Source organism: Lactobacillus sp. VURO6/B1 (VP7), assembly GCF_058139575.1.
In genome coordinates, this window is the sequence record NZ_JBVOWJ010000002.1 from 1 (window position 1) to 57425 (window position 57425).

A 57425-nucleotide genomic window follows, 5' to 3' on the forward strand; every position below is an offset into this window, starting at 1 on the left:
AACACAGCAGTTAAGCTTCTTCACGCCGAGAGTAGTTGGTGGGAGACTGCCTGCGAGGGTAGGACGCTGCCGTGCTTATGGAGGATTAGCTCAGCTGGGAGAGCATCTGCCTTACAAGCAGGAGGTCACAGGTTCGAGCCCTGTATCCTCCATTCCGAGTCGTTAGCTCAGTTGGTAGAGCATCTGACTTTTAATCAGAGGGTCGACGGTTCAAGCCCGTCACGACTCATGGCCCCATTTTGCGGGTGTGGCGGAATTGGCAGACGCGCTAGATTTAGGTTCTAGTGTTTTCGGACGTGTGGGTTCAAGTCCCACCACCCGTATTCGCCAATAATTTATACCATATTTACATTTTGCCGATTTAGCTCAGTTGGTAGAGCATCTGTCTTGTAAACAGGGGGTCGTACGTTCAAATCGTATAATCGGCATTACATATTATGCGGAAGTAGTTCAGTGGTAGAACATCACCTTGCCATGGTGGGGGTCGCGGGTTCGAATCCCGTCTTCCGCTTTCATTACTTGCCGGGGTGGCGGAATTGGCAGACGCACGGGACTTAAAATCCCGCGGTTGGTTTCAACCGTACCGGTTCGACTCCGGTCCTCGGCATTTAGTGATGCGCCCTTAGCGCAACTGGATAGAGTGTCTGACTACGAATCAGAAGGTTGAAGGTTCAAATCCTTCAGGGCGCATGATAGCGGGAAGTGGCTCAGTTTGGTAGAGCACCTGGTTTGGGACCAGGGGGTCGCAGGTTCGAATCCTGTCTTCCCGATTGTAATCTTTGTAAAATGGTTACATTGTTGGCGGTGTAGCTCAGCTGGCTAGAGCGTCCGGTTCATACCCGGGAGGTCGAGGGTTCGATCCCCCCCGCCGCTATTTCCCAGAGCTTGGACCTTTAGCTCAGTTGGTTAGAGCAGACGGCTCATAACCGTCCTGTCGTAGGTTCGAGTCCTACAAGGTCCATAAAGTATGGAGTTTGTTTGTACTTTTATATTTTAAAATCGCGGGATGGAGCAGTCTGGTAGCTCGTCGGGCTCATAACCCGAAGGTCGGTGGTCCAAATCCACCTCCCGCAATATGGTCCATTGGAGCAGTGGTTTATCTCGTCTCCCTGTCACGGAGAAGATCATCAGTTCAAATCTGATATGGACCGTAGGATGGCTCGGTAGCTCAGTCGGTAGAGCAAAGGATTGAAGCTCCTTGTGTCGGCGGTTCGATTCCGTCCCGCGCCATTTATTATTAGTGCGGGTATGGTTTAGTGGTAAAACGAAAGCCTTCCAAGCTTTAGTCGCGAGTCCGATTCTCGTTACCCGCTTTTTGGGGCCTATAGCTCAGCTGGTTAGAGCGCACGCCTGATAAGCGTGAGGTCGATGGTTCAAGTCCATTTAGGCCCATTGTGGAGACTTACTCAAGTGGCTGAAGAGGCGCCCTTGCTAAGGGTGTAGATCGGGTTATTCTGGTGCGAGAGTTCGAATCTCTCAGTCTCCGCTTATACATTAAAAAGACCGTTAGAATTATATCTACGGTCTTTTTAATTGGTAAAGTTAGCTTTAATTGAGCTGCTAATACTTTTCAAAGGAAGCTGATACAACCTTTTCTATGATATTATGTTTTAATACTGTGATTGCTGGAAAAAGTATGTTTAGCTGGGAATCTTTTGAAAAAAAGTTCAACTTTTTGCACAAAAGTCTTGCATGATGGACCATAATCCTGTATTATTAATAACGTTGTGATTCAGCAACTTAACAGGATTTGTTGGGTTAACTAAATAAAAAACAGTTGACTTTTGACAATAAGTTAGGTATTATAATTAAGCGCCTTATAGCGTAGGAACGATAAATATGACCCGTTGGTCAAGCGGTTAAGACATCGCCCTTTCACGGCGGTAACATGGGTTCAAATCCCGTACGGGTCATTACCATTCTTGGTATATTTACATTTGGAGGATTACCCAAGTGGCTTAAGGGGACGGTTTTGAAAACCGTTAGACGGTCTTGCCGTGCGTGGGTTCAAATCCCACATCCTCCTTTAAAATAATCGCGGGATGGAGCAGTCTGGTAGCTCGTCGGGCTCATAACCCGAAGGTCGGTGGTCCAAATCCACCTCCCGCAATATGGTCCATTGGAGCAGTGGTTTATCTCGTCTCCCTGTCACGGAGAAGATCATCAGTTCAAATCTGATATGGACCGTAGGATGGCTCGGTAGCTCAGTCGGTAGAGCAAAGGATTGAAGCTCCTTGTGTCGGCGGTTCGATTCCGTCCCGCGCCATCAGCCTGGAGGAGTAGCGAAGTGGCTAAACGCGGCGGTCTGTAAAACCGCTCTCTCTGAGTTCGGCGGTTCGAATCCACCCTCCTCCATAATAGGGATATCGTATAAAGGTAGTACATCGGTCTCCAAAACCGCTAGTGTGGGTTCAATTCCTACTATCCCTGTTTACCTTCATGGCGGAATTGGTGAAGGGGTTAACACACCGGTTTGTGGATCCGGCATACATGGGTTCGAATCCCATATTCCGCCCTAGTATTGGGATATAGCCAAGCGGTAAGGCACTAGACTTTGACTCTATTATGCGCTGGTTCGAATCCAGCTATCCCAATCTATTTATTAATAAAATTCGATGGCGGTGTAGCCAAGTGGTAAGGCAGAGGTCTGCAAAACCTTAATCGTCGGTTCAAATCCGATCCCCGCCTTTATCGGTTCACTCATTGAACTGTAAATTAAAACACATCATGGCGGTGTGGCGGAATTGGCAGACGCGCCAGACTCAAAATCTGGTGTCCGTTTAGGACGTATCGGTTCGACCCCGATCACCGCTATTACTAAGCAGCCCTCATACGAGGGCTGCTTTTGTATTGTTAGTTTTTCTATAAAAATTGCACAAGTTATGTGTAATCTTTATAATACCTTTTATGGAGGTATTCAAGATGAATATAGGTATTTTTACCGATTCATATTTCCCACAATTAAGTGGTGTAGCAACATCAATTAAAACCTTAAAAGATGCTCTTGAAAAGCAAGGTCATAATGTTTTTATTTTTACTACTACTGATCCTCATATTAAAAAGGGGACAGTTGAGGCTAATATATTCCGTTTCAGCAGCGTTCCTTTTATTTCATTTACCGATAGGCGTGTGGCGTTTAGAGGCTTTTTTGAAGCTACAAAGGTTGCTCGTGAGGTTAAATTGGATATTGTTCACACCCAAACTGAATTTGCTTTGGGTATGATAGGGAAGTATGTTGCCCACCAATTGAAAATTCCGGCAATTCATACTTATCATACTATGTATGAAGATTACCTGCACTATGTTTTAAATGGTCATTTGCTTAGGCCATATCATGTTAAGCAATTTACTAATGCTTACTTAAAAAATATGGATGGTGTTATTGCACCTAGTAAGCGCGTAGAGGCTCTTTTGAAGCGTTATAAGGTAAATATACCTATGAGGGTTATTCCAACTGGTGTGGACATAAATAGTTTAAATAGGCCTGAAACAGTTGACGTTCGCAAAGAGTTAGATATTCCAGACAATGTCCCGGTATTATTGACTTTGAGTAGAGTTGCAGAAGAAAAGAAAATAGATCGCATCCTAAATGCAATGCCGGAAATTCTTGATGAGTTTCCGCAAACACGTCTAGTGATTGCTGGAGACGGACCAGATATGGAAGTTTTGCAAGAGCAGGTGGAGCGCTTAACATTGGAGGACAGTGTAATATTTACTGGCGATATACCTCATGATGATGTTGGTTCATACTATAAAATGGCAGACCTGTTTGTTTCAGCCAGTGATACGGAAACTCAAGGTCTGACATATATTGAAGCTTTAGCCTCAGGTACTAAATGTGTCGTTTATGATACGGACTATACTGAACATGTTTTTGATGATGAAGAATTTGGCAAAGTCTTTAGCGGTCCTGGCGAAATGCTAAATGAAATATTATTCTATTTAAGAAAAGGGAGAAAAAGAATTCAGCCTGATAAATTGGCTGCAAAATTGGAACAAATCTCTGCTCAAAAATTTGCTAGTTCAGTTTACCAATTTTATCAAGATACAATTTCAAATTCTCAAAAGGATCTCAAAGAGGAGACAAATGATTAGAATTAATATGTTTTCACAAGCTGCCTCGGTAAAAGGGCAGGGGGTCGGATCTGCATATACAGAGCTGATAAGATTACTTAGAACACACTTGGTTGACAAGTTTTATGTTACTAATAACAGATATGGTAAAAGTGATCTCACACATTATCATACAGTGAACCCAACTTATTTTGCTAATAGTTTTTCACCTGCACGTGGACGCAAAATTGGTTATGTTCACTTTTTACCAGAAACGCTTGAAGGATCAGTTAAATTGCCATCAGTGGCAAAAAATATCTTTTATAAGTACGTAATTGATTTTTATAAACGAATGGATGAGATCGTAGTCGTTAATCCCATTTTCATCGACAAATTAGTTAAATATGGCATCAAGCGTGAAAATGTTAAGTATATTCCGAACTTTGTGTCGAAAAATGAGTTTTATTCGGAAAGTCAGGAAAAAAAGAATTCATTTAGGCATCAATTAGACATTCCACTTAATAAATTCGTAGTTTTTGGTGATGGTCAAGTACAGGCTCGTAAAGGCGTTGATGACTTTGCCAAACTGGCTGAGGCAAACCCTGAGATGCAATTTATCTGGGCCGGAGGTTTTTCTTTTGGCAAAATAACTGATGGTTACGATCATTTTAAGAAATTGGTCGAAAATCCGCCACATAATCTTAAATTTACGGGAATCATTGATCGACAGAAATTAGTTGACTACCTCAATATTGCAGATCTTTTTGTTTTGCCGTCTTATGATGAGCTGTTTCCTATGTCTGTTTTAGAGGCCTTTAGCTGTGGTACGCCAGTTTTGTTGCGCGATCTCGATTTATATCAGGCAATAATTAGTGGTTACTACCTGAAGGGTAGCAATTTTACTGAAATGAATCAGCAATTACAAGCAGCTGCTCACGATACTGCAATTTTAAATAAATATAGCAAGTTATCCGATGAAGCCAGTGAAAAATATTCTGAAGATAATTTAGCCCACATATGGGATGATTTTTATCACGAACAGTATGAAATTGGTCGTGAGCTGGGACAAATTCGCTAATGAATAAAAAACACTTGTGGGGCGTTGCCATAGTTCTTGTAATAAGTGGCATAGTCTTATATGTTGACTTAAGATCAACTCCAATTGCGCAATTGGAGCAAGCAGCTCGCAATATTAATTTGATTGGATTAGTTGCTGTTTTTAGTTTGATGCTTCTTTCTTATGTTTTTGAAGCTAGCATTTTGGCAGTTCTTACCAAACGCAAAAAGGAACCTAAACGTTCAAAATGGTCTTTTTTTAGAATTCCTTTGATTCAAGCGCTTTTCAATGCCATCACTCCTATGTCAACTGGTGGACAGCCTTCGCAATTGGCTGCTATGGTTCAAATGGGAATAGAAGGCGGTCGGGCAACATCCTTACTACTAATGAAGTTTATTATTTATCAAATTGTAGTTTTTTTAGCTTACGTCACTACAATTATTACTGGCTTTCATATGGTTGCAACCAAGTTTGCGGGTTTAGCTGTTTTCATTGCAATCGGCTTTTTAATTCATGTTAGTTCTATTGCTTTTTTGCTGGCAATTTTGTTTGCCTATAATTGGACTAAAAATGCTGCTAACTGGATAATGAACTTACTAGCGAAATTTATTAATCAAAAGCGGGTTGATATATGGCGCAAAAACACGCTTGACAAAATTGAAACATTTTATGAGGAAAGCCAAAAGCTAAAAAAAGAAAAAAAGAAATTGCTAGTATGTGTAATACTGACTGTCTTACAACTGTTATGTTTTTATTCCATTCCCTATATGACGCTGGTCACATTAAATGTTTCTGCTGATTGGGCAAGCGTAACTCAAATGAACATTATGATTATTATGTTCATGGCAATCATACCTATTCCTGGAGCGTCAGGCGGGGCAGAATATAGCTTTCAAACTTTATTTTCCACCTTTATTTCTTCTAATGGTACCTTAATCGTAGGGATGTTCTTGTGGCGTTTTGTCACGTATTTTTTCGGCATGATTTTAGGAATCTTTGGTTGGATTTTTAAACCGCAAAAATTGCTAAGCCCACCAAATGATTAATTTTTATTAAAATCCCTGCGTTTAACTGCAGTTAAAAGTAAGATATAGGCTTAGTGAGAGGAGAATAGGATGACACGTATCAAGTCTTTTCTACAATGGCTAACCCAAACCAAACTAGGCTTTTCTACTATTGTTTTAGTGACTTTCTGGTTGAAGACATACGTAATTTATCTAGCAAAGTTTAATCTGGGTGCCGAGGGTGCAATGCAGAATTTTCTGCTATTTTTAAATCCCTTGCCTTCAGGATTGCTTTTGCTGGGAATTGGTCTTTTTTTTAAGGGCAGAAAATCCTATTGGATCATGATTGCAATTGATTTTGTGCTCAGTTTGTGGTTATTTGCCAATATCCTTTATTATCGCGAGTTTTCAAATTTTTTGTCTTTGTCTATAATTAAAACTTCCGGCTCAACTGCTGATAACTTGGGTAAAAGCATTGTAGGAATAACCCGAATAACTGATTTTTTAGCCTTTATTGACATTGCTCTTATCATTTTTTTAATGGTTGCCAAAGTTGTTGAATATGACTTACGTCCATTAAAGTTAAGATTTAATCTTTTGCTTGAAGGTATTGCTGCTCTTCTCATAGGCGTTAATTTGTTGATGGCTCAAAAAGACCGCTCAGGTTTGCTAACTAGAACTTTTGACAACAGCTATATTGTTAAATATTTGGGTATGAATGAATATGCAGTATATGATGCCTTTAAAACAGCTCAAACAAGCGAACAAATGGCAAAAGCTAATGTTTCTGACTTGCAATCCGTTAAGAAGTACTTAAAGATTAATTACGTTAAACCGAATAGTACCTATACAGGTGTTGCCAAAGGCAAAAATGTTATGGTTATACATCTTGAAAGCTTTCAGCAATTTCTAATAGGATATAAATGGCAGGGCAAAGAAGTTACTCCTAATCTAAATAAACTTTATCATTCTAAAAATACTCTTAGTTTTGCTAATTTTTATAACCAAGTAGGTCAAGGCAAAACTTCGGATGCCGAGATGATGCTGGAAAATTCTCTTTTCGGTTTACAATCAGGTTCAGCCATGTCTAGTTATGGTACTTCAAATACGTTTGAGAGCGCCCCGGCAATACTAAAACAGCAGGGTGGATATACTACTGCTGTTATGCATGGCGGTGCTGGTTCTTTTTGGAATCGTAATAATGCCTACAAGCAATTTGGTTATGAGTACTTTATGCCTCTTTCTTATTATCAAAATAAACCTAAGTATTACATCGGTTATGGCTTAAAAGACAAAATTTTCTTCTCTCAATCTATTAAATATATCGAACGTTTGCCGCAACCTTTTTATCTTAAATTAATTACTGTAACTAATCATTATCCCTATGATTTGGATAAGAAGAACCAGTCAATTGCTAAAACCGAAACTGGTGATGAAACGGTCGATGGTTACGTCCAAACGGCTCATTATTTAGATCAGGCCGTAGGGCAATTAATGCTGTGGCTGAAAAAAACTGGTTTAGATAAAAATACATTACTCGTTTTTTATGGTGATCATTATGGTATTTCCGGCAACCACCATAAGGCCAGTGCAGAACTTCTTAATCAGGATGAATTTACTAATTTTGATAACCTGAAATTTCAGCGTGTTCCCTTAATGTTTCATATGAAGGGGTTAAAAGGCGGCATTAAAAAAACTTATGGTGGAGAAATTGACGTGTTGCCAACATTGTTAAATTTGCTTGGAATTAGGAACAAGGGCACTATACAATTTGGTCATGATTTGTTAAGTAACAAGGCACCACAAATTGTTGCCCAGCGTAATGGCGACTTTATAACACCGCTATATGCAAAAGTAGGCAGTACGTATTATGATACTAAAACTGGTGAGGAAATAATTCAGCCAGACAAAAAGCTAAAAACTGAGTTGGTAGCAATTTCGAACAAGGTAACCACACAACTTTCATTATCTGATCGCGTTATAGCGGGTAATCTCTTACGTTTTTATCATCCAAAGTGGTTTAAAAAGGTTAAACCGCAAGATTATGATTATAATGAACAAAAAGCATTAAAGAATTTGTATGCAAAGAATAAAACTTCTTTATGGTATAAAAATCACCAAAAAACAACGCAAAATAAATTTAAAACCGATGCACCTGAACTCGAAAAATAATACTCGAAATTAAATCTATTTTGTGCTAAAATTTACCAGTAACGTATCTGTATATTGGAGGCAGCGCATTGTACAATTTATTTATGACGCTACTAATTATTGTTTCAATCTTAATCGTTATTGCGACAATGATGCAGCCGCAAAAGCAGCAAGATGCATTGAATGCACTCTCTGGCGGTGCAGTTTTTAGTGGTCAAACGAAGAAACGTGGTTTTGAAGCATTTATGGAAAAAGTAACATCTGTTTTACTGGTGCTCTTTTTCGCTTTTGCTATTGTATTAGCTTATTTGTCTTCAAAATAACTAATGGTTCCTCCCGATCAAGTGATGGGAGGACTTTTTTTATCTTTTTACTAACGAAATGGAGTTAAGTGCATGGCACAAAACGAGAATATCCTAGCCAATGTTTTAGAGATTTTTCGTCACAATCCTAAAAAACAATATCAAGTTGAACAAATTGACCGTATGATGCGCCGAGACAGACTTGGCAGTTTTTCAGATATGGTCAAAGCATTATCCTATTTAGAGCAGGAAAAGAAAATAATTACTGATGGCAATGGCCGATATCAATTAGCTGAAGAAAACACCGAAGTTGAAGGCACTTTTAAGGCCAACAGCAAGGGCTTCGGCTTCGTCAAACTCGAAGACGAAGATGCTGATGATATTTTTATTGCTCGCGATTACACAGCATATGCCGTAGACGGTGATCGTGTTAAGGTCAAAATCACTGCTGGTGGTAATCCATGGAATGGTAAAGGGCCTGAAGGACAAATAGAAGAAATTCTCGAACGTGGCACGAAAACACTGGTCGGTGAATTTCATTCAATGACTGATGCTCAAATAAAAACCAGTCATTTTATTGGTTATGTTCTCAGCTCAAATAAAAAACTGGCAAACTATCGCGTTTATATTAGTCAGGACAGTTTGCGTCCACAAAAACAAGATATTGTCAAAGTATCGCTCGCTAACTATCCTGACAAAGATAATCCAGATTCGATGACAGGTGTTGTTACCAATATTATTGGTAATAAAAATTTACCAGGCGTCGATATTATGGCTATTGTGTCCGAACATGATGTTCGTACAGAATGGTCTGAAGATGCTCTTGAGCAGTCTAATGCTATTCCTGATCACGTGACTGAGGCAGAAATGGCGGATCGAGAGGACATTAGGGACCAGCCCGCAGTTACCATTGATGGGGATGATTCTAAAGACTTCGATGATGCCGTGGTTTTATGGAAACTTCCTAACGGTAACTATCATTTAGGGGTTCATATTGCTGATGTAGCGCATTATGTGACGGAAAATTCTCCTTTGGACAAAGAAGCTTTTACCAGGGGTAATAGTACATATCTTGTTGACCGTGTTATTCCAATGTTGCCGTTTAGATTATCTAATGGCATCTGTTCTTTAAATGAGGGGCAAGATCGTCTTGTTTTGTCTTGCGAAATGGAAATTTCACCTGAAGGTGAAAGAATTAATTACCGCATCCATCCTTCTGTTATGCGATCACATGGTCGTATGACTTATAACAATGTCAACAAGGTCTTAGATCAAGATAATCATGAAGAACTAGAGGAAAAATACGTTAAACTGGCACCCATGTTGCAAGATATGGCCGAACTGCATAATGTGTTATACCAGCAAAGGCATCAGCGTGGTGCAATAGATTTTGAGGAACCTGAAGCAAAAATTATTGTTGATGATCAAGGTAAACCCACAGATATCGTGTTACACGATCGTGGAATAGCTGAAAAAATGATTGAATCATTTATGTTGATGGCAAATGAAACTGTGGCGGAAGACTTTTATCGCAAGCACGTTCCGTTTCTGTATCGTGTACACGAAACTCCAGATGGTGAACGCATTAAAGGATTCTTTGAATTTTGCAGTGCTTTTGGGTTGCACATTACTGCTGACCCTAATCACGTAAAGCCAATTGACTTGCAAAAAGTTGTGGCTAAAACAACTGATACGCCTGAAGAAGCAGTAGTCCAAATGATGATGCTCCGTAGTTTAAAGCAAGCACATTATTCTGAAGAACCACTGGGACACTTTGGTTTAGCGGCTAAGTTTTATACTCATTTTACTTCACCAATTAGGCGCTATTCAGATTTAATGGTTCACAGGATGATTCATGCCTATAGTGAAAGTGGCACAACTCAAAAAGTACAGGATCATTTTGCCAGCTATTTGCCTGAAGTTGCTGATCAGACTTCAACTCAGGAACGCGTATCTGTTGATACCGAAAGAGAAGTAAATGATCTCAAAATGACTGAATTTATGGCTGATAAAGTGGGTGAACACTTTGATGCTGTTGTTTCATCGGTGACTAGTTTTGGCATGTTTATCCAATTACCTAATACCGTTGAGGGCTTAATTCACATTTCAAATTTGACTGATGATTTTTACAGTTACAATGAAAAAAGCATGACTCTAACTGGGCGCGGCACTCATAAACAATATCATGTTGGAATGCCTCTTAAAGTAACCCTTACCAATGCCAACGTTGAACAGCATCAGCTTGACTTTGAAATTTATGATCCTAATGCACCTAAGAGGCCACATAATAATCGTGGTACTAAAAACGAAAGACGCGGTAATCGCGACTTTCGCAACGATCACGCACATAAGGGTCACTATCGCAACAATTTTCAAAAAAATGGTAATCATCCACACTTAAGTAGATACAAGCATTAGGTTAGAAAATTGAAAAAAGAAAAAAATGAAAATTTAATTGCTCAAAATAAAAAAGCACATCATGATTATTTCATTAAAGAAACATATGAAGCAGGCATTGCTTTAACGGGCACAGAAATAAAATCAGTGAGGGCAAGGCGTGTTAATTTACGCGATGGCTATGTCCAAATTATTAACGGTTCTGCTTTTCTTGAGAATGTCCACATCAGCGAATATAAGCAAGGCAATCGTTATAACCATGAACCACTTCGCTCAAGAAGATTGCTTTTACATAAAAAGGAACTGGCACGATTAGCTAAGGATCAGTCTGCACGCGGAATTGCAATTATTCCTTTGAAGGTCTATCTTAAACATGGTTTTGCCAAAGTTCTTATTGGTGTTGGCCAGGGAAAGAAAAAATATGATAAGCGTGAGGCAATTAAAAAACGGGATCAAGAACGAGAAATCCGCAGACAATATAAAATATAAAAGGACGGTTTAATTAGTTTTATAGTTAAACTGTTTTTTAATTTTACATTTGTTTAAAATTGAACAAATTATAAATATCTATTTTAAAAGCCTCAGTATATAAGTTAATAATCTTGATTTAACGGTGAAATTATTTGAAATAATTTTGTGTATAAATCACAAAGTTGCAAATAAAATAATCTTTTTTATTGAATTTTTTTGTTATCTTTGCCAAATACCTTTGCAATATAGCGTATAATTTATTAATATTATTAATGTGTATATGACTGATTTTATTAGATAGTAATGCTTCAATTTGTAACTTTAGTATAAGTGTAAATAAGTGAGTATTGAAAAGATAGAGTATTTTTGATTATTTCTACCTATATTTGAAATTCTAGAGAAATTTGTTTTAAAAAGTGGAGTGTTTGATTATGCTCTCTTTAATATGTAAGGATTTGAATCGGAATGGAATTTAATAAAGTTTATAACCATGAACGAGTAACTCGCAAGTTTACTAGTAGAAAAGTTAACGAAAAATTACTTGCTAAAATTATTCAAAGGGCACAGTTATCTCCGTCGTTACTTAACTCACAGCCTTGGAAGGTTTATATGTTAACTGGTGACGCGCTCGCGGGTCTAAAAAAAGAAGTGAAAACTCAAATTGATAATAATGTTGAACCTCACGAAGATTTTGTCAAAATGTTGTCACTTAATTGGGATTCATATCCTAGTCAAAATATGGCTGCTGTTGGGGCTTCCCAGCCTTATTTTTTTAATAACAAAATGGAACTATTCTCGGAATCAAATAACAATATGTTTAACGCTCAGGATGTCGCTTTCCTTACGATCCCAAGAACTTCTCCAGCTTGGTCAGTTTACGATTTAGGGATTTTTTCACAAAGTATTATGTTGCTTGCACTTAATGAGGGACTATCAATTATGCCTGCGCACTCAATGGTATCTTATCCTGAGCTAGTACGTAAGTATTGTAAAATCCCAGAAGATGAACTTGTGGGTATGGCAATTGGTTTAGGGTACCAGGATAATGCGGCAGAAGTCAATGATCCCAAATTTTATCCTGATCGTTTACCGTTTAAAAAAATTTATAAATTAGTTAAATAGGCAAGTAATTTAATTAAAATAAAGCGCTATTAATGATAAAATGTTTAATGAGGCAATTTAATTTAAACGATAAACTAATAAAGGTGATATAAATTTTGAGTACAGCCCAAATAGTTACTAATTTAATAGCAACTTTAGTTATTTTTGTTTTTGCAGCTTTCTTTGTGGCTGCAGAATTCGCTTTGGTTCAAACTAGGCCAAGCCAACTTGAAGATATGCTGTCTAATAAAATTGGCAACCATCGCAAAGTTAAACGCGCTTTGCATATGACTCATAATTTAAATGAGTATCTCTCCACAACACAGGTAGGAACTACCCTTGTTGGAGTAGTCTTAGGTTGGTTTTCTGCTGATACTTTAGCTGCAATATTTGAAAGAATGTTTAATTTAGTTAATCTAAATCATTCTGTCGTTCGCTCTATCAGCGCAATCTTAGGCGTTATTCTTTTAACTTATTTAGAAGTTGTAGTTACAGAAATCGTGCCCAAAAATATTGCAATTGACATGCCTGTGAAGATTTTGCTAAAAATTGTAACACCTTTACAGTTATTTCATACTTTGGTTTACCCTTTTGTTTGGTTACTTAATGCTAGTTCAAATGGTTTACTGAAAATGTTAGGTTTTGAGCCGGCTGATGAGGAAAATCAGGTTTACTCTCAATCAGAAATTATTAAATTATCACGTAAAGCTGTTCATGGGGGTTCGCTTGATAAAAATGATCTGACCTACATGAAACGTGCTTTTGAGCTGAATGACAAAATAGCTAAAGACATTATGACAGATAGAACTCGGCTAATAGTTATTAATTCAACTGAAACAATTAAGCAAGCTCTTAAAATGTATTTAGACGAAGGTTCAAGCCGAATACCGGTTGTGCGTGATAACAATAAGGATGATATTGTTGGTTATATTTATGCTTTTGATGTTATTCAGCAGAGTCAAATTGATGATAAAGTGCCAGTGACGCGCATCATTAGAACGATGATCACTGTACCTGAATCGATGCCAATTCAGGATATTCTGCAATTAATGATTAAGAAGCACACGCCAATTGTCCTTGTTGTGGATGAATACGGTGGTACCAGCGGAATAGTTACAGATAAGGACATTTACGAAGAATTATTTGGTACTGTCAAAGATGAAATAGATGATGTTTCTGATGATTATATAATTAGGGACGAGCAAGGTAATATTCATGTATCTGGCAAAACAACATTATATGATTTTGCTAGATATTTTAAAAAGGATTTAAAAAGTTTCCAGGATAGTGACATTATTACAATTGGTGGCTATATGATGGAACATTATCCAGATTTGAAAAAAGGTGAAAAAGTTGAGCTAGAAGGATTTGAATTTAAACTTGACGATATAGAGCAAGGATTTATGCGCTGGTTTATAGTTAAAGCTGTAGCTAAAGAAAAAAAGGCGTCTAAAGAAGAATAGACATTTGAAAAGGAGTTGTCTCTTGGACAACTCCTTTTTATTTATTATTAACTAATTTAATAATTTCAGGTTTTAACACACCAATATATTTTAAGTTGCGGTAAAAATTCATAAAATCAAGTCCGTAACCCACTACGAATTCATTTCCGACTTTTGAACCAAAGTACTCAATATCAACATCTACTTTACGATTTGCTTCTTTGTTTAGTAAAACGCAGCATTTAACGCTTTTGGCGCCACGTTTTTCAAGCAACTTTTTCATAAAATCTAAAGTCAGACCAGTGTCAACAATGTCTTCAACGATTAAAACATCACGATCTTTCACATCGGTTGCTAAATCAGAAACTAACTTAACTTTGCCGGAAGACTCCATTTCGTTACCATAACTGGAAACATCCAGAAAATCAATTTCTGCTTTAACATCCATTTCTCTGACTAAATCGGTTAAGAAGAAGATGGCACCTTTAAGAGCCCCGACAATTAGTGGCTTTTTACCAGCATAATCGGTGGTAAGTTGCTTTCCTAATTTGACACACATCTGGTGAATGTCATCTTCACTAAACAATTTATGATCAATAATATTATTAATATTGTCGTTTTTTGGCATTTATCTACCCTTCATTTAAAACAATTATAATTCCTAATATTTTCGATTATATCATTTTTTGAGCAAAAAAACAGATTATTTTGGACTGTTTTAAGTAATTAAGGTGTAAATTACGTACAAAAAGTATATATATTACTAAAAGCAGTAAGATTATTTACGGACTTATTTATTTTTTAAACTTGTAATGCAAGTTTTTGGTAAAATTAAAGAATAAGATATTTAAGTGAAAGGTAAAAAAATGGATAAACAACAAGAAATAAAAATGCTCAAAGACTTTTCCGATGCCAATTCTACTTCGGGCTTTGAAGAAGAATTTGTTAAATTGTTTACTGAAACAGTTCGTGATTTTGCTAATGTTAAAGTTGATGGCATGCTCAATGTATATGCAACTAAGAAAGAAAATAAAAAAGATCAGCCGGTAATTCAATTAGATGCTCATTCAGACTCAGTTGGCTTTATTACACAGGCTGTTCGTCCTAATGGAATGATTAAATTCGTACCATTGGGTGGCTGGGTCAAATACAATATTCCTGCTTTACGCGTTAAAATAAAAAATCGTGCGGGTGAGTATGTGCCCGGAGTAGTTGCTACTAAGCCCCCACACTTTATGACTGCTGCTGAAAAAAATAATGTACCAGATGTGGCTGACATGTCTATTGATGTTGGTTCCAGTTCTCGAGCTGAAACTATTAATGATTATCAAATTGATACTGGCTGTCCAATTTTTGTGGATGTTAAATGTGAATACAATGAAAAATCTGGTTTGTTCTTTGGCAAAGATTTTGATGACCGTTTTGGCGCAGCAGCTATGGCAGATGTCCTGGACAATTTAAAGGGCGAACAATGTGATTTTAACGTTGTAGCTGCACTTTCAAGCCAGGAAGAAGTGGGCTTGCGGGGTGCATATGTCACAGCCAGAGCTGTAAGACCTGATTTAGCTATCGTTTTGGAATCATGTCCTGCTGATGATACTTTTACCCCAGAATGGCTATCCCAAACTGGATTAAAGCGAGGTCCAATGCTTCGTGACATGGATACATCGTTTTTACCTAATCCTAAATTTCAACAGTATGCTTGCGAATTGGCTGATAAGAATAAAATTCCGTACACTCGTTCAGTTCGTACTGGTGGTGGCCAGGATGGTGCTGCCATTTATTATGAAAACGGAGCACCTACTATTGTGATTGGCATCCCGGTGCGCTATGAGCATTCGCCGTATTGCTTTAGTGCTTATTCTGACTTTAAAGCGTCTGTAGATCTGACCCTTGCTATCATTCGTGATCTTACTAAAGAAAAACTAGCGAGTTTTAGTCAGTTTTAAAAATAATTGTTCTTTTGCATAGAGCAGAAAAAACTACTGAGGTGACCTTAAATTTAGGGTCACTTCAATAGTTAAAATGTGCTATACTAGTAAAAATGAATATCAGTCACTAGGGGTGCCAAATAGCTGAGAAATACCCTCTGAACCTGAACGGGACAATACCTGCGTTAGGGAAGTGTTAAATTTAGTTACTAAAGATGCTCCTAATGACTTATAAAGTTAGGAGTATTTTTATGTTTACAAGGTCTTCAAAATGGAATGTGAAGTCAATTATTTTAATCGCGCTGATTGGTATCATTATGGGCGTAATTTATACTTATGGTTTTAACTGGGCTTTTAATCTAGTTAAGATGCTCTTGGTACCCACAGGTTTTGCACCGGTGACGGATACTGTGTTTTCTGGTTTATGGCTTATGGCGGGACCACTGGCAATGTACTTTGTTCCCACAGCTGGTTCTGGAACAATCGGTGAACTGCTGGCATCAATTGTTGAAATGGCAATTGGTGGGCAGTGGGGAGCTACTACCATTCTTTCAGGAGTCATTCAGGGTGCGACTAATGAAATTGGCTTTTTTCCTAAAAAAGAGCGTTACCAAAAATTCACCTGGAAAAGCGTATTAACTGGTGCATTCTTTGCTTCATTTGGCTGTTTCATTCCATCATATATTTTATATGGTTGGAGTAAATTCAGTATGCAGGTTCAAATAGTGATGTTCATTACTAACATCATTTCTGCGTTAGTTTTCGATGGCGTTTTAGTGAAATTAATTACGAATTTATTTGACAATGCTTTAAAACCTAAAGTTGATTAAATACGCAAAAAGGAGTAATGCCAGTAATGCATTTTGTACTTGAGCCCCAAAAGTTGTCCAACTTTTGGGGCTCAAGTACGTTTACTCCCTTTTTTATTGCTCTTTTTTACTTAAAATAGAATGAACTTTAGTAGTCAGCATATCAATAGCCACATCATTTTTGCCACCTTCTGGGACAATGATGTCAGCATAACGCTTAGTAGGTTCAATAAATTGATGATACATTGGCTTAACGGTACTCAAATACTGGTGAATTACAGATTCAATAGAGCGGCCCCTTTCATTTAAGTCCCGTTCTAAGCGCCTAATAAAACGAATATCGTCGTCTGTGTCAACGTACACTTTAATATCCATTAAATCGCGAATCTCTTTGTTAGCTAAAACCAGAATTCCTTCAAGGATAATAATATCGGCAGGTTCCTTGTGAATCGTTTTTTGGCTGCGATTATGTTCTTTAAAGTCATAAACGGGCATCTCAATTGGCTTGTATGCCAGCAAATCACGTAGTTGCTTTTCTAGTAATGGTACGTCAAAGGCATCGGGATGATCATAATTGATCTTCATTCTTTTAGCCATGGGGATACCGGTATTATCTTTATAGTAAGAGTCCTGCGTCATAATCAGGACATGTTCGTTTTCCTGCATTTGTGCAACAATTTTTTGAGCAATTGTGGTTTTTCCACTGCCTGAGCCACCAGTAATTCCGATCACGACAGGCCTTTCTAGTCTCGACATTATGCCACTCCTTTTTAACCCTTAAATATTTTACTTTACTTTGCCGGTAATTACCAACAGTTAAGGCAAATTCGACTATTAAAGCGCCTTCAGACAGATAAAAATGCGGATTAAATAAAAAAACATTGACAAGATAAGTGGAAGCGATTACTATAAATCTGGTACCAAAAATAATAAAGGTATATTTTAAAACATTAATATCCTTGAATTTAGCCCTTTAAAACGGGAGTTTTTTAAAAAAAGAAGCAAAAAAATAAGATAATGATACCAGAATGAAGACGATATCATGGAATTTAAAGAAAGAACTGCTGCAGTACAAGTACAAGAATACTTAGAATTTTTAATCCACTTTAAAAAAGTGAGTGAATTACCTTCGCAACGGGAAATATCAGAAAAATTACAAGTTAGTCGTAATGCAGTTAAGCATGCTCTAGACAGGCTTAAAGATGAAGGCCAAATACAAGCCAAAGAACGAACGGGAATAATTTCTAACAAGAAAATTGACATTAATATGCTGGGCATGGACTCAATGACAACTGAACTTAAGAATAAAACTGTCAAAATCGAGCACTTGGCAACCACCATTGAAAAAATGCCTGGGAGATTAAAGGATTTTTTTAATGCACCTGAAGGACTGGCTATCAAGATTGCACGAATTAGGTTTGTCAAAGATATTCCTTTAACCTATGAAATAACATATTTTAATCAAACAGATTTTACCAGACTGGCAAATATTGATTTTACTAATAAGTCACTTTATGAGGTACTGGAAAAAGAATATCAAATCAGGCCAACCTATGGTAGAGAGAGTATCGGTTGCTTTTTGGCTGATGAGAAAATAAGCACCCTGTTGCAGGTCAAAAAGGGGACTCCTCTCTATCAAGTAAACAGCTTTAATTATCAAGACGACGATTTTCCAATTGAGAGTACTACCCAATATTTATTAGGAAATAAATTTAAATATCATTTTAATGCCAATAATATTTATGATTATCAAGAGGATTAGTTTTGCTTTTTAAAGAAATATATGCTGATTTGGATCAAAAAATTAATAATGGTGGATATCCTCCTGGCAGCACGCTGCCAAATGAAGCTGAATTGCAAAAAAAATATGATGTTAGTAGAACCACAATTAGAAAGGCTGTTAATAAATTGGTAGCTGAAAATAAGGTTGTGCGTAAAAAAGGAAGTGGTTTATTTGTTGCTCCAATAATTTCAAAGCAAAATATTTTGGAAATGACAGGCATTATTAGGCCGTTATATTTGGAGTCAGCGGACAAAATAAAATTTAAGGATACTTACTTAAGGCTAGTTGGTTCATATTATGCTGCAGTTTTTAATGTGAGCTCACAGGAGTTATTATATGATATTTCTTTTACAGCGGAAATTAAGGGTGAAATTACCTGCGAACATTTACTTTTGCTTTTAGATAACTTTCCGGGATTTGATTCAAATTGCTTAAAAGTAATGTCAATTATTGAAGCGGTCAATACCGGTACACAGAAGCCGGATGATGTTTACCAAGACTTTCAGTTAATTAAAGCAACAGAAGAAATTAGTAAGCAATTTCATATACAGGAAAAAGATCCTGTGTTTAAAATTACGAACCTGTTTTCAACTAGACAGGGTAAAATTGTAGCCCTAGAGTACAGACTGCAGGATGCTGTAAAAACAAGGTACTCAATAGATTTTAGTTAATGGAGGAAAGAAAAATGATTAAACTAGTGCGAGTTGACCATCGCTTGGTCCATGGGCAGGTAGCTGTTTCCTGGTTTAATAGTTTAGACGTTAATACGATATTTGTAGTAAATGATGATGTTGCCCATGATAATTTTCGTAAATCGGCCATCAGATTGGCAAAACCGGAAAAGTCTAAACTGGTAATGAAGTCTGTAGCAGACAGTATTAAAGCAATTAATTCTGGGGTAACCGATAAATATAAAATGTTAATCGTAGTGGAATCGGTTGCTGACGCTGTTGAATTAATTAAAGGAACTGGAGACAAAATAACGAGCCTTAATCTTGGTGGCACTAAGCCCAGAGAGGGAACAGAAAACTACTCTAAAACAATTAATTTAACTGCAGAGGAGGCTAATGAATTAGCTCAGTTGCAGCAAAAGGGAGTAGATATCTGGATTCAGCAGGTACCTAATGATGAGAAACAGGAATTTCATAAAAAATGATTGGAGGTAAATAATGAATGTATATTTAACCGCAATTATTTTGGCTTTAATTGCGATGATGGGTAATGGTGAATACTTTGTTGGTTCATCCATGCTGTCAAGGCCACTTGTAACCTGTACGTTAACTGGCTTGGTGTTGGGTAACCTGCATCAGGGCATTATTATGGGGGCAACTTTAGAGTTAGCCTTTGTTGGTTCATTTTCTATTGGTGCGGCAATTCCCCCAGAAATAATTTCCGGTAGTGTTTTGGGAACTGCATTTGCCATTGGAGCGGGCAAGAGTACCGCGGTTGCTTTAACCTTGGGTATTCCAATTGCATCACTGGTTTTGGTAATCAAAAATTTATGTTTTATTTTCATATTACCATTCTTCGTTCACCGCGCTGATAAATATGCTGAAGAAGCTGACGGCAGTGGTGTAAGTAGGATGAACGTTTTGGGCGGTTTTTTCTCGGTTAACTTGCCAATAGGTTTAGTAGTTGGTATTTCTTATATTTTAGGCAGTCCAGTAATTAAAGCAATTTTAGCAGTCATTCCCCAATTTATTATTAATGGCTTGGGAATTGCCACAGGGCTTCTGCCAGCATATGGTTTTGCTCTGCTGCTTAAAATGATGGTCAACAAAAATAATGTCACTTTCTTTATTATTGGTTTTGCCTTGGCAGTCTATCTCAAGGTATCAGTAACTGGCGTAGCCATTTTCGGCGCATGTTTGGCCCTTATTTTAACCGGCTATTCCGCTTTCAAAGGCCAACCGTTAGTAAATACTGCTGCTAATTCTAATAATACAAGCGAAAAAGATTCAGATGATGGAGGCATAGATTATGAAGATGAAGAATTCTAAGTTACTCACCAGAAAAGATTTAATGAAAACATTCTGGCGGTCGTTCACGATGGAATGGGCTTGGAATTATGAACGCCAAATGAATCTTGGTTATGCCTACTCTATGGTTCCGGCTTTACGAAAGATCTATGGTAAAAACAAGGAAAAATTAAAGGACGCTTATAAGCGGCACCTTGAGTTTTATAATGTTACGCCTTGGCTCAGTACTTTTCCTTTGGGTATTTCAATTGCGATGGAGGAGCAAAACGAACTTGATCCTGATTTTGATGCAGCTTCAATCAATAACATTAAAGTTGCTTTAATGGGACCTTTGAGTGGTATCGGTGATTCATTCTTTTGGGGTACGTTAAGGGTTATTGCTACAGGAATTGGTACTTCTCTGGCAATGCAAGGTAATATTTTAGGACCAATTTTGTTCTTGTTGATCTTTAATATTCCGGCCATTATCACTAGATACTACGGTTTGTTTATTGGCTACAATATCGGTTCCTCCTTTATCGATAAAGTGCAAAAGACAGGTTTAATGGATAAGCTAACCTATGGCGCTTCTGTTTTAGGACTTGCTGTTGTCGGGGCTATGGTTGCGACCATGGTAACGTTAAAAATGCCTTTGAAGATTGGCAGTGGTGCTGAAGCAACCACCGTCCAAAAAATTTGTGATGGCATTGTTCCCGGTATTTTGCCACTATTGTTTACATTCTTTATTTTCTGGCTTGATAAAAAAGGTTGGAAATCACAATATATATTGTTGCTAATAGCAGCAATCGGAATATTTGGTGCCTGGTCAGGACTGCTGGGTCAGTAACTAAAGGAGATTCTTGTGAAAAGTATAGAAGATTATGTCCACTTAGAACCAAAATACTATGAAGCAGTTTTGCAAAATTATGACGATTTGTTTGCTAAGCAGATAGCACAAATAAATAACGATATTACTAATGTTGTTATTTATGCCACTGGTTCAAGCTCTAATGCCGCATATGGGGCATTGCCGTTTATGAGTAATATTTTAAAAATGCCTGTAAAAATTGAAGAGCCGTCTATAGCGGAAAACTATTTGCTTCATGTTGAGCAAAATTCTTTATGTATTGCAATATCTCAAGGAGGTCACAGCTATTCTGTAGTAAAAATTATTCAGCGATTACAAGATGCCGGTAATACAGTCTTTGCTTTAACCAGTGAACTTGATAGTCCAGTTGGCCAGGTTTGTCATCACGTTTTAGATATGGGAATGCCAGTTGAAGAAATGCCTTATGTCAGTGCTGGCTATAGCGTAGAAATTTTAGATTTAATGTTGTTAGCAATGTTAATTGCACAAAAAACAGGCAAGCTTTCGGCTGTAGAATTTACACCAATTTTAGCTGAAATAAAAAATATAGTTCAGAAGATGCCTGAAGTAATTAAGCGGGCAAGTAGTTGGGTTGAAAATAACATTAGTAAATTTGCCACCGCGAAGAGATTAGTTTTTATCGGTTACGGTGCAGCTTATGGTGTCAGCCGCGAAGGTGAAACCAAGACGACTGAAGCAGTTCGTATTAGTGCTTGGGGAAAAGAACTGGAAGAATACATGCACGGTCCTTATTTGGGGTTGAACCCGGATGACTTTATCATTTGTTTAGACCCGATGGGAAAATTACACGACAGAATGGCGCTTTTAAAGCGGTTCTTAAATAAGCATGTTAAAAATGTCTACACAATATATGCAGGTAAAGATGAAAATTCAACAGCTGACAACCTCAGTCTAGGTATTACAACAAGCGAACTTTTGGCTTCTTTATTTATGACTGTACCGATTCACTTGCTAGCCTATAAGTTATCACAAGTGAAGAAGATAGATTTGCAACATTCTGCGTACCCGGATTTTGATCAGATAACAGCTTCAAAAATATAATAATTTTAAAAAAGAGGAAGAAAAAATGCGTAAATTTAACAAGCAAAAATTAATTGATAGTATGACTGGTGCCCTAAAACTGCGGAGCCAAATTAAAGATGTGATTGATCCACTATTTAAAAAAGGCATAACCAATATTTGCTGGCTGGGAATCGGTGGCACCTATGCTTCGGGGATGCAGGCTAATATCCACATGAAAGAAAAAAGTGGTTTAGAAACTTTTTATCAAAATGCCGCTGAATATAATGTAACTGGTAATAAACGTATTACCGACAAGACCTTGGTGGTAATTTCCTCAGTTACTGGAAATACCAAAGAAATGGTTGATGCAGTTAAAAACTTAAACCAAGTTGGTGCAATCATTTTAGGTTTTATGGACGACCCACACGCTAAATTAGCTTCAATGCTAACGTATTGTATTTCTTATCCTGAAAATGAACAGTTAAAATTCTTCATGGTCGGAGACCGCTTAATGTATTTGAATGGCGAATTTCCAGATTATGATAAATTTTATCAAGAAATGGACCAACATTTTGCGAAAGACATTGCTGATATTGAAGAAAATGCGGATGATTTTGCCCAAAAATTTGCCGAGAAACACCATGACGATGAAATTCACTATTTTGTCGGTGCCGGCAATCAATGGGGTGCAACTTATTCATATGCAATGTGCTATTGGGAAGAACAACACTGGATTAGAACGCGCGCAGTAGAAGCAGCAGAATTTTTCCATGGGATGTTTGAAATTGTTGACCGTGATACACCAGTTACCGTCTATGTCGGTGAAGATAGTCAACGGCCATTAAGCGAACGTGTTGCTAAATTTTTACCAGAAATTTGTGGTAACTATACTATTATTGATTCTAAAGACTATGATCTGCCAGGCTTTTCTGAAAAATATCGTGGCACCTTGTCGCCGTTTGTCTTCCATGCTATTAATAACAGAATTGACGTTCATATTGAGCATATTAACCGTCATCCGATGGATATTCGCCGTTACTACCGCTGTTTAGATTATTAATTATAGTGTGATTATATGGTTGGAGTAATTATTTGTACACATGGTAATTCAGCACCTGAATTATTAAAGTCAGCAGAAATGATTTGTGGTAAACAAGTTAACTGCCAAACAGTGAGTTTCACAGAGGGTGAATCTTTAGAACAATTAAAGTCTGAAATAAGTGAAAAAATAAGTAAGCTAAAAGGGTCAGCTTTTTGTTTAACAGATTTAAAGGGAGGGACTCCTTTTAACACGCTGGTCAGCTTACTAAAGAGCAATCCGGAAATGGAAATTATCACGGGTGTTAATATTCCCATGTTGCTGGAACTGTTCATCAATCGCAATCAGTTAGAGAAAGAAAAGCTGCTATCAGCAATAATAGAAGCAGGTAAAACTGGAGTTTATCGCTACCAAGATGTCGAACCATCTGCTGATGACGAAGAATTTTAAATAAGAGAGTATAGCAGTCAATGCTATACTTTTTTATTAAAAGCTTTATAATGAATAAAATATAAGGATGAAAAGACTTTTTCAATATTAAAGAGGGCGAAAAAATGACTAACTTTTTGGCTAATATGATCTTTAAAAAACGATAAGGGGATCATATTAATTTTGCGAGCAATTTTTGAGTTAGTGAGTAGCTATAAATATACTAGAAATATTTTACGCAAGGGCACCAATAATGGCTATTCAATTCTAACAATTGCCGGTTCATTCTTTTTTTAACTTATTTATACAAATTGGCGGCTTCATTTGTCTCTTTGATCATTTTAAATTTAAAGTTAAAAACATGATAAAATTTTAGCCACTTTAATTTCGAAAGGTGGTAAAATTACTTTATAATATAGTAATGTAATTTAAAAGAGGGTGTTAAAATGACAAACTTTTTAACAAGTGCAGCATTTTTAATGATCATTGCTGTGATTATGATGGCTTTAGGGTCTTATCAAATAGTTAATAGTGTCGTTTATATCCGTGGCATTTTACATAAGGGCACTAATAACGGTTTTATGCCAGTGGCAATGTGGACTTCTCTAATTATTGGTTTGGCATTGTTAATTATTGGTATAGCTGGAAGTGTGATGGCTTTTAGGGGATTTTAACTAATTTTCTAAAAGTTCATAGGAATTATTACTTTGACAGATTTTCAAAAGAAACATTTGAACTATATTATATTAATATTCGTGGTAGTAAAAGTTTTGACAAAGCCACGAATATTTTTCTTTTAATCATAAACATAAGGTATAATAAAAGTTTTTTTATATAATATAAAAATTAATAGATATATTAGTAAGCGCTATTTTAAACGTGCTATAATAGAGAATATTAATATTAGGATACATTTTTAGGAGGAAAGTATTATTATGGCAGAACAAACTATTATGCTTAACTGCAGTGCCGGAATGAGTACATCTTTATTAGTTACCAAGATGCAACAAGCAGCAAAGGATCAGGGTATTGATGCACATATTTTTGCGTGTCCAGCATCAGAAGCTTCACAACACATTGAACAAGATCATCCCGACTGTGTGTTGCTTGGGCCGCAAATTCGTTATATGGAAGACGACTTTAAGAATAAAGTCCAAGGTCAAGGAAAAGAAGGCAATGATATTCCTCTTGGAGTTATTGATATGCGTGCCTATGGCATGATGGATGGTAAAAAGGTTTTACAACAAGCTGAAGACTTAATTAACGGATAAGGGGATTATAATGGCGGAAAAAGAAGCGGCTGAACAAAAAGAACAAGAAACTTTAGAAGCAGCCATGGGACTTATTGCCAACGGAGGCAATGCTAAAAGCCTTGCATTTGAAGCTATTCGCCTTGCAAAAAAGGGTGACATTGCAGGTGCGCGTGCTAAATTGAAGGAGTCAGACGACTCTTTGAATGAAGCACATAACTCTCAAACAGGGATGCTGACCAAAGAGGCTCAAGGAGATCACACGAAGGTTACACTTCTGGTGGTTCATTCTCAAGACCATTTGATGAATGCTATTACCTTTAGGGATTTAGCTGGAGAAATGGTAGACCTTTATGAAAAGCTTTTTAAAGCAGGTGCGTTAAAAGAAGAAACTGATAAAAAGTAGTTAAGAGTTCATGCCAGCAAAAATTTCAATTTGTTGAATAATAGAAATTTTTATAAGTTCAATGGTTAAAAACCAATTCAATAGATTGGGTTGCCTTTGATGAAATATTGTCTGCTTTTTTCTTACAAGTATAATCTACAAAGTTATTGCCTTGAGCCTCTCAAGTCATTTATTTAGGAGAGAATCAAAATGAAACAAATAAAAATTGGTAAAAGTGACGTTTATACTACTCCATTAGGTTTAGGAACTAACAAAGTTGGTGGACATAACTTATTTCAGAATTTAAATGAACAAGATGGCTATGATCTTTTAAGAGAAGCTTTAAAACAGGGAATTAACTTTTTTGATTCAGCTTATGTATATGGCCTTGGAAGATCTGAAGAAATTATTGGTGATGTGCTGCAAGACTATGATCGCTCAAAAGTAATAATTGCTACTAAGGCAGCTCAAGACCAGTCACACGATATGGCTATTAATAATAGTCCTGAGTTTATTAAAAAAGCAGTCGATGAAGCATTATTACGATTGCAAACAGATTATATTGATATTTTTTATATTCATTTTCCGGACAAGGATACGCCTAAAGATGAAGCAATCGAAACTTTAGATGAGATTCGAAAAGCGGGTAAAATAAGAGCAATTGGTGTTTCCAATTTTTCTTTAGCTCAGATTAAAGAAGCAAATAAAAATGGCAAAGTTGATATTGTTGAAGACCAGTTCAGCCTAGTTCATCAAGCTCCAGTTAAAGAAGAATTGAAGTACTTACAGGAAAATAATATTTCCTTTGTACCGTTCTTCCCATTAGCCTCAGGACTTTTGACCGGTAAATATTATTTAAAAGACTGGGCAAAGTTTAAGAATAGTGATGGTGGAAAATTACTGGGAGATTTCAGTGAAAAGCAGTATGATGATGCAATGAAAGGTATTGATGGCGTCAGAAAAATTGCTGCTGATCATCAAGCGACAGTTACACAAACTGTATTAGCTTGGTATATGGCAAATCCAGCAATTAGTGTTGTCATTCCTGGTGCACGTAATGCTGATCAAGTTAGAAGCAATGCAGCTGCTATGCAGGTTAATTTAACAACAGATGAATATCAGCAAATAGATCAATTATTTAGTAACTTTTAAAAAATAGTAACGTAGTTAATTTAACAGAATAGTTATGCTTTTTAGCACTATCAGTTTCTTTAAGGGCTTTTCAGGGACTATGGTAAAAAATTGAATACTTAAAAAATAAGCGATTCCTGCTGATTAGAGGAATCGCTTATTTTATGAGTGTTTAAAATATTATCTTAATCTAAATTTAGACCATTTGAACTAATAACTTTTTTATACCAATCAAATGAATCTTTGCGTGAGCGCTTCAAAGTACCTTCGCCAGCATCATTTTTGTCTACATAGATAAAGCCATAACGTTTATCCATTTGCCCTGTTCCAGCAGATACCAGGTCAATTGGACCCCAGGGCAGGTAACCCATTAGGTCAACCCCGTCAATTTCAACTGCTTTTTCCATTTCAGAAATGTGCTTTCTTAAGTAATCTACTCTGTAATCATCGTGAATAGAACCATCTTTTTCAACTTTGTCGTATGCACCTAAACCATTTTCCACAATAAAAAGTGGTTTATGATAGCGGTCAGTTAGATGGTTTAAAGCAATTCTTAAGCCAGCGGGATCAATCTCCCAGCCCCAATCACTTTTTTCCAAAGTTGGATTAGTAGCTTTTGCCTTAGATAAGTCATTTAATTCATCAGCTTTTACGTTTTGGGCTGAGACAGTTGTTGTTTGATAGTAACTGAAGCCCACGTAGTCAATTGTACCTTCTTTCAGTACAATTCTGTCTTCATCAGTAATATCAGGTCGATAGCTGTTTCGTTCAATATATGCTTCAACTTCTTTGGGATATTCACCAAAGACATGAACGTCTGAAAACCAGTCGCGCCGTTGCTCAAACTTGTCCGCTAAAAGCATATCAGCAGATGAAGGAGTCAAAGGCCTTACTGGAGAATAGTTAATCATACAGCCAATTTGAAAATCTGGGTTAATCTGATGTCCAACTTTAACAGCTAAGGCAGAGGCAACTAGTTCATAATGAGCTGCTTGATACATTGCAGCTTCTTTTTCTTTGTCAGTCATGTTCTTAAGAATAATCCCAGAATTGGTAGCCATTAAAAAGTCATCATTGTATGCAGATTGATTATCAATTTCATTGAAGGTCATCCAGTACCTTACTTTACTTTGATACCGTTTAAAGCAAACTGTGGCAAAGCGAACAAAGAAATCAATTACTTTGCGGTTAGTAAAGCCGTGGTACTTCTTAACTAAATTAAATGGTATTTCAAAGTGAGATAAAGTAATTACCGGTTCAATACCGTATTGATGGCAAGTATCAAATAAATCATCATAAAATTTTAAACCGGCTTCATTGGGCTTTTCATCATCACCATTGGGGAAAATCCTAGTCCAAGCAATGGAGGTCCTGAAGGCTTTAAAACCCATTTCTGCCATTAATTTAATATCTTCTTGATAGTGGTGATAAAAGTCTATTGCACTATGGTTAGGGTAATTTTTGCCTGCAACAATTCCGTCAGTAATTTCGCGTGGCTTAGAAGCTGAACCTACTGTCATGACGTCAGCAACTGACATTCCTTTGCCATCTTCGTTCCAAGCACCTTCTAACTGATGAGCAGCAACGGCTCCGCCCCATAAAAATCCATCTGGCATTTTGGCTGAATACATTTTTATCTCCTTTTTTTCTGATGATTGCATTAACAAATATATTTTATACTTATTGTTACTTTACCAGCAAGCTTCTCTATAAAGCTATTATTATTTTTAATAAATAATAGCTACTATATAATTGTTTGTATTATATAGTAAATATTTAAGATATAGAGGTTTGAGATATATGGCGCGAAAATTTTCTAATCAGGATGAAATTGAACATAAAAAACGTGAAGACAATATTAGGTATCTGTATTTTAGTCGTTATTTAATGGTGCGCTACACTGTAATATTTTTTCTTTTTTCCAATCTGCTATGGTTATTGATTTTGCTTGAATATCAGAAAATGCCAGGCATAATATTGTCAGGACTGATGACCTTCTTGTCTGGAATTGCCGCAATAGAACAACTAACTAAGATGCATAACCGCAAGAGTGACGTCCCAGTTACCAGGATTTATTTATGGATCCAAATTATTATTAATATTTTGGTAATTATATGTACATTTATACCATTAAAAATGAACTTTTTGCCATTTATTACAAACAGTAGCTTGAAATATTTAATACTAACTTTTTTACTCTTAGGAATAATAGTTGGACTTAGTAGCGAAAGGAGAATCTATAATATAAGAAGAGGCAAAGATAGATATTTAAAAGTAATTAAATCTGCTAAAAATAATTAGAGTATTGATTTCCTATTTACGTAAATATAAAATGTTAATTAATAGTTATTTATTAAAGTAATTAGTATGAAAGGAGTTATTTTAATGGCGGATACTGCTAAAAAGTCATTAAAGGATCAAATTGCAGAGATTGCTGGCAAGTTTGCTGGTACTCGATTTGTCAGGGCTATAATGGATGCAGGATTTAGTGTAATTTCGTTTTCTATTGTGGGTGCATTTTTCTTAATTATCACTGTGTTGCCGCAGGTTATTAAAATACCGGCCTTTATCAGCTTTTACGCTAATACTTTAGGCCGGTTTAATGATTTATTTCAGTCCGTGTATAATGCTACGATGGGCATTATAGCATTAGTATTTTCTGGCACCTTTGCATATTCATATACTAAGATTTATCAAGATGAAGAGCATATTAATGTCGTACCTTTAAACGGATTAATGATGTTTTTAATGGGCTTTTTTATCACGGTGGCAGAATTAGTTTGGAAAAACGGAAAAATGGTTTTTTTACAAACTTCTACCCAAAATAAAATGGTAGCTGGTGGATATGAAGCATCTACTTCTGGTATTTACCGTATTGGAGCAGTTGGTATTTTTATTGGCCTAGTTATTGCTTGGTTAACCGTTCAAATTTATCGTTATACTATCAAACATAATTGGCAAATAAAAATGCCTTCATCTGTGCCATCTGGCGTCGCCAATTCGTTTAGTGCTTTGATTCCTGCTTTTTGTGTCGCTCTGGTTGTAGCAGCTATTAATGGTGCTTTGGTTTTGGCGGGAACCGACATGTTCAATTTGTTATATGTTCCTTTCTCGTTTATTAGTAAAATTGCTGATACTTGGTGGGGCTTTTTGGTAATAATGTTTTTGCTGCACCTTCTTTGGTGGTTTGGCATTCACGGAGCAACAATCTTGAGTTCATTTTATTATCCAATCGTTTTAGCTAATATGGCTGCTAACGTGAATGGTGCTCATCGGTTCTTTGCCGGTGATCCAACTGATGCATTCATAAATGTTGGTGGTTCTGGTGCAATGCTTGGTGTAGCTATTTGGCTGGTTTTACGTGCTCGCTCTGCTCAGCTCAAGGAGTTGGGGAAAGTTGAAATCGTACCAGCCTTTTTTAATATCAACGAGCCCTTAATATTTGGTTTGCCTATTGTTTATAACATTGATCTTTTTATTCCTTTTGTTTGTGCACCGCTTGCAGCTGGTATTGTCGCGTATGTAGGAATAGAATCTCGTTTGGTCCCTGTGATCAGATTTCAGCAACCTTGGCCCACACCGGTTGGATTGAGTGGTTTTATTGCCACTGTAAGCTGGCAGGGAGCAGTACTTTCAATAACTTGTGCAATAGTAGCTTTTCTAGTTTGGTATCCGTTTATTAAGCACTATGACAACAAGCTTTTAAAACAAGAAAAGAAGCATCAAAAATCAGAAACTGCATAAAAAATAGATTATTTAAAATCTGTCTGGTAAAGGCAGATTTTTTATTATAGCAGGACTAAAAAATGCTAAACAATATTTTAGTATTAATAGCGCTTACTCGCTATAATAAAAGTGTAACAATATTATTTAATTTTGGAGGCACTTTTATATGAAATATCCAAAGACTAAAGAAGTTTTAAACCAATTAGTTGCTGATTTGACTCAACTACACATGGTGGTTCATCAACATCACTGGTACATGCGTGGTAATCGTTTTTTGAAATTACATCCATATTTAGATAAGGTAATGGACGAATTAGCTGACCAACTGGATCAAGTTTCTGAACGTTTAATTACTCTTGATGGTTCTCCAGTTTCAACCTTAGGTGAAATAGCAGCTAAAACTAAGATTCCTGATGAAAAGGGCAATTGGAACGAAACAATAGATGAACGTTATGCAAAAATTATTGAAGATTACCATTACCTTGATCAACTTTATGAAGAAGGCATTAAAGTCAGTGATGAAGAAGGAGACTATTCAACTAATGATATGTTAACTGGTTTCCACACTGATGTAGAAAAGAGAATTTGGATGATGTCAGGCGAAATTAACAAGGCTCCTGAAATTGATCCAGAATAATTAAGTGAAGTTTAAAAAGCAGTTTATGACTGCTTTTTTTGTGTCTTTTTTTGCTAATATTTTTGCTATAATAATTTTAGTCACAGATCAATTACGTATTTTAGAAAGCATGAATTATGAATAAAGAAGAACAGGATAAGTTAAAAAAGCAGGCTGCAATTAAAGCCGCTGAATTAGTAAAACCTGGAATGAAACTGGGAGTAGGTACTGGCTCAACAGTAGCATTTTTAATTGATGAATTGGGTAGAAGAAAAAAAGAAGAAGGACTTAATTTAGCAGCCGTGGTAACGACCTCAAGCAGAAGCAAGAAGCAAATGGAAAGCTACGGGTTTCATGTTGATGACTTGAAAGCAGTAGATCAACTGGATTTGACCATCGATGGTGCAGATAGATTAGCAGCTAATTTTGATGGTATTAAAGGTGGTGGTGGCGCTTTAACCATGGAAAAAAACGTTGCAGTTAATTCTCGCAGAATAATTTGGATTGTAGACGAATCTAAAGTGGTTGACCGATTGAGTGGCTTCGCTCTGCCTGTTGAAGTTTTACCTATTTCATGTGAACAAAATTTTAGACTTTTTCAAGCTGAAGGCTTGCACCCACAGTGGCGCATGGCAGGTAATGAACGCTTTATAACTCATTATGGCAATTTTATTATCGATTTGAATATTGATCCTATCCCAGTTCCTGGTGGTTTAGCTGATTATTTGGATCATACCGTAGGCGTGGTCGAACATGGGCTTTTTTTAGGGATGTGTGATGAAGCCATTATCGCTCATTCAAATGGTGAGATAGAAGATCGTAAAAAGTAAATTTATGAGTTGACCAAGTTTGTCTATTCGGTTAACTCTTTTTATTTTTACAGCAACGAGCAGCTAAATTTGGTATTATTGTTTTATAACCATTTTTAAAAAGAGGATACTTATGTTAAAAAAACCTTTGATAATTAGTACTGATCCCGGAATTGATGATGTTGTAGCAATTACCACTGCCTTATTTGCTCCTGAATTTGATGTTAAATTGATAGCAGCGACTTGGGGCAATGTACCATTGAAAAATACTTTGGACAATGCTTTAAAATTGGAAACATTTTTAAAAACCAATGTCCCCGTTGTCAGTGGTGCTGTCAGACCTTTACTGCGGGATCAAATCGATGCTTCAGATGTTCACGGTAAGAGTGGACTAGCTGGATTTGACTTTCCTGCGCCTAATCACAACTTATTGAAACCAGGTATCGCTGCAGAAGCAATTCATGAAGTTGTTGCTGGCAGTGCTGAAAAAGTAACGTTAATGCAAATTGGACCAGCAACAGATTTTGCACTTTACTTTAGGCAATTTCCAGAAGACTTGCCTAAAATTGAGCAATTGGTAATTATGGGCGGTGCAATTGGTCGTGGCAATTGGGGACCTTATGCAGAATATAATGTTGCAGGTGATCCTGAAGCAGCACAGATTGTTTTTTCAAGTGGCATAAAAATTTTGTTAGCACCTCTTGAATTAGGGCATCAAGCATATGTGACTCCAGATGTTTTGGCCCAAATTAAGCAATTGGGCAGAACTGGAGATATGCTCTATCATATTATGAGCAATTTACATGATCATACTGAAACCAATGGTCGTGAAGTATACGATGCATTGGCAGCTGGTATGCTGGTAAAACCCGAAATGTTTAACTTTAAGCCTGCATATGTCGTAGTAGATACCAAAAGTCCAAGTGCTTACGGTGCTTCTTTAATTGATTTTAATAACTTCTTTAACAAACCAGCAAATGTTCAAGTTGGAGTGAAAGTTGACCGGGTGCAATTTTCAGAATGGTTAGTTTCTTCCATCAGGAATATAAATAGTTGAGGTAGATAATGGCAGATTTCGTTTATCGTACTGTGATGCGTGATATTAAACAGAATATTCTAGATAACAAATATGAGGGGATGCGCCTTCCAGACGAGCGTAGTCTAGCTGAACACTATCAAGTAAGTCGTTCCTCAATGAAAAGAGCGATGGAGCTGCTTTCTCAACAAGGCATTGTCTTTAAAAAAAGGGGTAGTGGAACATTTATTAACCCTTTGTATTTAAAAAATCAGTCCTTGTTTCGTTATGAGGGGTCTAACTTAGGTTTAACTGATAGTTTGAAAGTTCCTGGCAAAAAGCAAGGAATTAAATTGCTGTCTTTTAGCGTAATCAAGACTCCTAAAGGAATTGCACAAGACTTGTTTCTGAAAGAAAATGACTTTGTGTACCAATTTAAAAGACTTCGTTTTTTAGATAAGCAACCATTTTTAATTGAAACTGGGTATGTACCAATTAAAATTGTTCCTGAGTTAAAACCTGAACACTTGAAAAAATCCCTTTTTAATTACCTCGAAGATTCGCAAAATAAAGTGGTTACCAAAGCCTTTCTGAATATTACTGTTGAGCCATCAAATGATGAAGATCAAACACGGCTTAATTTGAAAGAGAGCGAACCTGTCGGAGTAATGGAAGGTATTTTCTTTTTAGATGATGGTACGCCATTTGAAGTATCAACTATGCGTATTCATTATCAATATATGAGATTCAATACTTTTGTAAATTTGAATAAATGAAAAAGCAGGCCTTGGCCTGCTTTTTTGGGATACATTCTATTTAAAAAAGAAAATCAAATATTCTTGAATTGTTGCATATCCATAATCCGTCCAGTATAAACAAAGTTTAAGTTGATTTTTCTGGTTTTAGCACTTAAGTCACGTAAAAGTTTTTGCTGCAGAGTCGTTAAATGCAAATGCTGCAATGCGACACATGCCTCAATATACAATACTAATTTGCCGGTATAGTCTAATGGGTGATCTTGACTGTCAAACTTGCGCATTACCATACCAACGGCATCACGAATTTGCTTATACTTTTTGATATTCAATTCATTGTATATATTACTAAAAAAACTATTATAAAATTGGTTTAAATCTTGATAAACTTCTTCGATTAGCTGTTGCCGCTTTGTTGAAAACAAACTACCAAAAAAGCTCAACATAATCTCACTTCCTTAGTACTGAAATGATTTGCGTTTTTGGCGAAAAATTCTTTTGGAAATTTTCAGATAAAGGCAAATCTGTGATTAAAACGTCAATATTATTAAGTGGAATTGACATATAAGGAGAAGTATTTTGGCTATCAAATTTGTATTTTTCGGCAACGACGATCACTTGCTTAGCTCTTGAACTTGCAATCTTGATTAATTCTGAATCACTCATTTTTGTTGAATAGATACCGTCACTTTTAACATTTGAAGTACCAACAAAAGCAGTGTTAAAACTTATTTTCTGCAAAAGCTCAAGTGAGGTAATAGAGTAATTAAACCTATGTTCCTTATCAATTTTGCCCCCGAGAAGTCTCACATTAGGTAATTTAGATTGCATGAGAGCTAACGAATTATCAATTGAATTAGTAACGATTTGCAAATCAGTGCCGCAAATTAAGTCACACAATTTCTTTAAAGTGGTTGATGGACCGATAAAGTCACACTGGTTAGGATGGATAAATCTCTGAGCCATTTTTGCCATCTTAGTTTTAACTGGTGAATCGATTTGACTTCTCATGATAAAGTTAGGCACATCACTTCGATCTATTGCGACTAATCCACCATGAACTCTGATAGCTTGACCAGTTGCTGTTAACCGCACTACATCACGACGGGCCGTGTCAAAAGAAATGTTGAAATAATTTGCTAACTTGCGAGTACTCAAATGATTTTCTTGATTAAGCAATTGCTTAATTTGTTGCAGACGTTCTTCTTGTGTCATATTACCTCTCCTGTGCCTAATTTAGCACTAGAACAAACATTGTTTAATCACTTTTTCAGTATTTAACTTGAAAAATAAGTGTTTATCAGTATTTGAACATAAATATGCTGATCTGTAAATAGAAAATGGCATAATAATAGTATTACTTATCTACTTCGCAATAATTAAACACTTATTTTTTATAAATTGGGACGAACCAATTTCCAAAATGGTTGAACTTTACCCAAAACTTGCTATAATATGTTTATAAAATGAATTTTAGCAAATATTAAAAAGGGAGAATAAAAATGGCAGCTGATTACGACTCAAAAGAATTTCTCAAAAGTGTTGATGCTCACTGGCGTGCAGCAAATTATCTATCTGTAGGTCAACTTTTCTTAATGAGTAACCCATTATTAAAACATGATCTCAAAGCAAGTGAAGTTAAACCTAAGCCAATTGGTCACTGGGGCACTATTTCACCGCAAAACTTTATTTATGCTCATTTAAACAGAGTTATCAAAAAGTATGGTTTGAACATGTTCTATATTGAAGGCTCAGGTCATGGTGGTCAGGTTATGGTATCTAATTCATACCTTGATGGTTCATATAGTGAGCTTTACCCTGAAATTCAACAAGATGAAAAAGGAATGGCTAAGCTCTTTAAGCGTTTCAGTTTTCCAGGTGGTTCTGCTTCACACGCTGCACCTGAAACTCCTGGTTCAATGCACGAAGGTGGAGAACTAGGTTACTCACTTTCCCATGGTACAGGTGCAATTCTAGACAATCCTGACGTAATTGCAGCGGTTGAAATTGGTGATGGTGAGGCAGAAACAGGACCACTTGCAGCTAGCTGGTTTAGCGATAAATTTATCAACCCTATTAAGGACGGGGCAGTTTTACCAATCTTGCAAATTAATGGTTTCAAGATTTCAAATCCAACGATTGTTTCCAGAATGTCGGACGGAGAATTGACCAAGTACTTTGAAGGCATGGGCTGGCATCCTTATATTATTTCTGCATATAATGGCGGTGAATTTGATGGCTATAAAGAGCACATGCAGGTTCATGAAGAAATGGCTAAATTGATGGATACTGTCATTGAAGAAATTAAGTCTATTCAAAAGAATGCTCGTGAAAATAATGATGAAACCTTGCCCCACTGGCCAATGATCATTTTCCGGGTGCCAAAGGGCTGGACCGGTCCAAAGAAGGATCTTGATGGCAATCCTATTGAAAACTCGTTTAGAGCCCATCAAATTCCAATTCCTGTTGCTCAAGATGACATGGAACATAAAGATATGCTAGTTGATTGGCTTAAGAGCTATAAACCGGAAGAGTTATTCGATGAAAATGGTGTTCCAACTGAAATCGTGACAGCTGATAATGTTACTGGTGACAGCAGGATGGCCATGAATCCAATCACTAATGCGGGTGGAGAAAAAGCTAAGCGTCTTAGTTTGCCGGATTACCGTAAATATGCCTTGAAATTTGATCAACCAGGTTCTATTGAAGCTGAAGACATGACGGAATGGGCTAAATATTTAAACGAAATTGCTGAGCTCAATCCTAATACCTTCCGTGGCTTTGGTCCTGATGAAACTAAGTCAAACCGTTTATTCAAGTTTATTGATGAGCAAAAACGCCAATGGGAAAGTTCCGTTCATACACCTAATGATGAAAACCTGGCACCAAGTGGTCGTTTGATCGATTCACAATTGTCTGAGCACCAAGACGAAGGCTGGCTGGAGGGCTATGTTTTGTCTGGTCGTCACGGTTTCTTTGCTACTTATGAATCATTTGGTCGTGTTGTAGATTCAATGCTGACTCAGCACATGAAATGGTTAAGAAAGGCTAAGGAGCAGTATTGGCGTAAGGACTATCCGTCATTAAACTTTGTTGCAACTTCTACAGTTTTCCAACAAGACCATAATGGCTATACTCACCAAGACCCAGGTGTCTTGACTCACATGTATGAAAAGAATCGTCCGGATTTAGTTCACGAATATCTACCAGCTGATACCAATTCACTGTTGGCAGTTTCACAAAAAGCTTTCACCGATCGTGAATGTATTAATATTTTGGTAACTTCTAAGCAGGAAAGACCACAATGGTTCTCAATTGACGAAGCAACTCGTATTGCCAACCACGGCTTATCTTACATTGATTGGGCATCAACTGACCAAAATGCTAAGCCTGATGTTGTATTTGCCTCAACTGAAACGGAACCGACAATGGAATCCCTTGCTGCAATTGATATTTTGCATAAGAACTTCCCTGATCTTAAGATTCGTTATGTTAACGTAATTGATGTTATGAAATTAATGAATACTGAGGATAATCCAGAAGCAATTTCTGATGAAGAATTTGAGCAATTATTCCCAAGTGATGTGCCAGTGATTTTTGCATGGCATGGCTATAAGGCAATGATGCAATCCATTTGGTTTGGTCGCAAGCGTAGCAATGTTCATATTCACTGCTATGAGGAAGAAGGAGACATCACAACGCCATTTGACATGCGTGTAGTTAATAAACTTGATCGTTTCCATTTGGCAAAAGATGCCATTTTAAGTGTTCCTCGTTACGGTGAAAAGAGTGCAGGCTTTGTAGCGGAAATGGATAGATTACTTGCAAAACACCACCAATACATTCGTGACAATGGTAAAGATATGCCTGAAGTTACTGAATGGAAGTGGACCGGTCTTAAGTAAATATTAGTATTTATTAAAAACATGACCTCTCGAAATATGAAGTCATGTTTTTTATTTAATTAATTTAATAGCCTTATTCTTGTTAAAAGTAATAAATTTATTTATAATAAGAAGCATCATAAGGGAGTAACAGCAATTACTTGCGATAAGCCCAACACCCGAAGAAATACTTCTGGACTTATCTTAAATAGTGAGACTTGTGTGTGTTGTACATATAAGTCTCTTTTTTGTTATTAGGAGGTAAAGATGCCCCGGAATTTTTACAATCAAAAAATTGAGGATGTTGCAAAGGACTTTGCGACATCTGTAGCCAGTGGTTTAAAAGCAAGTCAAATAGACGGGTTACGAGCAAAATATGGCTCTAATAGTTTGACCAGTAAAAAGAAAGTTAGCATTTGGCAACGCTTTTTAGCCCAATTTAAAGATTTCATGATCATTGTTTTGATAGTCGCAGCATTGCTTTCCGGCTTTGTGGCTCAAGAATGGACAGACGCAGCTATTATTATGATTGTGGTCATTTTGAACGCTGTTTTAGGCGTTTTTCAAGAAACACGTTCTGAAGAAGCAATTAATGCTTTAAAGAAAATGGCTACTCCTAACGCCCATGTTCGGCGTGATGGTCAAATTGTGGAAATACCAAGTACGGAACTAGTACCTGGGGACGTGGTCTTGCTTGAAGCAGGTGATGTTGTACCAGCTGATTTGCGGTTGACTCTTACTAAAAGTCTCAAAATCGAAGAATCAGCTTTGACTGGTGAGTCGGTTCCGGTTGATAAAACTAGTGAAGCTGTTAATGAAGAAAAGGTAGCACTAGCCGACCAGGATAATATGGCATTTGCTAATACCAATGTCACATATGGGCGTGGTGAAGGTATTGTTACCGCAACAGGAATGACCACTGAGGTCGGCAAAATTGCCACAATGCTTAACAACACTGATGAAACGGATACACCATTAAAGCGTAATCTAAACCAGTTAGGCAAAACGCTAACTATCATGATTCTGCTAATATGTGCTGTGGTCTTTGTTGTAGGCTTTTTTACCAAAAAAGGAACAGAACCAACAGATAAATTAGCAATCGATATGTTCTTAGTAGCTGTCTCACTTGCTGTTGCAGCAATTCCGGAAGGATTACCTGCAATCGTAACTATTATTTTGGCTCTAGGTACTCAGGTAATGGCCAAGCACAACTCAATTGTGCGTAAGTTGCCAGCAGTGGAAACGTTGGGAGCAACGGATATTATTTGCTCTGATAAAACAGGTACCTTAACTCAAAATAAAATGACGGTTGAACAGGTTTATTATGATAACCAGGTTCATAATTCTTCAAATAGCATTAATCATGATAATCATGCTTTGATGGCAATGGTTTTAGCTAATGATTCAAAACTTGATGATAACAATCAATTGTTGGGCGACCCAACTGAAACAGCTTTGATTCAGTATGCGCTTGACCAAAAAATTGATGTGCATAATTTACTTGTAAAGCATAAGAGGCTCCAGGAAGTGCCATTTGATTCCGGCCGTAAATTAATGAGCACTGTCAATGAAGACAGCGGTCAATATTTTGTAGCGGTTAAGGGGGCACCAGATCAACTGCTTAAACGGGTAACGCGGATTGAACTTGATGGTAAAGTCAGTGAGATCACTGAGAAGCAAAAAGATGAAATTATGCTTTCAAATCAAAATATGGCTAAAAACGCCTTGCGGGTTTTGGGGCTAGCTTATAAACCAGTTGAACAATTATACGATGATCCTACAACTGATAATGTTGAGCAGGACTTGATTTTTGCTGGCTTGGTGGGGATGATTGACCCAGAACGTCCTGAAGCTAAAGAGGCTATTAAAGAAGCTCACAGTGCCGGCATTAGAACAGTTATGATTACAGGCGACTTTCAAGTCACTGCCCAAGCTATTGCAGAAAGGCTGGGGATTTTAAAGCCTGGTCAAGATGAACGGGTAGTTACCGGTGCACAACTGGATGAATTTAGTGATGAGTACTTAGAAAAACATGTAACTGATTTTGATGTATATGCCAGGGTTTCTCCGGAACACAAAGTTCGTATTGTTAAGGCTTGGCAAGCTCAAGGCAAAATTGTAGCTATGACAGGGGACGGAGTTAATGACGCACCTAGTTTAAAACAAGCTGACATTGGTATCGGTATGGGCATCACTGGTACAGAAGTATCAAAAGGTGCCAGTGATATGGTTTTAGCAGATGACAACTTTGCCACGATTGTTGAAGCGGTTAAACAAGGACGCAAGGTCTTTAGCAATATTCAAAAAGCCATTCTTTATCTCATGAGTTGTAATGTTGGAGAAGTTTTAACAGTATTCATGATGACTATGTTGGGCTGGGATATTTTAGCTCCAGTGCAATTGCTGTGGATTAACTTGGTGACAGATACTTTACCGGCTATTGCTTTGGGACTTGAACCAGTTGAAAAAGGCATTATGAAACGGACACCTCGGGGTAAAAAATCAAATTTCTTTAGCGGCGGCGTTGCCAGCTCAATTGTTTATCAAGGAATACTAGAGGGGATCATTGTTTTAACCACTTATCAACTAGGTTTAAATTTTGGCCCTCACATGGGTCATGCCAATCTGCAACATGCTGATGCTCTGACAATGGCCTTTCTTACATTAGGACTCATTCAACTGTTTCATGCTTTCAATTCTAAGTACATACACCAGTCTATTTTTTCTAAGCAAACATTTGCTAATAAATGGTTTAATTGGGCAATATTAATTTCAGCTGTGGTAATGGCTGCAGTAGAATTGCCGTTTATGACAAAATTTTTTGATGTCACAGAATTGAATTCCACACAATGGTTGATAGTTTTAGGTGCTGGAATTTGTATGATTGTAATAGTCGAAATTGTCAAAGCATTTCAACGTCTAGCAGGCAAAAAGTAGAAAGCTATATAATAAAGAGTTCCGCAATCTTAATATAGATTGCGGAACTTTTTTTGTTTATTTTGAAACAAGATCAGCTATTTTTGCTAAATATTCAGCATCAATTTGATCAAATCTATTGAAAATATTGCTGTCAAGGTCAAGAACGGCAAGAAGCTTCTTATTGTGAATAATAGGAACAACGATTTCTGAATTGGTATTAGCGTCACAGGCAATATGACCACTAAACTCGTGAACATTAGGCACAATTTGAATTTGCTGAGTCTTTGCAGCGACACCGCAGACCCCTTTTCCTAATTGAATATGCATGCAAGCGACTGGCCCTTGAAAAGGTCCTAAAATGAGCTCTTGCTCTTGAAAACGATAAAATCCGGCATAACTTACTTCAGCTAAACTATTAAAAAGTAGTGCACTGATGTTACTCATGTTGGCAATTAAGTCGTGTTCACCTTGAAGAAGGTTGCCAGCCTGTTTTAAAAGTAATTTATAAGTTTTTTCTTTATCCATAAGTTTTCTCCTTAATTAGAGTGTATGCTAGTCAAACTATTTTTGGAAGAAAAAAATGCAAATAAGAGTATATTTTTCACAGATAATTTTAATTATAAATGGCATTTTTTGACATTAATTTATTATTAATGAACATACAAAAGCCCTTTTTATTACTGTACTTTCCCGTCGTAACGCTAACTATGTGACTTTCAAGTCAATGTGAATTAAGCAGATCTTTCTATAAATTTTTATTAAAAACACTGTATTACTTTTAAAATTCTTAACGGTTATAGTAAAATAGATTCTACAACTTATTATTTCATGCATTGATTATGAAAGGGGCGATGACAATGTCGATGATAGAGTTCCATGACGTGCAAAAATTTTATGGCCATTTTCATGCACTGCACGACATTAATTTAGAGATTGATGAAGGCGAAACGGTGGTTCTGATTGGACCATCTGGTTCAGGTAAGAGTACTTTAGTACGGACCGTAAACGGGCTTGAATCAATCCAGAAAGGTAAGTTAGTAGTTAACGGTCACGATCTTTCAGATCCAAAGACCAACCTCAACATCTTACGGAGTGATGTTGGGATGGTTTTCCAGCACTTTAATTTATACAAAAATAAAGATGTACTGGAAAATATCATGCTGGCTCCCAGAATAGTAAGCCACATGCCTGAAGAAGAAAATAAAAAACAGGCGTTAGATTTACTTGATATGGTTGGGCTACGCAAATGGGCACATAATATGCCTTCACAAATTTCTGGTGGTCAAAAGCAGCGTGTTGCTATTGCCAGAACATTGGCAATGAGACCAAAACTAATTTTATATGATGAACCAACTTCTGCTCTTGATCCGGAAATGATTGATGATGTTTTACAAGTTATGAAGAAAGTTACCACTGAAAGTGGTATGACTTCATTAATTGTTACTCACGAAATGGGCTTTGCTAAAGAGGTGGCAAATAGAGTTATCTTTATGGATCAAGGTCGAATTGTTGAGGATGATGATAGCGAAAGCTTCTTTAAGCAGCCTAAGACGGAGCGGGCACAACAATTTTTGAGTAAAATTATTTCTCACTAAGGAGGCCAATTATGAAAAAGAAATTTTGGCTGTTTCCTTTATTAGCATGTATTTTGATGTTAACCGGTTGTGGTAAAAGTCTTAGTGATCAATCTGTTTTAAATAATGCCAAACAAGCAAATACTATTGTTTGGGGTGTTAAAGGTGATGTTAAACTTTTTGGCTTAATTGATGTTAAGGATGGTCAGCAAAAGGGTTTTGATGTTGATATGGCAAAACATATCACAAAGCATATATTAGGACCTCAAGGAAAAGCTGAGTTTGTAACAACAACCTCTCAATCCAGAATTCCACTTTTAAAGAACGGAAATGTGGATGCCGTTATAGCCACAATGTCAATCACGCCCGAGCGTAAAAAGATTATTTCTTTTTCAAAGTCATACTTTGACGCGGGTCAGTCACTTTTAGTTCCTAAAGATTCTTCAATTAAGAGTACAAAGGACCTTAATGGCAAGACAGTTATCGGTGTTGTCGGTGCCAACTCGGTTGAAAACATTAAAAAGGTGGCTCCAAGAGCAAAAGTGATTGAATTGCAAGACTATGCTCAGGCAATGAACGCTTTAAAATCACATCAGGGGGATGCATTAACTACTGATAACGGAATTTTATTTGGGTTAGCAGTTCAAAATCCAGGCTACGAAGTTCGTGGTGGCACTTTTACTGTTGAACCTTACGGTGTTGCGGTTAATAAGGGACAAACCTCATTTACTGAAGCTGTAGACAAGGCAGTTCTTGAGATGCAGCATGATGGTGAATATAATCGCTTAATTAAAAAGTGGTTTGGCGATGTTCCAGGATTTAAGTATAAGGAGCTGTATCGCCGATGATTAATATTTTTTCAAAATTCAGCAGCCAGCTGTTTGTTGGCTTGGGCTGGACAATACTATCTAGTGTAATTGCTTTATTTTTCAGTTTAATAATTGGCACAATATTTGCAATTATGGAAGTTGTTCCAAGTAAAGTAATGCGTGTAATTGGGCATGCTTATGTGGAAATAATGCGTAACATTCCTTTGCTTGTAATCACTATGTTTTTCTACTTGGTAATTCCGATGTATGTTGTCAAAATCAACGGTTTTACAGCTGGTACAATTGGGTTAACTCTGTATACTTCTGCTTTTATTGCCGAGACAATTCGTTCAGGAATTCAATCAGTTTCCGGCGGTCAAATGGAAGGTGCGAGATCAACTGGTATGACCTACTGGCAGGCAATGCGTTATATAATTTTGCCTCAAGCATTCAAGATAGTAATACCACCTTTAGGAAATCAGTTTGTTAACCTGGTAAAAAATTCTTCAGTTCTAGCCTTTGTAGCAGGATTTGATTTAATGTACCAAGCAAATTCAATTGCATCAACAACTTTTGATACTATTAACAGTTATTTAGTTGTAGGTGTTCTATATCTAATTGTTACACTGCCTATTAGCTATTATATGCGGCACTTGGAAAAGAAATTAGGTTAAAAGGAGGTACTAGAAAATGCAAAATTGGGTGAACGCCTTTTCGTGGCTTAATGTGCGCTTTTTGTTGATGGGCCTCTGGGTAACTATTTACATCTCCGTAATTTCAGTCATTCTAAGCTTTATTATTGGTTCCATTTTAGGAATAATTAGATATTCTAAAATTAAATATGTTTCAGCAATTGTAGGTTTCGTTATTGATATTATTCGTAACATTCCTTTGCTGCTAATTATCTTTTTTACTTATTTTGGACTACCAAACTTTGGCTTAAGGCCGGAAACAATACCGGCAGCGATTATTGCAATGACAGTATTTGAATCCTGCATGATTGCAGAAATTGTGCGTTCAGGTATTCAGTCTGTTTCTATCGGTCAGATGGAAGGCGCAAGATCAACTGGCATGTCTTTTGTTCAGGCATTATGGCATGTTGTATTGCCTCAGGCTTATAAAAACATGATTCCAACAATTATCAGTCAGTTTGTTTCTCTGATTAAGGATACATCTCTAGCAACAATCATTGTTGTGCCTGAAATGATGCAGCACGCACAAGTCATTTATGGTCAGAATGCAAATTATATTTTGCCTATGTTTGCTGCCTTAGCTGTATTGTACTTTGCGGTTTGCTTTACACTTTCAATTGTTGGTAGTATGATTAGCAAACATTTATCTTAAATAAGAATTTAATTAGCAATTATTAAAAAGCATTTCACTAATTTGTGAAATGCTTTTTTTGCATACTTTGATGTATAGGCAATTGGTTTATACCAGTTCACAAAATTTTTATTAATTTTTTACTAAGTGATCATTTTTATTAAATAATTTTAAGAAAACTCTTGACATATTAAAAACTAGCGATTATCTTATAATATAACATCATATAACAAGAATGATTGAGAGGTTAAAAATGAAAAAAGAATATCAACAAGAAATTAAGAACGCCCTTGCCGCTACAGAGAAGCTCGATGGCATTAATCATGTTTATTTTGTAGCTTGTGGAGGATCGATGGCTTTTATGCAGCCAGCTGAATATATTTTCAATCGTGAATGCGATATCCCAGCTACAATTTTACCTGCACGAGAATTCACAACCCGTAATCCTCACGATTTAGGCAAGCACAGTTTAGTTGTTTCTTGTTCACATTCTGGTACTACACCAGAAACAAATGAAGCAGTCAATTTTGCCAAAGGTAAAGGGGCTTTAACAGTTGGCATTACCTACACGGCAGGTTCTGACTTAGACAAGAATTCAGATTTCACTTTGCATTATAGCTGGGGCAAAGGAACGGATGCTTCTGATTTAAATAATGGAGTTTTATATGGTTTTTTGTTTAGCTTATTGAAGTCTGTAACTGGTGATAATAAATATGAAAAAGGCCTGAAGGCTCTGGATAGTTTAGAAACTATGGCTGATAGGGTAAGGAAGCAATTTGGCGAAACTGCTAAGAAGTGGACCAGTGAATTAAAACGTGAAAAATTAATTTATGCTGTAGGTTCAGGTATTAATACTGGAGAAACATATTCATTTTCAGCATGCTGGCTTCAAGAAATGCAATGGATTCATAGTGGTTACATCAATTCTGCCGAGTATTTCCATGGTCCATTTGAAGTAACAGATTTTGATGTGCCTTTTATCATTTGTAAAGGATTAGGCGTTACTAGAAAGATGGATCAACGTGTAATCGATTTTGCCAAAAAGCATAGTCAAAAAGTTTATGTGATTGACGACGCTGACTTTGATATGCATGAAGTAGATGACGACTTTAAAGAATACTATTCTCAGATTCTTTCAGGAGTAGCTTTCCGTCAATTAGCCGAAGGCTTTGCTTATGAAAGAGGACACTCATTAGATGTTCGTCGTTATATGGGACACCTCAATTATTAAAAAGGCTGCAAATCATGAAAATAATTGCAGTTGGTGACAATGTGGCTGACACATACATCAAGCAAAAGGTATTTTTCCCAGGCGGAAATTGTGTCAATGTAGCAGTTGATGCCAAAAAGGCCGGAGCTGACGTATCAGCTTACCTGGGAATGTTTGGAGATGACGATCGGGCACAGCATATTAAACAATCTTTAGCAGAAGAAAATGTGGAACTCATTAATTGTCGAGAGGTCTATGCGCCTACAGCACAACCTCGAGTTATTCTCACGGATGATGGTGATAGAACTTTTGCCCCCGGTCCTAAAAATTCAGTAATGCATTTGTTGTCCTTAAGACTTACCCCGACAGATTTTGCTGAAATAAAAAAATTTGACGTGGTTCATGTTGGAATTGATTCGGGAATTGAAAATTATCTTGATGAACTGCATCATATTACTAAAGTATCATTTGATTTTTCAGATTCTCGTAATGAAAGTTATTTTAAACGTGTTTTGCCGTTTGTAGATTATGCTTTCTTTTCTGGTTCAGAGATGTCTGATGAACAAGTGGAAGGATTTGCTAAAAAATATTTAACTTTAGGACCAGAAGTCATTGTTATAACTCGGGGTGCCAAGCCAGCTTTCTTGTTGACATCGCAAGAGTCCCTTTATCAAGAACCACAAACTGGGAAGATTGTCGACACGATGGGAGCAGGTGACAGCTTTATTGGCGGCTTTCTAGTTTCCTATTTGAATCAAAAAAATTTGCAAGAAGCTGCTTTAGCTGCTAGTAAAAATGCTGCAGCTACTTGCCAACTATCTGGTGGCTTTGGTCATCAGAAATCTTTTTAGAAAAGAGTGATATTTATGAAAAAAAGTGCTTTGCTTGCCACTGCGATAGCATGTGTAGGTTTGCTAATCACAGGATGCCAGAAAAATTCTAGTTCTGGTACTAAAAATCAAGATAAAATTACCGTTGTGCAAAATGCAACAGTTGACTCTCTTGACCCAATTTTAGCGTATCAAAACACCTCTTCAACTGTTGTAGCTAACACAATAGAAGGGCTTTATACTATTGATGCCCATGATAAGCCCCAATTGGCATTGGCCTCTAAAGTTAAAACGAGTAATCATGGACTCACTAAGACTTTTACTATTCGTAAAAACGCCAATTGGTCAAATGGTGATCCTGTAACGGCTAATGATTTTGTTTTTGCCTGGCGGCGGTTGTCTGATCCTAAGATTGCCTCAGCCTTTAACTTCCAACCAGGTGCTGCTGGCATTAAAAACGCTAATGACATTGTAGCTGGTAAGAAGCCGGTTAAGTCATTGGGCGTTAAGGCAGCAGGTCCTAAAACTCTCGTAGTGCAATTGGATCATGTTGTACCTTACATGAACAAATTGTTGGCATTCAGTGATTTTGCCCCTGTCAACCAGAAATACTTCCAAAAAACTGGTAAAAAATTTGCACAAGATTCCAATCACTTAATTTACTCCGGTCCATATCAAATCAAGGATTGGAAATTAGGCGATAACACTATCCAGTTAGTTAAAAATCCTAAATATTGGGATGCCAAAAATGTCAAAATTAAGAATGTTAAGCTTGATATTATTACGGACCCAGAAAAGGCAGCTATTGCATTCGAGAATGGCAGTGCAGACTATGTTCACTTAAGTGGTCAGCTTGTTTCTAAATATAGGAAAGATAAGAACTTTGTCAATGATGTTGGTAATTTTACTCAGTACATTATGTTTAATCTGAAAAAACCGGGATTAGATAATGCGGATCTGCGTAAGGCAATTTCTTGCAGTATTAACAGGAAAGAAATAACGACTCATATTCTAAAAGATGGCTCAATTCCTTCTCATTCAATGGTTATGAAAGATTTGGTTAAGAATCCAGCCACTGGTAAAGACTTTGCGGATGAATCAACTACTGACTTTTACGAGTACTCACCAGCTCAAGCTAAGAAGTATTGGAATAAGGCCAAGAAAGCAACCAATCTCAGGTCGTTTACCCTGCTTTATGATGACAGTGATCCCTCATACGCTAATGTAGCAGCTTATATCAAAGCACAAGTTGAAAAGCATCTTCCTGGCATGAAAGTGACGTTGCAGCAAGTAGCAAAGAAGACCAGAACTGATAAGATGTCGAAAGCTACTTATGATGCTACTTTAACTCGTTGGGGACCAGATTATGCCGATCCAACAGCGATCTTGAGTATGTATCAATCTAAGAACGACAGTAATTACGGCCGCTGGGCAAATTCAGAATTTGATAAGTTAATGGCTCAATCTGATCAAACAACTGATCAAGCTAAGAGATATAAATTGCTTCTTAAAGCAAATAATATCCTAATTGACAGTGCCTCTTGCCCACCGCTATATCAAATTGGCGCACCGGTTTTGCAAAGAGCAAATATTAAAGACTTACCGATGCATATTGCCGGTGTACCATTCTTCTTCAAATATGCTTCAATTAAATAATTTCACTATAAGTATTAACGGGGCTGGGATACAATCTCAGCTCTGTTTGCTTATTTAAGAAGATAGGAGGGAAAAACTTGAAAAAGTATGTCTTGAAAAGAATCTTAATTGCAGTGATTACTTTATTTTTGATTACTTTGATTCTTTTTATTATGGAAAAGGCTATGCCCGGTTCGCCATTTAATGATGAGAAAATGTCACATGCTCAAGTAGCAGCACTTTATCATAAATATGGTTTGGATGGTCCGGTGCCATTACAGTTTTTTAATTACTTAAAAAATATGTTGTCTGGCGATTTTGGTGTTTCGTACACAGTTCAGGTTAATACGCCGGTTACTACAATGATTATGCAACATTTTATTATTTCACTCCAGATAGGTTTACAGGCTACTGTACTAGGCTCAGTTTTAGGCTTTCTGATGGGAATTTTGGCAGCGATCAAAAGAGGTACAATTTGGGATAACTTAATGACTGGCATTTCTGTTTTAGGAATAAGTCTCCCTAACTTTGTGGTAGCTTTGATTGTTTCAATCATATTTTCTTACAAGTTGATGGTCTTTCCGGGAACATATCAACCCAGTCAGCCATTTGTTTCCAGTATTCTGCCAACAATAGCACTGAGTACTTTTACTATGGCAAGCATTGAACGATATGTTAGAAATGACATGATTGATATTATGAATTCCGATTATTATCGTTTGGCGGATTCAAAGGGAATAAAAAAGTTCCAATTAATCGGACATCATGTTATCAGAAACACTCTAATTTCAGTTATTACGGTTTTAGCACCGCTGATGATTGATCTACTTGCAGGAAGTATGGTAATTGAAAAAGCTTTTGCTATCCCAGGCCTAGGTACTTTGTATATTAGTGCTATACAAGCTAATGACTATAATGTAGTCTTAGGTATAACTTTCTTTTATGCAGTGCTTTTTATCAGCATTATGCTAATTGTTGACATTCTCTATGGATTAATAGATCCACGTATTAGATTAGATGAGGGCAAATAATTATGACTAATATAGAAAATGATGATTTTGAATTTGCCCATAAATCTGAAACGGTTGACCATTATTCTGGTAAATCTTATTCATATGGGCAGTTGGTTTGGCATCGCTTTTTGAGAAATAAGGGTGCGGTGATTAGCGCAGTTGTTTTAATTATTATTGCTTTAATAGCTGTTCTGGCACCTCATCTTAGTCAATACTCACCCACTACACCGTATCCTAACCAGTCTAATTTAGCTCCTGGTGTTAATGGTCATTGGTTTGGAACAGATAATTTAGGCAGAGACATTTTTGTAAGAGTTGCTGCTGGCACTTCAGTTTCACTAAGGGTTGCACTAGTGGCTATGGCAATTGATCTGGTTATTGGTACTAGTTATGGCCTGATTTCAGGATATTTTGGTGGCAAAATTGATTTATTCATGCAAAGAATAACAGAAATTCTCAGTACTATTCCTATGATCATTATTGTTACTTTGCTGGTTTTGGTCATGAAACCTGGTCTAGTAAGCATAATTACGGCAATGATGATTGTCGGTTGGATTAATATGAGTAGAATAGTTCGCGCACAGGTGTTGGAACTGAAAACCAGCGAGTATGTTTTGTCTGCAAAGACAATGGGCGAATCTGATATTAAAATTATTTTCTCTCAAATTTTACCCAATACATTGGGACAAATAATTACCACATTTATGTTATCTATTCCGAATGCCATTTTTTTGGAAGCATTCCTGGCTTTTATCGGTTTAGGTGTTCCCGCCCCATTAGCATCATTAGGAACGATGATCAATGATGGTTACACACAGGCTATCGTTTATCCGTACATGGTTATTTTCCCCGTTTTGTTTTTAGCACTAATTATGCTGAGTTTTAATATTATTGCAGATGGCTTACGGGATGCTATTGAAGGAAGTTAGGTAAGATTATGACTGAAACAGTTTTAGAAATAAAAAATTTACAGGTGGCCTATCATACCGAGCATGGAGAAGTACAAGCTGTTAGAGGGATAAGTTATCAGGTAAAAAAGGGTGAAACAGTTGCTTTAGTTGGTGAATCCGGTTGTGGCAAGTCAGCTAGTGTAAAGCCAATCATGGGCGAAAAAGAGGCTAATCAAATAATTAAATCTGGTGAGATCAATTTCACCTATCAGACTGAAAATGGTCCGCAAACTGTTGATTTATTAAAACTTAGTCCTAAGATTATGCAAAATCGCATTAAGGGCAAAGAAATAGCAATGGTTTTTCAAGATCCGATGACCTCTCTTGACCCCACCATGAAAATTAACAAACAAATTGCTGAGGCAGTTAAATCTTCTCATCCTGAAATGAACAAGGAGCAAATCAATGAACGAGTGCTTAACTTAATTGAAACTGTTGGTATTCAAAACATGAAAGTTGTGCAAAACCAGTACCCGCATCAGCTTTCTGGAGGGATGAGACAGAGAATTGTTATTGCCATAGCCTTGGCAGGAAATCCCAGTTTACTGATCTGTGACGAGCCAACTACGGGTTTGGATGTTACTATCCAGGCTAAAATTTTGAACCTGATTAAAGATATCCAGAAGAGTAGGAAATTATCTGTCATTTTTATCACTCATAATCTGGGAGTAGTTGCTAATATTGCAACCTATGTGAACGTCATGTACGCTGGAAAAATAGTTGAGACAGGAACAAGTCAAGATATCTTTTTTGAACCTCGCCACCCATATACTTGGGGACTGCTTGAATCAGTACCTGATATCAATGAAAAAGTTGACGAACTGCCAACTATTGCTGGCACGATTCCAGACTTGACACAGCCGATTGTTGGTGATGCGTTTGCTCCGAGAAATAAGTACGCCTTAAACATTGATTTTAAAAAGCAACCACCAATGTTTAAAATTAATGACCACCATTACGCTGCAACTTGGCTCTTAGATAAAAGAGCTCCCAAAGTACCAATTCCGGCAGTTTTGCAAAAGCGAATTTTAAAAATGAAGGGGGCATCATAAGCAATGACTAAAAATATCCTTGAAGTTCATCATTTGAAGCAATATTTTCCAGTTGCAAATAAAAAAGTAGTTAAAGCGGTAGATGATGTTTCTTTTAATATTACTAATGGTGAAACTTTTGGCCTGGTAGGTGAATCAGGAAGTGGAAAGACCACTATTGGCCGCTCTATTATTCGTCTTTATTGGCCTACTGCAGGCGAGGTGATTTTTGAAGGTGAACAAATAGCAGGTCAGTTAAGTAAAAAGCAGACTGCTAAATTGCGCAAAGACATGCAGATGATTTTTCAGGATCCTATGTCTTCACTAAATCCTCGTAAAAAAGTCGGTGATATAGTCAAGCTGGGGTTAGATATTCATTACCCAGAATTATCTAAGGATGAAAAACTGCAAAAGGTTATTGAAATGTTAAAAATAGTTGGTCTTGACTCATCCTTTGTTAATCGTTACCCGCAAGAACTTTCAGGGGGCCAAAGACAAAGAGTAGGTATTGCTAGAGTAGTTATCATGCATCCTAGACTTATTATTGCGGATGAAGCTATTTCTGCTTTGGACGTTTCAGTACAAGCTCAGGTTGTCAATCTTCTCCAACGAATACAAAGAGAAAGTGGTAGCGCCATGCTCTTTATTGCCCATGACTTGGCAATGGTTAAGCACATTTCAAGTCATATAGGTGTAATTCATTTGGGACATATTGTCGAAATTGGGCCGACGGAAGCAATATTTGACGATCCTGTACACCCTTATACTAAAAGCTTGCTAACTGCTATTCCCACTACTAATCCAGTAGCTGAACAAAATAAAAAATTATCAAATTATCATGCTTTTAGGCAACAATATGAAAATAAGGAAATGGCAGATTTAGGCAATGGTCACTATGTAATAGACGATGGGTCGTGGACTAAGTAAAACCCTTTATGATAAAATATTGATAATTAATTTTTAATATTATCAAGAAAAGGAAAAACAGATGCCACGTCCTAAAAGCAAGCAAGAATTAGTTGATGCAAGTAATTTGTCATACCAAAAGATAGTTGACTTAATTGCTAAGTTGCCGGAAAAAGCTCGCACTGGCAGTTTCAATTTTGATACGAGTAAATTAAAAGAAGCTCATTGGAAGAGAGATCATAATGTACGTGATGTTTTGATGCACTTATATGAATGGCAAAAATTGTTGCTAGAATGGGTTGAGAGTAATCAATCCGGTAAAAGCAAAGAATTTCTGCCTGAAGGGTATAATTGGCGCAATTATGGTGAAATGAATCAAGAATTTTGGCAAAAGCACCAATCTACCTCACTTGCAGAAGCAGAAAAGCTGCTGGCAACTAGTCATACACAAACGATGGCTTTTCTTGATACCTTTACGGAAGAACAACTCTTTCAAAAAAATGTTATTCCTTGGACTGGTAATAATGCATTAGGTACTTACTTCATTGCAAATACTTGCAGTCATTATGAATGGGCTTTAAAGAAGTTACGAAAATATCAAAGATCCTTGAAATAAGGGCTTATGAAAACCGTTAGCGTAAAAGCTAGCGGTTTTTGTTTTGGATGAGCCACTTGTTTAAATAAATCAAAAGTTTGACAATTTATTTATAAAAAATTCTGATGAAAAACTTTTATAGCTAAGGCTCTAAAGCAATATTTCAGGCTTTAAAATATTTTTAGAGTTTTTTAGTTAGTATAATCGCCCAAACTTTTCATACAGTTATAATTTTAAATGACTGTTATACTAATCTTTGAGTTTGTTATTTCTATTTTAATTTAGTAATATTGAATGATTAAGGAAGTGTGATAATGAATTCTGTAAAAACAATTGCTGGTGTACCACTTTACAAAAAAATTTACTTAGATATTAAACAAAAGATTCAGCAAAACATCTTAAAAACTGACGAAAAATTGCCAAGTGAACAATATTTATGTCAAAAATATCAGGTTAGCAGAATAACAGTGCGTAAAGCTCTGAAATTACTGACCGATGAAGGACTGGTAGTTACTATCCAGGGTAAAGGCTCCTATGTTAATGTCAAAAAGTTGACGGGGAGGCTGGAACAAATTGAAGGATTTTCTGAATTTGCTGAGTCGCGATCTAAGACAAATAAAAAGGTCATTTTAAGAAGAGAAATATTACAAAATGCTCAAATTGCTAAGATTTTACAATTGCCTGAACAAGCAGATTTAGTCTACATTAAAAGAATATCCCAAACAGGAAACGTGCCGATGGCAATTGATGAGGCGTGGTTATCAGGTGAACGTTTTCCTGATTTGCTCACAAATATTCATGAAGACACTTCACTATACCAATACCTAGCAGATAAGTATCATGAAACTTTAGCAAGTTCATATCGTGAAATTAGTACCATCTTACCCAGCAGTGAGCAAGCTAGATTATTGGCATTAACAAATGTAGTGCCACTATTTGATGTGAACAAGACTGTTTATAATCAATTTGATCAACCACTAGAGTTTTCACATTATGTGGTAAGAGGAGATAAAATGGTTTATACTATTGACTCCAAAAATGACAGCAATATTTATCTTAATAACAAAAAGTGATCATATACTTGCAAATTTTTCATTATAAAAAAACAGTCAGTTGGACAATAAATTCAACTGGCTGTTTTGTTAATTTCCAGGCTTTAAATGGTGAGCGTAGGTGCGAATATTATTTTGCACAAAAGCGTTTGACTGAGTTTGAAAAACAGAATTAGGAAAAGAATGCTGCATGATAGCTTGACCTAAATTGAGTAAAACTAAGTTGTCAATCTCAACCTTTTTATCTATATCTTTAGCAATTTCTCCTTTCTTCTGCATTTGCTCAAACTCTTCAGTTAAAATTTCTCTGAGTAAATCAAGTAGTTTTTTTATCACTGTTTGCAGTTCCGGTAAATTTTGAGATTCACGAATGCCGGTTAAAAACAATGCTAGATGTTGCTCTATGAAGCTTTGACATATATTAGACAAATTTATAATGTCCTTTTCTAAATCGCCGACTAACTGATAGTTTTTACCGATTAGTTGTATATCATTATGGTACTCAGATACAAGTTGCTGTAAAATGCCGTGTTTATCTTTAAAATGCCTAAACAAGGTGCTTTCGTTAACTCGAGCAACTTGAGCAATTTTTTTAGTAGTGGTTCTTTGATAGCCATTGTGAATTAATAATTGTGAAAAAGCTAATAAGATTCTTTGTTCAACATCACCGCTCATTTTGACTACCCACCTTAACTCAACTTTTGAATTTTCAACTTTGACTGCTTGTGTCTAATTGTAACAATTATCACATTAACTAACAAGGCGCCAAATATAAAACACATAATCGCATTTGTTATTGTGTTAAAAATCCACTACTATAAATTAAAACTATTTTTTATTCTATAGTAGACTTGTAAGCAATATTGAGTCTAACTGAGTATCATTTCTTTTTCCTAAGAAGATCTAATTTAGAGCGAAAATAAAAATCATAACCAAAAAAATTTCAGTTATGATTTTAAATTTATTCAAAATACTTTTCTACTTTGTCGCTAACAATAAAATTAGGAAAGCTAATGTATCAAATAAGAAGTGGACTAAAAAGCTGACCCAAATATTATGGGTTTTGATGAAAGCCCAATTTAAAACTAGACGTGTAAATGCCAATCCTAATATGACATAACCCAGATTGTAGTCATAAGTTGACAAGTGCAGTAGGGCAAATATTAAAGCCGAAACAATATTACCCCATAATAGAGGGTGAGGCATATGGCAAGAATTAGCTAACTGGGTTACAGCTAATAAAGGCATGATCGCTAAAAATTCTTCACCCAGTATTTGGATAGCGCTGCTAAAGCGTTGATAAAGGAAAATTAACCAAACATGAGGCGTCTTCATAGTCAATCCTGCAGCTGCATTACCCGAAACAGAGCCAAATAATTTTTGAGAAATAGTTCCTGATAAAACTGATACAATATAGGCAAAGATAAAAAAGACAAGAATCCAAAGCCATTCTTTAGCATGTGGTACATGAAATAATTGGTGCCATCTTTTGTCAGTAGCAATTTGTACACCGATTATTTGAATTACTAAAAAAATGGTTACAATTAACAATTGAAAACAAGCAGCTGCTAAAGAGGGATGATTTTCATCAAAGACCAAGAAGTCCGACACTTGTATACCAGGCATGATTAAACAACAGTATGCAATTATATTCGCTAATAATATTAGTAACCATTTTTTACCAGATAAGTGAAATGAATTTGTTAAATTATTTTTCATTGAAATTCACCTTTTTATTTTTGATTCTATATTGCCACTCTAAAAAATACAATCGCAAAGCTTGTGAAAAATAATACAATATGATTTTACCTAATTTTTTGCTAATGTTTTGATATTTCAACTTAAAGGTGGATTTGCACAAATAGAGACTAGTGGAACAAGTGTTACAATTAATTATATTAGGTTTGAAAATTTATAGTGTAGGTTATATAAAATTGAGTTTTACGCTAAAATTTAAATAATCATATATACACAATAGTTTAAAATGGAAACATAAGGAGGCAACTTATGAAAAATATTACTATCAATAATCAGGTCTTGCCAGCTTTAGGTATTGGAACTTGGGAAGTGGGGGACAATCCCAAAGTTAGAAAAGAGGAAATCAAAGCTATTCGAGCAGGACTTGATGCAGGTTTAAAGGTGATTGATACAGCCGAAATGTATGGTAACGGTCGTTCGGAAGAATTAGTGGCTGAGGCGCTAAAGCCCTATCAAAGATCACAAATATTCCTAATTTCCAAGGTTTTGCCGCAAAATGCTTCTAGCCATAAAATGCGACAAAGCTTGGAAGCCAGTCTAAAAAGATTACAAACTGATTATTTGGATCTGTACCTTTATCATTGGCGCGGAATGGTACCTCTGGCAGAGACTGTTTCAGAACTGCAGTCCTTACAAGATGAAGGACTAATTCGGTCTTGGGGCGTATCAAACTTCGACATCGATGATATGGAAGAATTATGGCAACTGCCAGAAGGCCAAAATTGTGTTGTTAATGAGGACTTATATAATTTAGAAACTAGGGGAATTGAATATAGTCTTTTACCTTGGCAAAGAGAGCATCAAGTTCCATTAATTGCTTATAGTCCTTTAGGACGTGGACCAAAAATGGGCAGCACAATGATGAAAAACCAGGCGGTTTTACAAGTTGCTGAAGAACATGAGGCAAGTCCTTATCAAATTTTGCTTGCTTGGGTAATGCAACAACCAGATGTTATGGCGATACCAAAAAGTAGTAGTTCAAAGCACTTATTATCTAATCTGAAAGCGTTAGATATTGAGTTAACTCCGGAAGACTTACAAGTTTTGGAACAAGCTTATCCGAAGCCAGATCATAAAGAGCCCCTGGCAATATATTAAAAATAGTGCAAGGTGATGTGAACCCCAAAATTAGGACACCTTTTTAGCTGCAAGCTGTCTTACTCTTAAATCTCCAATGACTGTTTTTAAAAAATAGGTCTTAATTATATTAAGTTGAATCAATCTTTAGATACTTTTTTCGATGGTAAACTGCAACGTTCCAAATTAGTCAAATTTTTATAAAATAAACAAGTAAAATTTTAATTTTGGATAAGCTCACAAGTGGTTTACAAGAATATAATATTCAAAATTTAATTGATTTTTTTCAAAACACAATTGCAGAAGGCGATTTAACTATAATCATCGTCGAACATAATTTATGTTTAATTGGTCAAGCTGATTTGGTTATTGATATTGAATCGTATGCTGATAAGAGAGTGGAAAAATTTTGTTTGCAAGTAAACCGAGACAATTAGTAAAATAAAAAAACAACTTTGATGGTTGTGGCAATGAAGAAATACTATCAGACTTAAGTTTAATTATTCCATTTCTCTTTGATCAAATTTATTGCCTTGCGCATATTAATTATCACGTCCTTAAAATAAGGCGCGCTTTCTTTCTCTTTGACATATCCCAGACCATATTTAGTTGTATAATCCCAATCAAGATAGCGGTAAAACACATCTTGATTATTGTAATCATAGGCAAAACTGGGGACAATGGCGATGCCATCTTTTGCTTGAACCAGCATGGTAGCTAGCGAAACTTTATGAATAATTTGAATTTCAAGAGCATTATCAGAAATTTTTTCTTTTAATGCTCTTTTTAATTTTGCTACAGAAGATAAAGGAGTCTTACCATCCCAGAGAAAAATTTTTTTGTTTAATGCAGAAATTGGCACTTGAGCGTATTTTTTCAGCGGACTATCTCTACGGATGATCACCGAGAAACCTGCTTCGATCATCGGTGAGTATGGCAGACTATTTTGTGCGAAAAAGTCTGACTGATAAATCATAAAATCAATTTCATGTTTTGCTATTTTATCTAAAATTCCAGGCTGACTTAGACTGATTTCTTTAAGTTCAATATTCCATTTGCTTCTCTGTTGCATGAGTTGAATAAAAATAGGCAAGAATTGTTTTTCAAAAGGCAATCCCGAATAACCAATTGAAATGGTATGAAGAGTAGTTATTTTGCTATCTTGCATTTTTTTGATTGCATTTTCCATTTCAGTTGTCAACTTTAACAGTATTTGATAAAAGTATTGTCCTTCTTTTGTAAGTTGAATTTGCCTATGATTATGCCATATCAAGGTAACTCCAATTTCTTTTTCTAAATTGTGAATATTTTTAGATACTGTAGGTTGCGCGAGATATAATTCCTGAGCTGTTTG

Annotated in this window: 55 protein-coding genes, 27 tRNA genes and 1 riboswitch (1 of these 83 running past the window's edge); of the genes, 73 read left to right on the forward strand and 9 right to left on the reverse strand. The window is 36.4% G+C overall.

All coding sequences use genetic code 11. The features are described 5' to 3' along the window. The first annotated feature begins 79 nt into the window (after positions 1-79). The 36 genes from ACZ2M0_RS01040 to ACZ2M0_RS01215 all read left to right on the forward strand — a co-directional run bounded on the left by ACZ2M0_RS01040 (position 80) and on the right by ACZ2M0_RS01215 (position 13999). A tRNA-Val gene (locus tag ACZ2M0_RS01040) sits at positions 80-152 on the forward strand. Between the two features lie 4 nt (positions 153-156). Beyond that, positions 157-229, forward strand: a tRNA-Lys gene (locus tag ACZ2M0_RS01045). A gap of 12 nt (positions 230-241) precedes the next feature. Continuing rightward, a tRNA-Leu gene (locus ACZ2M0_RS01050) sits at positions 242-323 on the forward strand. 32 nt (positions 324-355) lie between these two features. Continuing rightward, positions 356-428 (forward strand) — tRNA-Thr (locus ACZ2M0_RS01055). A gap of 11 nt (positions 429-439) precedes the next feature. Beyond that, positions 440-511: transfer RNA gene (locus ACZ2M0_RS01060), tRNA-Gly, on the forward strand. A gap of 10 nt (positions 512-521) precedes the next feature. After that, positions 522-607 (forward strand) — tRNA-Leu (locus ACZ2M0_RS01065). A gap of 9 nt (positions 608-616) precedes the next feature. Next, a tRNA-Arg gene (locus tag ACZ2M0_RS01070) sits at positions 617-690 on the forward strand. Positions 691-696: 6 nt separating this feature from the next. Next, positions 697-770, forward strand: a tRNA-Pro gene (locus ACZ2M0_RS01075). A gap of 30 nt (positions 771-800) precedes the next feature. Next, positions 801-874 (forward strand) — tRNA-Met (locus ACZ2M0_RS01080). 13 nt (positions 875-887) lie between these two features. Further along, positions 888-961, forward strand: a tRNA-Ile gene (locus ACZ2M0_RS01085). Positions 962-1000: 39 nt separating this feature from the next. Next, positions 1001-1074, forward strand: a tRNA-Met gene (locus tag ACZ2M0_RS01090). A 3-nt stretch (positions 1075-1077) separates the two neighbouring features. Then, positions 1078-1151: transfer RNA gene (locus ACZ2M0_RS01095), tRNA-Asp, on the forward strand. 6 nt (positions 1152-1157) lie between these two features. Continuing rightward, positions 1158-1230 (forward strand) — tRNA-Phe (locus tag ACZ2M0_RS01100). A gap of 12 nt (positions 1231-1242) precedes the next feature. After that, positions 1243-1313, forward strand: a tRNA-Gly gene (locus ACZ2M0_RS01105). A gap of 5 nt (positions 1314-1318) precedes the next feature. Further along, positions 1319-1392: transfer RNA gene (locus ACZ2M0_RS01110), tRNA-Ile, on the forward strand. A gap of 4 nt (positions 1393-1396) precedes the next feature. Next, positions 1397-1486, forward strand: a tRNA-Ser gene (locus ACZ2M0_RS01115). 355 nt (positions 1487-1841) lie between these two features. After that, positions 1842-1913 (forward strand) — tRNA-Glu (locus ACZ2M0_RS01120). Between the two features lie 26 nt (positions 1914-1939). Further along, positions 1940-2026: transfer RNA gene (locus tag ACZ2M0_RS01125), tRNA-Ser, on the forward strand. 10 nt (positions 2027-2036) lie between these two features. Continuing rightward, positions 2037-2110, forward strand: a tRNA-Met gene (locus ACZ2M0_RS01130). A gap of 3 nt (positions 2111-2113) precedes the next feature. Further along, positions 2114-2187, forward strand: a tRNA-Asp gene (locus ACZ2M0_RS01135). A gap of 6 nt (positions 2188-2193) precedes the next feature. Then, positions 2194-2266: transfer RNA gene (locus tag ACZ2M0_RS01140), tRNA-Phe, on the forward strand. A 7-nt stretch (positions 2267-2273) separates the two neighbouring features. Continuing rightward, positions 2274-2355: transfer RNA gene (locus ACZ2M0_RS01145), tRNA-Tyr, on the forward strand. A gap of 4 nt (positions 2356-2359) precedes the next feature. Further along, positions 2360-2430, forward strand: a tRNA-Trp gene (locus ACZ2M0_RS01150). A 12-nt stretch (positions 2431-2442) separates the two neighbouring features. Beyond that, positions 2443-2515 (forward strand) — tRNA-His (locus tag ACZ2M0_RS01155). Positions 2516-2522: 7 nt separating this feature from the next. Continuing rightward, positions 2523-2594 (forward strand) — tRNA-Gln (locus tag ACZ2M0_RS01160). A gap of 23 nt (positions 2595-2617) precedes the next feature. Then, positions 2618-2688: transfer RNA gene (locus ACZ2M0_RS01165), tRNA-Cys, on the forward strand. 41 nt (positions 2689-2729) lie between these two features. Next, positions 2730-2814, forward strand: a tRNA-Leu gene (locus ACZ2M0_RS01170). Positions 2815-2922: 108 nt separating this feature from the next. Continuing rightward, on the forward strand, positions 2923-4095 hold the full coding sequence (locus ACZ2M0_RS01175) for a glycosyltransferase family 4 protein (RefSeq protein ID WP_223902401.1): 1173 nt from the start codon (positions 2923-2925) through the stop codon (positions 4093-4095). Continuing rightward, positions 4088-5131: a glycosyltransferase family 4 protein gene (locus tag ACZ2M0_RS01180; protein ID WP_490058209.1), complete on the forward strand. Its 1044-nt coding sequence runs from the start codon at positions 4088-4090 to the stop codon at positions 5129-5131. Before ACZ2M0_RS01175 ends, ACZ2M0_RS01180 begins: the two co-directional genes overlap by 8 nt. Then, complete coding sequence (locus ACZ2M0_RS01185; RefSeq protein WP_490058210.1) at positions 5131-6156, forward strand: lysylphosphatidylglycerol synthase transmembrane domain-containing protein; 1026 nt, start codon at positions 5131-5133, stop codon at positions 6154-6156. The genes ACZ2M0_RS01180 and ACZ2M0_RS01185 overlap by 1 nt, the downstream gene beginning before the upstream one ends. A gap of 69 nt (positions 6157-6225) precedes the next feature. Beyond that, entirely contained in the window at positions 6226-8286 is a 2061-nt protein-coding gene (locus tag ACZ2M0_RS01190; protein ID WP_490058211.1) for an LTA synthase family protein, read from the forward strand. 68 nt (positions 8287-8354) lie between these two features. After that, positions 8355-8588: a preprotein translocase subunit SecG gene (gene secG, locus ACZ2M0_RS01195; protein ID WP_034977075.1), complete on the forward strand. Its 234-nt coding sequence runs from the start codon at positions 8355-8357 to the stop codon at positions 8586-8588. A 72-nt stretch (positions 8589-8660) separates the two neighbouring features. Continuing rightward, a complete protein-coding gene (rnr, locus tag ACZ2M0_RS01200) occupies positions 8661-10985 on the forward strand; it encodes a ribonuclease R (protein ID WP_490058212.1) in 2325 nt (774 codons plus the stop codon). 9 nt (positions 10986-10994) lie between these two features. Further along, positions 10995-11453: an SsrA-binding protein SmpB gene (smpB, locus tag ACZ2M0_RS01205; protein ID WP_223902406.1), complete on the forward strand. Its 459-nt coding sequence runs from the start codon at positions 10995-10997 to the stop codon at positions 11451-11453. Between the two features lie 447 nt (positions 11454-11900). Then, positions 11901-12557, forward strand: coding sequence for a nitroreductase (locus ACZ2M0_RS01210; RefSeq protein WP_490058213.1), 657 nt, complete (start codon positions 11901-11903; stop codon positions 12555-12557). A 95-nt stretch (positions 12558-12652) separates the two neighbouring features. Further along, on the forward strand, positions 12653-13999 hold the full coding sequence (locus ACZ2M0_RS01215) for a hemolysin family protein (protein WP_490058214.1): 1347 nt from the start codon (positions 12653-12655) through the stop codon (positions 13997-13999). 37 nt (positions 14000-14036) lie between these two features. Here ACZ2M0_RS01215 and hpt read toward each other — a convergent pair whose 3' ends face one another. Then, on the reverse strand, positions 14037-14606 hold the full coding sequence (gene hpt, locus ACZ2M0_RS01220; RefSeq protein WP_490058215.1) for a hypoxanthine phosphoribosyltransferase: 570 nt from the start codon (positions 14604-14606) through the stop codon (positions 14037-14039). Positions 14607-14844: 238 nt separating this feature from the next. Between hpt and ACZ2M0_RS01225 the strand changes: the two genes are divergently transcribed. Both ACZ2M0_RS01225 and ACZ2M0_RS01230 read left to right on the forward strand, forming a co-directional pair. After that, positions 14845-15927, forward strand: coding sequence for a M42 family metallopeptidase (locus ACZ2M0_RS01225; RefSeq protein WP_490058216.1), 1083 nt, complete (start codon positions 14845-14847; stop codon positions 15925-15927). 101 nt (positions 15928-16028) lie between these two features. Then, a riboswitch (TPP riboswitch) is annotated at positions 16029-16118 on the forward strand. Positions 16119-16160: 42 nt separating this feature from the next. After that, positions 16161-16739, forward strand: coding sequence for an ECF transporter S component (locus ACZ2M0_RS01230; RefSeq protein ID WP_419513939.1), 579 nt, complete (start codon positions 16161-16163; stop codon positions 16737-16739). 93 nt (positions 16740-16832) lie between these two features. On the opposite strand, the gene udk is transcribed toward ACZ2M0_RS01230, so the two are convergent. Further along, positions 16833-17474 carry a uridine kinase gene (gene udk, locus ACZ2M0_RS01235; protein WP_490058217.1) on the reverse strand — a complete coding sequence of 214 codons (642 nt, stop codon included), beginning with the start codon at positions 17472-17474 and terminating at the stop codon, positions 16833-16835. A 286-nt stretch (positions 17475-17760) separates the two neighbouring features. Between udk and ACZ2M0_RS01240 the strand changes: the two genes are divergently transcribed. From ACZ2M0_RS01240 to ACZ2M0_RS01295, 12 genes are all read left to right on the forward strand, one after another. Continuing rightward, entirely contained in the window at positions 17761-18480 is a 720-nt protein-coding gene (locus ACZ2M0_RS01240) for a GntR family transcriptional regulator (protein WP_223902412.1), read from the forward strand. A gap of 2 nt (positions 18481-18482) precedes the next feature. Then, positions 18483-19172 carry a GntR family transcriptional regulator gene (locus ACZ2M0_RS01245; protein WP_490058218.1) on the forward strand — a complete coding sequence of 230 codons (690 nt, stop codon included), beginning with the start codon at positions 18483-18485 and terminating at the stop codon, positions 19170-19172. A gap of 14 nt (positions 19173-19186) precedes the next feature. Beyond that, positions 19187-19657, forward strand: coding sequence for a PTS sugar transporter subunit IIB (locus tag ACZ2M0_RS01250; RefSeq protein ID WP_490058219.1), 471 nt, complete (start codon positions 19187-19189; stop codon positions 19655-19657). Positions 19658-19670: 13 nt separating this feature from the next. Then, positions 19671-20501 carry a PTS sugar transporter subunit IIC gene (locus ACZ2M0_RS01255; RefSeq protein ID WP_187161080.1) on the forward strand — a complete coding sequence of 277 codons (831 nt, stop codon included), beginning with the start codon at positions 19671-19673 and terminating at the stop codon, positions 20499-20501. Further along, positions 20482-21306, forward strand: a complete 825-nt coding sequence (locus tag ACZ2M0_RS01260) for a PTS system mannose/fructose/sorbose family transporter subunit IID (protein WP_046331716.1) — start codon at positions 20482-20484, stop codon at positions 21304-21306. Before ACZ2M0_RS01255 ends, ACZ2M0_RS01260 begins: the two co-directional genes overlap by 20 nt. A gap of 15 nt (positions 21307-21321) precedes the next feature. Continuing rightward, positions 21322-22389 (forward strand): SIS domain-containing protein, encoded by a 1068-nt coding sequence (locus ACZ2M0_RS01265; protein ID WP_490058220.1) that lies wholly within the window; start codon positions 21322-21324, stop codon positions 22387-22389. Between the two features lie 25 nt (positions 22390-22414). Beyond that, positions 22415-23410: an SIS domain-containing protein gene (locus ACZ2M0_RS01270; protein WP_490058221.1), complete on the forward strand. Its 996-nt coding sequence runs from the start codon at positions 22415-22417 to the stop codon at positions 23408-23410. 15 nt (positions 23411-23425) lie between these two features. Beyond that, positions 23426-23839: a PTS sugar transporter subunit IIA gene (locus tag ACZ2M0_RS01275; RefSeq protein WP_490058222.1), complete on the forward strand. Its 414-nt coding sequence runs from the start codon at positions 23426-23428 to the stop codon at positions 23837-23839. A gap of 425 nt (positions 23840-24264) precedes the next feature. Next, positions 24265-24492, forward strand: a complete 228-nt coding sequence (locus ACZ2M0_RS01280; protein ID WP_223902419.1) for a hypothetical protein — start codon at positions 24265-24267, stop codon at positions 24490-24492. Between the two features lie 261 nt (positions 24493-24753). Then, on the forward strand, positions 24754-25089 hold the full coding sequence (locus ACZ2M0_RS01285) for a PTS sugar transporter subunit IIB (protein ID WP_490058223.1): 336 nt from the start codon (positions 24754-24756) through the stop codon (positions 25087-25089). Between the two features lie 10 nt (positions 25090-25099). Then, positions 25100-25474 carry a PTS lactose/cellobiose transporter subunit IIA gene (locus tag ACZ2M0_RS01290; RefSeq protein ID WP_490058224.1) on the forward strand — a complete coding sequence of 125 codons (375 nt, stop codon included), beginning with the start codon at positions 25100-25102 and terminating at the stop codon, positions 25472-25474. Positions 25475-25663: 189 nt separating this feature from the next. Further along, positions 25664-26605: an aldo/keto reductase gene (locus tag ACZ2M0_RS01295; RefSeq protein WP_490058225.1), complete on the forward strand. Its 942-nt coding sequence runs from the start codon at positions 25664-25666 to the stop codon at positions 26603-26605. A 164-nt stretch (positions 26606-26769) separates the two neighbouring features. On the opposite strand, the gene ACZ2M0_RS01300 is transcribed toward ACZ2M0_RS01295, so the two are convergent. Continuing rightward, positions 26770-28215 (reverse strand): 6-phospho-beta-glucosidase, encoded by a 1446-nt coding sequence (locus tag ACZ2M0_RS01300; protein ID WP_490058226.1) that lies wholly within the window; start codon positions 28213-28215, stop codon positions 26770-26772. 169 nt (positions 28216-28384) lie between these two features. Between ACZ2M0_RS01300 and ACZ2M0_RS01305 the strand changes: the two genes are divergently transcribed. From ACZ2M0_RS01305 to ACZ2M0_RS01330, 6 genes are all read left to right on the forward strand, one after another. Continuing rightward, positions 28385-28885, forward strand: coding sequence for a PTS cellobiose transporter subunit IIA (locus ACZ2M0_RS01305; RefSeq protein ID WP_490058227.1), 501 nt, complete (start codon positions 28385-28387; stop codon positions 28883-28885). Between the two features lie 84 nt (positions 28886-28969). Next, positions 28970-30328, forward strand: a complete 1359-nt coding sequence (celB, locus tag ACZ2M0_RS01310; RefSeq protein WP_490058228.1) for a PTS cellobiose transporter subunit IIC — start codon at positions 28970-28972, stop codon at positions 30326-30328. Positions 30329-30476: 148 nt separating this feature from the next. Next, positions 30477-30947, forward strand: a complete 471-nt coding sequence (locus tag ACZ2M0_RS01315; protein ID WP_034977145.1) for a Dps family protein — start codon at positions 30477-30479, stop codon at positions 30945-30947. A gap of 116 nt (positions 30948-31063) precedes the next feature. Then, positions 31064-31756 (forward strand): ribose-5-phosphate isomerase RpiA, encoded by a 693-nt coding sequence (gene rpiA, locus ACZ2M0_RS01320; RefSeq protein WP_490058229.1) that lies wholly within the window; start codon positions 31064-31066, stop codon positions 31754-31756. Positions 31757-31868: 112 nt separating this feature from the next. Continuing rightward, positions 31869-32792 (forward strand): nucleoside hydrolase, encoded by a 924-nt coding sequence (locus ACZ2M0_RS01325; RefSeq protein WP_490058230.1) that lies wholly within the window; start codon positions 31869-31871, stop codon positions 32790-32792. A gap of 8 nt (positions 32793-32800) precedes the next feature. After that, on the forward strand, positions 32801-33526 hold the full coding sequence (locus ACZ2M0_RS01330) for a GntR family transcriptional regulator (protein WP_187154538.1): 726 nt from the start codon (positions 32801-32803) through the stop codon (positions 33524-33526). 53 nt (positions 33527-33579) lie between these two features. Here the strand turns inward: ACZ2M0_RS01330 and ACZ2M0_RS01335 are convergent, their stop codons facing one another. Further along, entirely contained in the window at positions 33580-33951 is a 372-nt protein-coding gene (locus ACZ2M0_RS01335) for a bacteriocin immunity protein (protein ID WP_490058231.1), read from the reverse strand. 4 nt (positions 33952-33955) lie between these two features. Beyond that, positions 33956-34720, reverse strand: a complete 765-nt coding sequence (locus ACZ2M0_RS01340; RefSeq protein ID WP_490058232.1) for a DeoR/GlpR family DNA-binding transcription regulator — start codon at positions 34718-34720, stop codon at positions 33956-33958. Between the two features lie 287 nt (positions 34721-35007). On the opposite strand from ACZ2M0_RS01340, the gene ACZ2M0_RS01345 reads away from it, so the two are divergent. Together ACZ2M0_RS01345 and ACZ2M0_RS01350 are read left to right on the forward strand one after the other, a co-directional pair. After that, complete coding sequence (locus ACZ2M0_RS01345; protein WP_490058233.1) at positions 35008-37410, forward strand: phosphoketolase family protein; 2403 nt, start codon at positions 35008-35010, stop codon at positions 37408-37410. A gap of 246 nt (positions 37411-37656) precedes the next feature. Continuing rightward, positions 37657-40326, forward strand: a complete 2670-nt coding sequence (locus ACZ2M0_RS01350) for a calcium-translocating P-type ATPase, PMCA-type (protein WP_490058234.1) — start codon at positions 37657-37659, stop codon at positions 40324-40326. Positions 40327-40383: 57 nt separating this feature from the next. Here ACZ2M0_RS01350 and ACZ2M0_RS01355 read toward each other — a convergent pair whose 3' ends face one another. Next, positions 40384-40833: a GAF domain-containing protein gene (locus ACZ2M0_RS01355; RefSeq protein WP_490058235.1), complete on the reverse strand. Its 450-nt coding sequence runs from the start codon at positions 40831-40833 to the stop codon at positions 40384-40386. Positions 40834-41165: 332 nt separating this feature from the next. Here ACZ2M0_RS01355 and ACZ2M0_RS01360 point away from each other — a divergent pair, with 332 nt between their 5' ends. The 13 genes from ACZ2M0_RS01360 (at position 41166) to ACZ2M0_RS01420 (ending at position 53257) form a co-directional block, all read left to right on the forward strand. Beyond that, positions 41166-41903, forward strand: coding sequence for an amino acid ABC transporter ATP-binding protein (locus ACZ2M0_RS01360; protein WP_109585990.1), 738 nt, complete (start codon positions 41166-41168; stop codon positions 41901-41903). Positions 41904-41914: 11 nt separating this feature from the next. After that, entirely contained in the window at positions 41915-42730 is an 816-nt protein-coding gene (locus tag ACZ2M0_RS01365; RefSeq protein WP_122052070.1) for a glutamate ABC transporter substrate-binding protein, read from the forward strand. Then, positions 42727-43365, forward strand: a complete 639-nt coding sequence (locus ACZ2M0_RS01370; protein WP_122052071.1) for an amino acid ABC transporter permease — start codon at positions 42727-42729, stop codon at positions 43363-43365. The genes ACZ2M0_RS01365 and ACZ2M0_RS01370 overlap by 4 nt, the downstream gene beginning before the upstream one ends. 16 nt (positions 43366-43381) lie before the next feature. Beyond that, entirely contained in the window at positions 43382-44035 is a 654-nt protein-coding gene (locus tag ACZ2M0_RS01375; protein WP_490058236.1) for an amino acid ABC transporter permease, read from the forward strand. Positions 44036-44267: 232 nt separating this feature from the next. After that, positions 44268-45245 carry an SIS domain-containing protein gene (locus ACZ2M0_RS01380; protein WP_223902431.1) on the forward strand — a complete coding sequence of 326 codons (978 nt, stop codon included), beginning with the start codon at positions 44268-44270 and terminating at the stop codon, positions 45243-45245. 14 nt (positions 45246-45259) lie between these two features. Beyond that, a complete protein-coding gene (locus tag ACZ2M0_RS01385; RefSeq protein WP_223902432.1) occupies positions 45260-46075 on the forward strand; it encodes a PfkB family carbohydrate kinase in 816 nt (271 codons plus the stop codon). 15 nt (positions 46076-46090) lie between these two features. Further along, positions 46091-47710, forward strand: coding sequence for a peptide ABC transporter substrate-binding protein (locus ACZ2M0_RS01390; protein WP_490058237.1), 1620 nt, complete (start codon positions 46091-46093; stop codon positions 47708-47710). Positions 47711-47787: 77 nt separating this feature from the next. Further along, entirely contained in the window at positions 47788-48720 is a 933-nt protein-coding gene (locus ACZ2M0_RS01395; protein WP_223902434.1) for an ABC transporter permease, read from the forward strand. 2 nt (positions 48721-48722) lie between these two features. Further along, positions 48723-49631 (forward strand): ABC transporter permease, encoded by a 909-nt coding sequence (locus ACZ2M0_RS01400; protein WP_223902435.1) that lies wholly within the window; start codon positions 48723-48725, stop codon positions 49629-49631. A gap of 5 nt (positions 49632-49636) precedes the next feature. Next, complete coding sequence (locus ACZ2M0_RS01405; RefSeq protein ID WP_370466786.1) at positions 49637-50704, forward strand: ABC transporter ATP-binding protein; 1068 nt, start codon at positions 49637-49639, stop codon at positions 50702-50704. A 3-nt stretch (positions 50705-50707) separates the two neighbouring features. Next, complete coding sequence (locus tag ACZ2M0_RS01410; RefSeq protein ID WP_490058238.1) at positions 50708-51610, forward strand: ATP-binding cassette domain-containing protein; 903 nt, start codon at positions 50708-50710, stop codon at positions 51608-51610. A gap of 61 nt (positions 51611-51671) precedes the next feature. Further along, positions 51672-52205: a ClbS/DfsB family four-helix bundle protein gene (locus tag ACZ2M0_RS01415; RefSeq protein ID WP_462984974.1), complete on the forward strand. Its 534-nt coding sequence runs from the start codon at positions 51672-51674 to the stop codon at positions 52203-52205. Between the two features lie 293 nt (positions 52206-52498). Beyond that, on the forward strand, positions 52499-53257 hold the full coding sequence (locus ACZ2M0_RS01420; protein WP_338211915.1) for a GntR family transcriptional regulator: 759 nt from the start codon (positions 52499-52501) through the stop codon (positions 53255-53257). A gap of 69 nt (positions 53258-53326) precedes the next feature. Here the strand turns inward: ACZ2M0_RS01420 and ACZ2M0_RS01425 are convergent, their stop codons facing one another. Together ACZ2M0_RS01425 and ACZ2M0_RS01430 are read right to left on the reverse strand one after the other, a co-directional pair. Beyond that, positions 53327-53911, reverse strand: coding sequence for a TetR/AcrR family transcriptional regulator (locus ACZ2M0_RS01425; protein ID WP_462984975.1), 585 nt, complete (start codon positions 53909-53911; stop codon positions 53327-53329). A gap of 303 nt (positions 53912-54214) precedes the next feature. Next, positions 54215-54955, reverse strand: a complete 741-nt coding sequence (locus tag ACZ2M0_RS01430) for a CPBP family intramembrane glutamic endopeptidase (protein WP_490058239.1) — start codon at positions 54953-54955, stop codon at positions 54215-54217. A 288-nt stretch (positions 54956-55243) separates the two neighbouring features. Between ACZ2M0_RS01430 and ACZ2M0_RS01435 the strand changes: the two genes are divergently transcribed. Then, positions 55244-56092 carry an aldo/keto reductase gene (locus ACZ2M0_RS01435; protein WP_490058240.1) on the forward strand — a complete coding sequence of 283 codons (849 nt, stop codon included), beginning with the start codon at positions 55244-55246 and terminating at the stop codon, positions 56090-56092. A gap of 206 nt (positions 56093-56298) precedes the next feature. Beyond that, on the forward strand, positions 56299-56508 hold the full coding sequence (locus ACZ2M0_RS01440) for a hypothetical protein (RefSeq protein ID WP_490058241.1): 210 nt from the start codon (positions 56299-56301) through the stop codon (positions 56506-56508). A gap of 59 nt (positions 56509-56567) precedes the next feature. Here the strand turns inward: ACZ2M0_RS01440 and ACZ2M0_RS01445 are convergent, their stop codons facing one another. Continuing rightward, positions 56568-57425 carry the 3' portion of a LysR family transcriptional regulator gene (locus ACZ2M0_RS01445; protein ID WP_338211910.1) on the reverse strand. Its footprint extends 57 nt past the window's final position, so only the last 858 of its 915 coding nucleotides appear in the window; its start codon lies beyond the right edge, outside the window — the gene reads right to left on this strand; it ends in the stop codon at positions 56568-56570.

Coding starts and splice junctions, on each gene's coding strand:
- ACZ2M0_RS01175 (WP_223902401.1), top strand. CDS start 2,923: ATGAATATAGGTATTTTTACCGATTCATATTTCCCACAATTAAGTGGT.
- ACZ2M0_RS01180 (WP_490058209.1), top strand. CDS start 4,088: ATGATTAGAATTAATATGTTTTCACAAGCTGCCTCGGTAAAAGGGCAG.
- ACZ2M0_RS01185 (WP_490058210.1), top strand. CDS start 5,131: ATGAATAAAAAACACTTGTGGGGCGTTGCCATAGTTCTTGTAATAAGT.
- ACZ2M0_RS01190 (WP_490058211.1), top strand. CDS start 6,226: ATGACACGTATCAAGTCTTTTCTACAATGGCTAACCCAAACCAAACTA.
- rnr (WP_490058212.1), top strand. CDS start 8,661: ATGGCACAAAACGAGAATATCCTAGCCAATGTTTTAGAGATTTTTCGT.
- ACZ2M0_RS01210 (WP_490058213.1), top strand. CDS start 11,901: ATGGAATTTAATAAAGTTTATAACCATGAACGAGTAACTCGCAAGTTT.
- hpt (WP_490058215.1), bottom strand. CDS start 14,606: ATGCCAAAAAACGACAATATTAATAATATTATTGATCATAAATTGTTT.
- ACZ2M0_RS01225 (WP_490058216.1), top strand. CDS start 14,845: ATGGATAAACAACAAGAAATAAAAATGCTCAAAGACTTTTCCGATGCC.
- ACZ2M0_RS01230 (WP_419513939.1), top strand. CDS start 16,161: ATGTTTACAAGGTCTTCAAAATGGAATGTGAAGTCAATTATTTTAATC.
- udk (WP_490058217.1), bottom strand. CDS start 17,474: ATGTCGAGACTAGAAAGGCCTGTCGTGATCGGAATTACTGGTGGCTCA.
- ACZ2M0_RS01240 (WP_223902412.1), top strand. CDS start 17,761: ATGGAATTTAAAGAAAGAACTGCTGCAGTACAAGTACAAGAATACTTA.
- ACZ2M0_RS01250 (WP_490058219.1), top strand. CDS start 19,187: ATGATTAAACTAGTGCGAGTTGACCATCGCTTGGTCCATGGGCAGGTA.
- ACZ2M0_RS01255 (WP_187161080.1), top strand. CDS start 19,671: ATGAATGTATATTTAACCGCAATTATTTTGGCTTTAATTGCGATGATG.
- ACZ2M0_RS01260 (WP_046331716.1), top strand. CDS start 20,482: ATGAAGATGAAGAATTCTAAGTTACTCACCAGAAAAGATTTAATGAAA.
- ACZ2M0_RS01270 (WP_490058221.1), top strand. CDS start 22,415: ATGCGTAAATTTAACAAGCAAAAATTAATTGATAGTATGACTGGTGCC.
- ACZ2M0_RS01275 (WP_490058222.1), top strand. CDS start 23,426: ATGGTTGGAGTAATTATTTGTACACATGGTAATTCAGCACCTGAATTA.
- ACZ2M0_RS01280 (WP_223902419.1), top strand. CDS start 24,265: ATGACAAACTTTTTAACAAGTGCAGCATTTTTAATGATCATTGCTGTG.
- ACZ2M0_RS01285 (WP_490058223.1), top strand. CDS start 24,754: ATGGCAGAACAAACTATTATGCTTAACTGCAGTGCCGGAATGAGTACA.
- ACZ2M0_RS01290 (WP_490058224.1), top strand. CDS start 25,100: ATGGCGGAAAAAGAAGCGGCTGAACAAAAAGAACAAGAAACTTTAGAA.
- ACZ2M0_RS01295 (WP_490058225.1), top strand. CDS start 25,664: ATGAAACAAATAAAAATTGGTAAAAGTGACGTTTATACTACTCCATTA.
- ACZ2M0_RS01300 (WP_490058226.1), bottom strand. CDS start 28,215: ATGTATTCAGCCAAAATGCCAGATGGATTTTTATGGGGCGGAGCCGTT.
- ACZ2M0_RS01305 (WP_490058227.1), top strand. CDS start 28,385: ATGGCGCGAAAATTTTCTAATCAGGATGAAATTGAACATAAAAAACGT.
- celB (WP_490058228.1), top strand. CDS start 28,970: ATGGCGGATACTGCTAAAAAGTCATTAAAGGATCAAATTGCAGAGATT.
- ACZ2M0_RS01315 (WP_034977145.1), top strand. CDS start 30,477: ATGAAATATCCAAAGACTAAAGAAGTTTTAAACCAATTAGTTGCTGAT.
- rpiA (WP_490058229.1), top strand. CDS start 31,064: ATGAATAAAGAAGAACAGGATAAGTTAAAAAAGCAGGCTGCAATTAAA.
- ACZ2M0_RS01325 (WP_490058230.1), top strand. CDS start 31,869: ATGTTAAAAAAACCTTTGATAATTAGTACTGATCCCGGAATTGATGAT.
- ACZ2M0_RS01330 (WP_187154538.1), top strand. CDS start 32,801: ATGGCAGATTTCGTTTATCGTACTGTGATGCGTGATATTAAACAGAAT.
- ACZ2M0_RS01335 (WP_490058231.1), bottom strand. CDS start 33,951: ATGTTGAGCTTTTTTGGTAGTTTGTTTTCAACAAAGCGGCAACAGCTA.
- ACZ2M0_RS01340 (WP_490058232.1), bottom strand. CDS start 34,720: ATGACACAAGAAGAACGTCTGCAACAAATTAAGCAATTGCTTAATCAA.
- ACZ2M0_RS01345 (WP_490058233.1), top strand. CDS start 35,008: ATGGCAGCTGATTACGACTCAAAAGAATTTCTCAAAAGTGTTGATGCT.
- ACZ2M0_RS01350 (WP_490058234.1), top strand. CDS start 37,657: ATGCCCCGGAATTTTTACAATCAAAAAATTGAGGATGTTGCAAAGGAC.
- ACZ2M0_RS01355 (WP_490058235.1), bottom strand. CDS start 40,833: ATGGATAAAGAAAAAACTTATAAATTACTTTTAAAACAGGCTGGCAAC.
- ACZ2M0_RS01360 (WP_109585990.1), top strand. CDS start 41,166: ATGTCGATGATAGAGTTCCATGACGTGCAAAAATTTTATGGCCATTTT.
- ACZ2M0_RS01365 (WP_122052070.1), top strand. CDS start 41,915: ATGAAAAAGAAATTTTGGCTGTTTCCTTTATTAGCATGTATTTTGATG.
- ACZ2M0_RS01370 (WP_122052071.1), top strand. CDS start 42,727: ATGATTAATATTTTTTCAAAATTCAGCAGCCAGCTGTTTGTTGGCTTG.
- ACZ2M0_RS01375 (WP_490058236.1), top strand. CDS start 43,382: ATGCAAAATTGGGTGAACGCCTTTTCGTGGCTTAATGTGCGCTTTTTG.
- ACZ2M0_RS01380 (WP_223902431.1), top strand. CDS start 44,268: ATGAAAAAAGAATATCAACAAGAAATTAAGAACGCCCTTGCCGCTACA.
- ACZ2M0_RS01385 (WP_223902432.1), top strand. CDS start 45,260: ATGAAAATAATTGCAGTTGGTGACAATGTGGCTGACACATACATCAAG.
- ACZ2M0_RS01390 (WP_490058237.1), top strand. CDS start 46,091: ATGAAAAAAAGTGCTTTGCTTGCCACTGCGATAGCATGTGTAGGTTTG.
- ACZ2M0_RS01400 (WP_223902435.1), top strand. CDS start 48,723: ATGACTAATATAGAAAATGATGATTTTGAATTTGCCCATAAATCTGAA.
- ACZ2M0_RS01410 (WP_490058238.1), top strand. CDS start 50,708: ATGACTAAAAATATCCTTGAAGTTCATCATTTGAAGCAATATTTTCCA.
- ACZ2M0_RS01415 (WP_462984974.1), top strand. CDS start 51,672: ATGCCACGTCCTAAAAGCAAGCAAGAATTAGTTGATGCAAGTAATTTG.
- ACZ2M0_RS01420 (WP_338211915.1), top strand. CDS start 52,499: ATGAATTCTGTAAAAACAATTGCTGGTGTACCACTTTACAAAAAAATT.
- ACZ2M0_RS01425 (WP_462984975.1), bottom strand. CDS start 53,911: ATGAGCGGTGATGTTGAACAAAGAATCTTATTAGCTTTTTCACAATTA.
- ACZ2M0_RS01430 (WP_490058239.1), bottom strand. CDS start 54,955: ATGAAAAATAATTTAACAAATTCATTTCACTTATCTGGTAAAAAATGG.
- ACZ2M0_RS01435 (WP_490058240.1), top strand. CDS start 55,244: ATGAAAAATATTACTATCAATAATCAGGTCTTGCCAGCTTTAGGTATT.